57 protein-coding genes, 1 rRNA gene and 2 pseudogenes (1 of these 60 running past the window's edge) are annotated in these 56,036 nt (G+C 48.0%); 25 read left to right on the top strand and 35 right to left on the bottom strand.

Annotation, left to right across the window (positions count from 1 at the left end; all coding sequences use genetic code 11):
• A protein-coding gene (locus MVG27_RS09410) for an MFS transporter (RefSeq protein ID WP_297556561.1) crosses the window boundary here: on the top strand, window positions 1-724 show its 3' portion. 440 nt of this gene lie to the left of the window's left edge; 724 of the gene's 1,164 nt are visible here — the last part of the coding sequence; its start codon lies beyond the left edge, outside the window; it ends in the stop codon at window positions 722-724.
• Between the two features lie 32 nt (window positions 725-756).
• Window positions 757-995, top strand: a pseudogene (locus MVG27_RS09405) (GNAT family N-acetyltransferase); the annotation flags it as partial.
• Between the two features lie 196 nt (window positions 996-1,191).
• Here MVG27_RS09405 and MVG27_RS09400 read toward each other — a convergent pair.
• Complete coding sequence (locus MVG27_RS09400) at window positions 1,192-2,787, bottom strand: hypothetical protein (protein ID WP_297556560.1); 1,596 nt, start codon at window positions 2,785-2,787, stop codon at window positions 1,192-1,194.
• Window positions 2,788-3,020: 233 nt separating this feature from the next.
• On the opposite strand from MVG27_RS09400, the gene MVG27_RS09395 reads away from it, so the two are divergent.
• Both MVG27_RS09395 and MVG27_RS09390 read left to right on the top strand, forming a co-directional pair.
• The gene (locus MVG27_RS09395) at window positions 3,021-3,479 is read left to right on the top strand and encodes a GNAT family N-acetyltransferase (protein WP_297549513.1); all 459 of its coding nucleotides are present in this window, start codon (window positions 3,021-3,023) and stop codon (window positions 3,477-3,479) included.
• A gap of 24 nt (window positions 3,480-3,503) precedes the next feature.
• A pseudogene (locus tag MVG27_RS09390) lies at window positions 3,504-4,689 on the top strand (MFS transporter).
• Between the two features lie 317 nt (window positions 4,690-5,006).
• Here MVG27_RS09390 and MVG27_RS09385 read toward each other — a convergent pair.
• From MVG27_RS09385 to MVG27_RS09365, 5 genes are read right to left on the bottom strand one after another with little or no spacing between them, the layout of a single operon-like run.
• Window positions 5,007-5,966, bottom strand: coding sequence for an ABC transporter ATP-binding protein (locus tag MVG27_RS09385; RefSeq protein WP_297549515.1), 960 nt, complete (start codon window positions 5,964-5,966; stop codon window positions 5,007-5,009).
• Window positions 5,963-6,934: an ABC transporter ATP-binding protein gene (locus MVG27_RS09380; protein WP_297549517.1), complete on the bottom strand. Its 972-nt coding sequence runs from the start codon at window positions 6,932-6,934 to the stop codon at window positions 5,963-5,965. The genes MVG27_RS09385 and MVG27_RS09380 overlap by 4 nt, the downstream gene beginning before the upstream one ends.
• 1 nt (window position 6,935) lies before the next feature.
• Window positions 6,936-7,856, bottom strand: a complete 921-nt coding sequence (locus tag MVG27_RS09375) for an ABC transporter permease (protein ID WP_297549519.1) — start codon at window positions 7,854-7,856, stop codon at window positions 6,936-6,938.
• Window positions 7,857-8,861: an ABC transporter permease gene (locus MVG27_RS09370; RefSeq protein WP_297549521.1), complete on the bottom strand. Its 1,005-nt coding sequence runs from the start codon at window positions 8,859-8,861 to the stop codon at window positions 7,857-7,859.
• Between the two features lie 37 nt (window positions 8,862-8,898).
• Window positions 8,899-10,809 carry an ABC transporter substrate-binding protein gene (locus MVG27_RS09365; RefSeq protein WP_297549523.1) on the bottom strand — a complete coding sequence of 637 codons (1,911 nt, stop codon included), beginning with the start codon at window positions 10,807-10,809 and terminating at the stop codon, window positions 8,899-8,901.
• Window positions 10,810-10,949: 140 nt separating this feature from the next.
• Here MVG27_RS09365 and bgaS point away from each other — a divergent pair, with 140 nt between their 5' ends.
• Genes bgaS through MVG27_RS09350 form a run of 3 tightly spaced genes read left to right on the top strand, consistent with a single transcriptional unit; the run spans window position 10,950 to window position 13,184 of the window.
• Window positions 10,950-12,488 (top strand): beta-galactosidase BgaS, encoded by a 1,539-nt coding sequence (bgaS, locus tag MVG27_RS09360; RefSeq protein ID WP_297549525.1) that lies wholly within the window; start codon window positions 10,950-10,952, stop codon window positions 12,486-12,488.
• A gap of 2 nt (window positions 12,489-12,490) precedes the next feature.
• Entirely contained in the window at window positions 12,491-12,694 is a 204-nt protein-coding gene (locus MVG27_RS09355; protein WP_297549527.1) for a hypothetical protein, read from the top strand.
• A gap of 25 nt (window positions 12,695-12,719) precedes the next feature.
• Window positions 12,720-13,184 carry a type II toxin-antitoxin system VapC family toxin gene (locus MVG27_RS09350; protein ID WP_297549573.1) on the top strand — a complete coding sequence of 155 codons (465 nt, stop codon included), beginning with the start codon at window positions 12,720-12,722 and terminating at the stop codon, window positions 13,182-13,184.
• Window positions 13,185-13,191: 7 nt separating this feature from the next.
• On the opposite strand, the gene MVG27_RS09345 is transcribed toward MVG27_RS09350, so the two are convergent.
• From MVG27_RS09345 to MVG27_RS09325, 5 genes are all read right to left on the bottom strand, one after another.
• On the bottom strand, window positions 13,192-14,076 hold the full coding sequence (locus MVG27_RS09345) for an ABC transporter ATP-binding protein (protein ID WP_297549529.1): 885 nt from the start codon (window positions 14,074-14,076) through the stop codon (window positions 13,192-13,194).
• 9 nt (window positions 14,077-14,085) lie between these two features.
• Window positions 14,086-14,754, bottom strand: coding sequence for a hypothetical protein (locus MVG27_RS09340; RefSeq protein ID WP_297549531.1), 669 nt, complete (start codon window positions 14,752-14,754; stop codon window positions 14,086-14,088).
• A gap of 85 nt (window positions 14,755-14,839) precedes the next feature.
• Window positions 14,840-16,021 (bottom strand): MFS transporter, encoded by a 1,182-nt coding sequence (locus MVG27_RS09335; protein ID WP_297549533.1) that lies wholly within the window; start codon window positions 16,019-16,021, stop codon window positions 14,840-14,842.
• 176 nt (window positions 16,022-16,197) lie between these two features.
• Entirely contained in the window at window positions 16,198-16,761 is a 564-nt protein-coding gene (locus MVG27_RS09330; protein WP_297549536.1) for a nicotinamide-nucleotide adenylyltransferase, read from the bottom strand.
• Entirely contained in the window at window positions 16,754-17,554 is an 801-nt protein-coding gene (locus tag MVG27_RS09325) for an S-adenosyl-l-methionine hydroxide adenosyltransferase family protein (protein ID WP_297549575.1), read from the bottom strand. The genes MVG27_RS09330 and MVG27_RS09325 overlap by 8 nt, the downstream gene beginning before the upstream one ends.
• A gap of 50 nt (window positions 17,555-17,604) precedes the next feature.
• On the opposite strand from MVG27_RS09325, the gene MVG27_RS09320 reads away from it, so the two are divergent.
• From MVG27_RS09320 to pgsA, 3 genes are read left to right on the top strand one after another with little or no spacing between them, the layout of a single operon-like run.
• Window positions 17,605-19,206: a transglutaminase-like domain-containing protein gene (locus MVG27_RS09320; protein WP_297549577.1), complete on the top strand. Its 1,602-nt coding sequence runs from the start codon at window positions 17,605-17,607 to the stop codon at window positions 19,204-19,206.
• A complete protein-coding gene (locus MVG27_RS09315; RefSeq protein WP_297549538.1) occupies window positions 19,206-19,748 on the top strand; it encodes a tRNA (cytidine(56)-2'-O)-methyltransferase in 543 nt (180 codons plus the stop codon). The genes MVG27_RS09320 and MVG27_RS09315 overlap by 1 nt, the downstream gene beginning before the upstream one ends.
• The gene (gene pgsA / locus MVG27_RS09310) at window positions 19,749-20,318 is read left to right on the top strand and encodes an archaetidylinositol phosphate synthase (RefSeq protein ID WP_297549540.1); all 570 of its coding nucleotides are present in this window, start codon (window positions 19,749-19,751) and stop codon (window positions 20,316-20,318) included.
• A gap of 70 nt (window positions 20,319-20,388) precedes the next feature.
• On the opposite strand, the gene MVG27_RS09305 is transcribed toward pgsA, so the two are convergent.
• Entirely contained in the window at window positions 20,389-21,090 is a 702-nt protein-coding gene (locus tag MVG27_RS09305; RefSeq protein ID WP_297549579.1) for a TIGR02253 family HAD-type hydrolase, read from the bottom strand.
• 151 nt (window positions 21,091-21,241) lie between these two features.
• Here MVG27_RS09305 and MVG27_RS09300 point away from each other — a divergent pair, with 151 nt between their 5' ends.
• A complete protein-coding gene (locus tag MVG27_RS09300) occupies window positions 21,242-21,523 on the top strand; it encodes a hypothetical protein (protein ID WP_297549542.1) in 282 nt (93 codons plus the stop codon).
• Here MVG27_RS09300 and MVG27_RS09295 read toward each other — a convergent pair.
• The gene (locus MVG27_RS09295; RefSeq protein ID WP_297549544.1) at window positions 21,504-22,073 is read right to left on the bottom strand and encodes an ASCH domain-containing protein; all 570 of its coding nucleotides are present in this window, start codon (window positions 22,071-22,073) and stop codon (window positions 21,504-21,506) included. The genes MVG27_RS09300 and MVG27_RS09295 overlap by 20 nt on opposite strands.
• On the bottom strand, window positions 22,070-22,408 hold the full coding sequence (locus tag MVG27_RS09290) for an ASCH domain-containing protein (protein WP_297063576.1): 339 nt from the start codon (window positions 22,406-22,408) through the stop codon (window positions 22,070-22,072). The genes MVG27_RS09295 and MVG27_RS09290 overlap by 4 nt, the downstream gene beginning before the upstream one ends.
• Window positions 22,409-22,476: 68 nt before the next feature.
• Here MVG27_RS09290 and MVG27_RS09285 point away from each other — a divergent pair, with 68 nt between their 5' ends.
• Window positions 22,477-22,641: a class III signal peptide-containing protein gene (locus tag MVG27_RS09285; protein WP_297549581.1), complete on the top strand. Its 165-nt coding sequence runs from the start codon at window positions 22,477-22,479 to the stop codon at window positions 22,639-22,641.
• Between the two features lie 9 nt (window positions 22,642-22,650).
• Entirely contained in the window at window positions 22,651-23,868 is a 1,218-nt protein-coding gene (locus MVG27_RS09280; RefSeq protein WP_297549546.1) for an A24 family peptidase C-terminal domain-containing protein, read from the top strand.
• Between the two features lie 135 nt (window positions 23,869-24,003).
• Here MVG27_RS09280 and MVG27_RS09275 read toward each other — a convergent pair whose 3' ends face one another.
• The 16 genes from MVG27_RS09275 to MVG27_RS09200 all read right to left on the bottom strand — a co-directional run bounded on the left by MVG27_RS09275 (window position 24,004) and on the right by MVG27_RS09200 (window position 38,917).
• Window positions 24,004-24,624 carry an HAD-IB family phosphatase gene (locus tag MVG27_RS09275; protein ID WP_297549548.1) on the bottom strand — a complete coding sequence of 207 codons (621 nt, stop codon included), beginning with the start codon at window positions 24,622-24,624 and terminating at the stop codon, window positions 24,004-24,006.
• 39 nt (window positions 24,625-24,663) lie between these two features.
• Window positions 24,664-25,314 carry a protein-L-isoaspartate(D-aspartate) O-methyltransferase gene (locus MVG27_RS09270; RefSeq protein WP_297549551.1) on the bottom strand — a complete coding sequence of 217 codons (651 nt, stop codon included), beginning with the start codon at window positions 25,312-25,314 and terminating at the stop codon, window positions 24,664-24,666.
• A gap of 44 nt (window positions 25,315-25,358) precedes the next feature.
• On the bottom strand, window positions 25,359-27,281 hold the full coding sequence (locus MVG27_RS09265; RefSeq protein ID WP_297549553.1) for a hypothetical protein: 1,923 nt from the start codon (window positions 27,279-27,281) through the stop codon (window positions 25,359-25,361).
• On the bottom strand, window positions 27,281-29,008 hold the full coding sequence (gene flaJ, locus MVG27_RS09260) for an archaellar assembly protein FlaJ (RefSeq protein ID WP_297549583.1): 1,728 nt from the start codon (window positions 29,006-29,008) through the stop codon (window positions 27,281-27,283). Before flaJ ends, MVG27_RS09265 begins: the two co-directional genes overlap by 1 nt.
• Window positions 29,009-29,018: 10 nt before the next feature.
• Complete coding sequence (locus MVG27_RS09255) at window positions 29,019-30,659, bottom strand: type II/IV secretion system ATPase subunit (RefSeq protein WP_297549556.1); 1,641 nt, start codon at window positions 30,657-30,659, stop codon at window positions 29,019-29,021.
• 1 nt (window position 30,660) lies between these two features.
• Window positions 30,661-31,359, bottom strand: coding sequence for an ATPase domain-containing protein (locus MVG27_RS09250; protein ID WP_167915092.1), 699 nt, complete (start codon window positions 31,357-31,359; stop codon window positions 30,661-30,663).
• A 39-nt stretch (window positions 31,360-31,398) separates the two neighbouring features.
• On the bottom strand, window positions 31,399-31,887 hold the full coding sequence (locus tag MVG27_RS09245; RefSeq protein WP_297549559.1) for a flagellar protein G: 489 nt from the start codon (window positions 31,885-31,887) through the stop codon (window positions 31,399-31,401).
• A complete protein-coding gene (locus tag MVG27_RS09240; RefSeq protein WP_297549561.1) occupies window positions 31,887-32,405 on the bottom strand; it encodes a flagella in 519 nt (172 codons plus the stop codon). Before MVG27_RS09240 ends, MVG27_RS09245 begins: the two co-directional genes overlap by 1 nt.
• 20 nt (window positions 32,406-32,425) lie before the next feature.
• The gene (locus tag MVG27_RS09235) at window positions 32,426-33,829 is read right to left on the bottom strand and encodes a FlaD/FlaE family flagellar protein (RefSeq protein ID WP_297549562.1); all 1,404 of its coding nucleotides are present in this window, start codon (window positions 33,827-33,829) and stop codon (window positions 32,426-32,428) included.
• Window positions 33,830-33,832: 3 nt separating this feature from the next.
• Entirely contained in the window at window positions 33,833-34,309 is a 477-nt protein-coding gene (locus MVG27_RS09230) for a flagella accessory protein C (RefSeq protein ID WP_297549564.1), read from the bottom strand.
• Between the two features lie 12 nt (window positions 34,310-34,321).
• Window positions 34,322-35,113, bottom strand: coding sequence for a flagellin (locus tag MVG27_RS09225; protein WP_297549566.1), 792 nt, complete (start codon window positions 35,111-35,113; stop codon window positions 34,322-34,324).
• 12 nt (window positions 35,114-35,125) lie between these two features.
• Entirely contained in the window at window positions 35,126-35,791 is a 666-nt protein-coding gene (locus tag MVG27_RS09220) for a flagellin (RefSeq protein ID WP_297549568.1), read from the bottom strand.
• A gap of 47 nt (window positions 35,792-35,838) precedes the next feature.
• On the bottom strand, window positions 35,839-36,813 hold the full coding sequence (locus tag MVG27_RS10180; RefSeq protein WP_297549570.1) for an archaellin/type IV pilin N-terminal domain-containing protein: 975 nt from the start codon (window positions 36,811-36,813) through the stop codon (window positions 35,839-35,841).
• Between the two features lie 42 nt (window positions 36,814-36,855).
• Complete coding sequence (locus MVG27_RS09210) at window positions 36,856-37,497, bottom strand: flagellin (protein ID WP_297469130.1); 642 nt, start codon at window positions 37,495-37,497, stop codon at window positions 36,856-36,858.
• Between the two features lie 124 nt (window positions 37,498-37,621).
• The gene (locus tag MVG27_RS09205) at window positions 37,622-38,578 is read right to left on the bottom strand and encodes a methyltransferase domain-containing protein (protein ID WP_297548662.1); all 957 of its coding nucleotides are present in this window, start codon (window positions 38,576-38,578) and stop codon (window positions 37,622-37,624) included.
• Window positions 38,579-38,587: 9 nt separating this feature from the next.
• Window positions 38,588-38,917 (bottom strand): archaellum operon transcriptional activator EarA family protein, encoded by a 330-nt coding sequence (locus MVG27_RS09200; protein ID WP_042690868.1) that lies wholly within the window; start codon window positions 38,915-38,917, stop codon window positions 38,588-38,590.
• 295 nt (window positions 38,918-39,212) lie between these two features.
• Between MVG27_RS09200 and MVG27_RS09195 the strand changes: the two genes are divergently transcribed.
• A complete protein-coding gene (locus MVG27_RS09195; RefSeq protein WP_297548660.1) occupies window positions 39,213-40,259 on the top strand; it encodes a hypothetical protein in 1,047 nt (348 codons plus the stop codon).
• Here MVG27_RS09195 and MVG27_RS09190 read toward each other — a convergent pair.
• Entirely contained in the window at window positions 40,256-40,696 is a 441-nt protein-coding gene (locus MVG27_RS09190) for a chemotaxis protein CheW (RefSeq protein ID WP_297548658.1), read from the bottom strand. The two genes, MVG27_RS09195 and MVG27_RS09190, sit on opposite strands and share 4 nt — an antisense overlap.
• Before the next feature lie 4 nt (window positions 40,697-40,700).
• Entirely contained in the window at window positions 40,701-41,909 is a 1,209-nt protein-coding gene (locus MVG27_RS09185) for a methyl-accepting chemotaxis protein (RefSeq protein ID WP_297548656.1), read from the bottom strand.
• A gap of 244 nt (window positions 41,910-42,153) precedes the next feature.
• Here MVG27_RS09185 and MVG27_RS09180 point away from each other — a divergent pair, with 244 nt between their 5' ends.
• Genes MVG27_RS09180 through MVG27_RS09135 form a run of 10 tightly spaced genes read left to right on the top strand, consistent with a single transcriptional unit; the run spans window position 42,154 to window position 52,750 of the window.
• Window positions 42,154-43,017, top strand: a complete 864-nt coding sequence (locus MVG27_RS09180) for a protein-glutamate O-methyltransferase CheR (RefSeq protein WP_297548675.1) — start codon at window positions 42,154-42,156, stop codon at window positions 43,015-43,017.
• Complete coding sequence (locus MVG27_RS09175) at window positions 42,992-43,354, top strand: response regulator (RefSeq protein ID WP_297548654.1); 363 nt, start codon at window positions 42,992-42,994, stop codon at window positions 43,352-43,354. Before MVG27_RS09180 ends, MVG27_RS09175 begins: the two co-directional genes overlap by 26 nt.
• A gap of 11 nt (window positions 43,355-43,365) precedes the next feature.
• Window positions 43,366-44,475 (top strand): chemotaxis response regulator protein-glutamate methylesterase, encoded by a 1,110-nt coding sequence (locus tag MVG27_RS09170; RefSeq protein ID WP_297062049.1) that lies wholly within the window; start codon window positions 43,366-43,368, stop codon window positions 44,473-44,475.
• Entirely contained in the window at window positions 44,450-46,798 is a 2,349-nt protein-coding gene (locus MVG27_RS09165) for a chemotaxis protein CheA (protein WP_297548673.1), read from the top strand. Before MVG27_RS09170 ends, MVG27_RS09165 begins: the two co-directional genes overlap by 26 nt.
• Window positions 46,788-47,420, top strand: a complete 633-nt coding sequence (locus MVG27_RS09160; protein ID WP_297548652.1) for a chemotaxis protein CheC — start codon at window positions 46,788-46,790, stop codon at window positions 47,418-47,420. The genes MVG27_RS09165 and MVG27_RS09160 overlap by 11 nt, the downstream gene beginning before the upstream one ends.
• On the top strand, window positions 47,417-48,160 hold the full coding sequence (locus MVG27_RS09155) for a chemotaxis protein CheC (RefSeq protein WP_366079058.1): 744 nt from the start codon (window positions 47,417-47,419) through the stop codon (window positions 48,158-48,160). The genes MVG27_RS09160 and MVG27_RS09155 overlap by 4 nt, the downstream gene beginning before the upstream one ends.
• A gap of 9 nt (window positions 48,161-48,169) precedes the next feature.
• Window positions 48,170-48,655 (top strand): chemotaxis protein CheD, encoded by a 486-nt coding sequence (locus MVG27_RS09150; protein ID WP_297548671.1) that lies wholly within the window; start codon window positions 48,170-48,172, stop codon window positions 48,653-48,655.
• 25 nt (window positions 48,656-48,680) lie between these two features.
• Window positions 48,681-50,924, top strand: coding sequence for a methyl-accepting chemotaxis protein (locus MVG27_RS09145; protein WP_297548650.1), 2,244 nt, complete (start codon window positions 48,681-48,683; stop codon window positions 50,922-50,924).
• Window positions 50,925-50,965: 41 nt separating this feature from the next.
• A complete protein-coding gene (locus MVG27_RS09140) occupies window positions 50,966-51,706 on the top strand; it encodes a hypothetical protein (protein ID WP_297548648.1) in 741 nt (246 codons plus the stop codon).
• An 18-nt stretch (window positions 51,707-51,724) separates the two neighbouring features.
• The gene (locus tag MVG27_RS09135; RefSeq protein WP_297548646.1) at window positions 51,725-52,750 is read left to right on the top strand and encodes a CheF family chemotaxis protein; all 1,026 of its coding nucleotides are present in this window, start codon (window positions 51,725-51,727) and stop codon (window positions 52,748-52,750) included.
• Here the strand turns inward: MVG27_RS09135 and MVG27_RS09130 are convergent.
• Window positions 52,743-54,014 (bottom strand): hypothetical protein, encoded by a 1,272-nt coding sequence (locus MVG27_RS09130; protein ID WP_297556558.1) that lies wholly within the window; start codon window positions 54,012-54,014, stop codon window positions 52,743-52,745. The genes MVG27_RS09135 and MVG27_RS09130 overlap by 8 nt on opposite strands.
• A 69-nt stretch (window positions 54,015-54,083) precedes the next feature.
• Here MVG27_RS09130 and MVG27_RS09125 point away from each other — a divergent pair, with 69 nt between their 5' ends.
• The gene (locus MVG27_RS09125) at window positions 54,084-54,827 is read left to right on the top strand and encodes a PH0542 domain-containing protein (RefSeq protein ID WP_297548669.1); all 744 of its coding nucleotides are present in this window, start codon (window positions 54,084-54,086) and stop codon (window positions 54,825-54,827) included.
• Here MVG27_RS09125 and MVG27_RS09120 read toward each other — a convergent pair.
• Both MVG27_RS09120 and rrf read right to left on the bottom strand, forming a co-directional pair.
• Window positions 54,801-55,838 (bottom strand): hypothetical protein, encoded by a 1,038-nt coding sequence (locus MVG27_RS09120; RefSeq protein WP_297548642.1) that lies wholly within the window; start codon window positions 55,836-55,838, stop codon window positions 54,801-54,803. The genes MVG27_RS09125 and MVG27_RS09120 overlap by 27 nt on opposite strands.
• Window positions 55,839-55,912: 74 nt before the next feature.
• Window positions 55,913-56,034, bottom strand: a 5S ribosomal RNA gene (rrf, locus tag MVG27_RS09115).
• Window positions 56,035-56,036: the final 2 nt, after the last annotated feature.

The raw sequence follows: 56,036 nt of genomic DNA, 5'->3' as shown, positions 1-56,036 counted from the left end.
CTTTCCAGTTGCGGGTTTTCTGGCGTACCGCTTCGGGATTAAAGCGATGCTCCTCGATGCGGTTCTCCTCCTCATTGGAGCCGTGAGCCTGCTCCCTTACCTCGGCATTGAGCTTACATCGGAGCGTACAGGTGAGATTAAGGCAACTTACAGGCCTTCTGTCTTCAGCAGAAAACTAGTTCTCGGGGTTTTAGTTTCAGTATTGCTCTTCAACTTCGCCCTTGGCTCATTCAGGATTTTTGTCTTCGCCTCGCTGAGAACCCTCGAGGAAGGCGAAGTCATCTATGGCATTCTCCAGTCCCTCACGACGGCTGGAAGCCTTGTGGCGGTGGCCGGGCTAACGTATCTTGCAAGCAGGAGAGGAGTCGGGCTAAAACGGCCGCTTATCACCGGGATGATCCTCCAGAGCGTGGCTCTGCTCCTCGCTGGCTTACCCGCCGTGGTGGCCCTCTTCCCTGCGGTTCTCTTGGTGGGCTTCGGCGGTGAACTTCTCAACGTCTCCTTCGACAGCCTGATGCAGAAGGTCGTTCCTCTCGAAAGCCTTGGAACTGTGAGGGGCATCTTTGATGCCCTCGCGACGCTGGTGATTCCCATCTCGCAGTTAACCTTTGCGTGGACGATTGAGAAGAGCAGTAAAATCTATGTTTTAGCGATTGTGGCGTTTTCCCTTGCGCTGACTGCTTCCCTCCTCTTTGAAGAACTCCTAAGGGAGACGAAAGTATAGAATTCCACTATCGAAGACTTACCAGTGATACCATGGAACCTCTCATCCGCGAGGCCAAGCCCGAGGACAGGCCCTTCATCGAGGAGATAGCGAAACTGACGTGGGATGGCGAGGACTACCTGGCGGGGGTCTTTGATGAGTGGCTCGGCGACAACTTCTACGTGCTGGAACTCGATGGAAAGGTCATCGGCACGGCGAAGCTCACGCTTTTATCCGGAAATGTTGTTGGCCTAAAGGCCTGAGGGTTCACCCAGACTACAGGGGCCAGGGAATACGGAAGGAAGCCCCCACGAATTTATACCAGAGTCGGCGAGAAGCTCATCTCCTTGAGCCCCTTGAGTTCGCCACAATTTCCTCAACTGCGAGAGTATCTCAATAGCGGAAAGGACGAGCCTCTATATCAAGAGTTAAGTTCTTCGTTTTCAATGCAAGAAACAAAAATCTAAAATTTGAGAATCAAAGAGAAATTAGAGACTTCTTCTTTTTAATAGCAAAATCAAAGGTAAGATAATCAAAAGACCTGGTCCACACGTGCTTTTCTTAGATGTAGAACTCGAAGTTATTTCTCTGGTCGAGCTGTAATGTGTACTGGAGCTCTGAATAGGTGAAGAACTGGATTTGGTTGTATGAGTCTGGGAGGGCTGTATTATGGGTGGATATGAAGAAGACGTAGAGGAAGAGCTCGAGGATGTTGGACGTGGAGATGACGTTGAGGCTGGACTTGAACCCGGACAGAGACTTGAGGAGGAGATATCGAGCTTGTTAACATCTGCACTTACTTGAAGGACTTTAACGGTGAGGTCTTCAGTTTTTGGAAGAGAAGCCTGCTTAATTGTAACGGTTAAGGAAGTGGGTTTAATTTCTGGAGATAAATGAGAGCAGGGAACTGAACCATCCTTTCCAACACTCATGAACACAAGTCCTCTTGCCATGATGAAATTCCGATAGTAAACAACGTAGAGTGCATCGTTAATCGTCATTCCCCCATATTCATCCATAATCATCGCAGAGTCTCCAGTTAGAATGTTCCATACAGGTTTTCCTTTTCTGTCCAAGCTGAGAATCCAGACACGCCGATTGTAATTGGATTTCTGAAAAGCTGAGACAGCCTTTCCAAGAATATATATCTTATCTCCAAATTTGACCGAAACAAAGTCATAGCCAGCGTCGGGAAACTTCTCAGCCCAAAGAACATTTCCTGTCTTGTCAATAGCCATTATAAACGGTATGAAATAGCCATTTTCTTTGACGTGACCTGCGATGTATATTTCATCTCCATGAACAAAGGGTCCAACTACTCCTGCAGGTGTTCCAAAGTCTAACGCAACGGACTTGATAATCTCTCCATTCTTGGTAAACCAAAGGAGAATCGGATTCAGAGAGCCTACGAGGGCTAGTATGTTTCCATCGGGTCCTATTGCAAGCCCCTTGGGTCTGAGTCCTGCATATGAATCAACGTAAGAGCGGATCCAAATCACATCCCCAGTTTGAGATAACTTTAGAAGAACTAGCTGAGGCTTAGACCACTCAATAGTCTCAGCGAGGAGGTATATTTCCCCATCTGAGACAACGGCATCTATAGGAATAAGCTCTCTAGCAACAACTTTATTGTTAAAACTACCATACAGAAGATAATATTTTGCCCATGCAACACTTCCATTTTTTCTCAGTTCAGCAACAATTATTGCGGACATGGAATTAGGACGTTTAGCTGCAAACAGCAGGAGTATGTCACCATTGGGAAGTTTTCTTAGGATAGCAGGAGAACCTCCACTAAAACTTTTACCCCATATCCTAGTTCCGTTGTAACTAAACGCAAGCTCTTCTCCAAATTTGAGCTTGCCCGTTTCAGGGTCAAGTCCAAGGACGTAAAAGGAATTCTTGGTATAATTAATTTCATATAGGCCAGCTTGGTACAGGGTGTTTCCAAAAAACATAGGTGACCCTGCTTGAATGTAAGTTGAGCCCTTGATGTTGTAGACAACTCCCCACCTCACAGCACCGACAAAGGGAACCACCAGCAATATGAGGAGGAATGCCAGTGCCCTCTTCATCGGGATCACCAATATAAAATAAGATTTTGGAGTTTAAATAGCTATATTTAGAATTTTGTTTTATCGAGTAAAAATTAGTCATGTCAATTAGAAAGTTTTAATGTCAGAAAAATTTCATGAAAATAAGTTCAACTATATGTCAGCGTAATTAAGACAAGGAGCCAAAAACAATCTTAATTATGAGGTACGAAAAATCAGATATAAAAGCCAAGAACTAGTAAGCAAGAGTTGAGGGAAAGAAATTGAGAATTAAACCCCTTGAGACTGAATCCGAAAGGCGAGCCTGCCTTGAGATAGCTAGAACCTTACCAGATTGGTTCAACGATGCCGGCATTAAAGCTATGGAACGCGACCTTAAAAGTGAAACGACGTTCATAGCTGTTGAGAAAGACCAAGTTCTCGCCTTTATAACAGTCAAGCCTATCAAAGATAAGGCCCTCGAAATCCTCTGGATGGCCGTCAGGAGGGAGTTTAGAGGGAGAGGCATCGGGACTGGGCTGTTGCGCTTCGTCGAGATGTGGGCCAAAGCTAACTTTGAAGTTCTGATCGTCAAGACCTCGGGCGACCTCTCGTATAAACCCTACGACAAGACGAGGCGGTTCTACGAGCGGAGGGGCTTTGTTAGGGTGGCGTTGATTGACCCCTATCCGGAGTGGGGCGAGGAGGCACTGATTTATGTGAAGTGCCTTCGCAAATGTTAAATGCACATGTTTTCACATCTTTCCATGCGCTGGAGCGAGATTCCAAGGGAAGCAAAGGCCTACATGCTCTACCACACTCTGATAGCGCCGGGCCTGATAGTCTGGATACTCTTCCCCCTCTACCTCATGGAGACCGGCTATTCCATTCTCGAAGTTGGAGCGTTCTTCACAGCGGTCAACGTCATCTCAATCCCCCTGACTTATCTCTTCGGCAGGCTCTTTAATCAGTGGGACATAAAGAAGGGCCTCATCGCGATTGACGTCCTCGATGGGGTCACCTACATTCTGTATGGCCTAGCAAAGGGGACCGTAGCTCCGGTTCTGCTTTTCACAGGGAGAACAATAGAAAAGCTCTCGACGATGCTCTACTCGCTCTACCGGACCTACGAGCAGATAATCTATCTGGTACGAGGAAATTTTCGCCTGGCATCTCCGCCTGCCGGAAATTTCAAGGCTTCTCACTTTTCCCATCATGGGTTACATTCTCGGCTACGTTTACCCCGGCCCCGGGAGCTACCGCTGGGCCTTTATTCTCTTCGGGCTCTTTTCAGCGGTAACCGTGACATACATCTGGCGCTTCTTGCCCTCAGTTGGCAGAGAAGAGAGGATAACGCCCAAGGGCTTCACTTTCAGGGTCGGCGAGTTTAAGGTTCTCCTGGCGTTCGAGGCTTTGCTCACGCTCGCCTGGGAGTTAGCCCCCGAGATAGTTCTAATCAACTACGTCATATTCGTGCTTCACAAAACTGTGTTCGAGGTAACTCTCGTGGCAGTAGCGAGCAGTATTGCCTCAATCATCGGCACCTACGCCAGCGAGCGCGTTCCAAAGGAGAAAGGGTTTAATGCAATAGCCTTCGGCATGCTTCTAAACGCTATCTACGCTTTAATCATGGCTCTAGCACCTCCCCTCTGGATAGTTCTCGCAGTCTATGCGCTCGGCGACTTCGGTAACACTTTCTGGTTCCCCTTCTACCGTTCATGGATGTTCAAGCTGATTCCGAAGGAGAAGGCCAGCGAGTTCCACTCAGCGATATCAAGCTACAGGAAGGTCATAGGACTCTTCGCGCCTTTCATTGCTGGAGCACTGGCGAGCCTTCACGCGACGCTACCCTATGCAGTTAGCTTTGCCTTCTTTATAATAGCCGGGTTAATGTTCATATTCCTCTCAAAAGGAGCCATTGTTTATCAACACTCTCCTGTAAGCAAGAAGTAAATGGAAACCATTACGAAAGCCAGCAAAAAGGTCCAGATACCTACTGGATAATGAATTTTTATTTATGGGAATACCTGTTTTGTTTGGGGAAATTACTATTCCTCTGAGATTACGTGTTTGTAACGTGCACTCTCAGCTCTTTTCTGAGTATTGATTACATTTTCTAGCAACTAGATATGGCACTATGTTACACCTTGCTTCTCAGCTTTTCGGGTCTCTCGTTAGTGTACTAAGTAAACTCTCACATTCTTTATGATTATCGAATAATTGGAAGCTCAGACAAGAAATAGAATTGCGGAAAGCTAAGAAACAAAGTGTCACTCATAGAGATGACATGCAACCCAGTGATGCTTTTCAACTTCACGGAGCTCAGGCCGAACTCTAAAACATTTCTCAGTTGCCCTATGACAGCGAGGAGCATACCTGCATCCATGGATAGAATAAACAGACTCTTCTTCTTTTTCTGGTTCAATGCCTTTAAATTCCCACTTAACGTTCAAATCGGGAACACTTTCAAGGAGCATTTGGGTGTACGGATGAAGTGGATTATGAAAAACCTTCTCAGTATTACCCATTTCAACTATTGTTCCGCGATACATGATAATGGTGGTATCGCTGATGTAGTAGCCCAGAGCTAAATCATGAGTTACAAAAAGAACTGATGTCCCATACTTGTCTCTGAAGTCCCCTACAAGGTTCAACACGTCAATTCTCGTTGATGCATCCAGCATTGAGACAATTTCATCTGCGATGAGCAATTTGGGTTTTAAAAGAAGGGCCCTTGCGATTAGAATTCTCTGCAACTGACCACCGCTTAGCTGATGGGGAAACTTTCCTCTAATTTGATCAGGATTCAGACCAACCTGGAGCAGAGCCTTGTCTATCATTTCGTCTCTTTCATTTTTATCCAGCTCTGGAAAGTAAGAATCGAACACAAAATCAAACACTTTATCGATAGTATGAAGGGGATTAAAGCTCGCGAATGGATCCTGAAAAACAGCCTGAACTCGGCGATAGTAGTATTGTTTAAGCTCTTTTTTCTTCATCTTAATGACATCTCTACCTTCAAAAAGAAGCTTTCCAGATGTTGGCATGAGCAGACGGAGAATAAGTTTGCCTACAGTTGTTTTCCCACTACCACTCTCACCAACGAGAGAGACAATCTCTCCTTCCCGTATGCTGAAGCTAACGTCGTCAACGGCCCTTATTTCGAATCCTCCAATTAGTCCGGAAGTAAAGATTTTGGTTAAATGCTCAACCTTAAGGAGTTCTTTCATTGATTTCCACCTCCAAGAAGGTGACAGGAAGCATAATGATCTCTTCCAACTTCTATGAGTTCAGGTTCAACATGGGGACACTTTTCGAAGGCGTGGGGACAGCGTGTATAAAAGCGACATCCCTTAGGAGGATTGAGAAGACTTATTGGATAGCCAGGAATTCCTCTAAGCTTCTGCTTTTTATACTGAATTCCCAGCCTAGGAAGTGCACTGAGTAGGAGCTGAGTGTATGGATGTGCCGGCTCGTTGATAACTTCCTCCGTTGGACCAATCTCAACTACTTTTCCAGCGTACATTATCATTATCCTGTCAGCAATCTTATCTAGTAGGGCCAAATCATGTGTAACAAATATTATTGACTTGACTATCCCTTCTTCCATGAAATGATGGAGAAGTTCTATTACGACCCTCTGAGTGGTAACGTCTAAGGCAGAGGTTACTTCGTCAGCGATCAAAAGATCCGGGTTCAAGAGTGTCGAGACTACCATTGTTGCCCTCTGTCTCATCCCACCACTCAACTCAACCGGATACATGTTGGCGACTTTAGACGAAAGCTTTACCATCTCCAGTCTCTCACGAAGAATATTTTCTATTTCTTTCCTATTGTTATAACCATGCTCCCTTGCCAAATCCCAAACTATGTCTCGGATTTTCTTGGTTGGATTTAATGCATTCATAGCATATTGGGGAATTATTGAGAGTTCAGTATAGCGGATTTTCTTGGATTCTTTTAGGTCCATAGTCATTAAATCCCGCCCTTTGAATAGAGCCTTTCCTCCTATATGGATCATAGGAGGTTTTCTGAGAATTAGCGAATGAACGAGTGTTGATTTACCACAACCGCTTTCACCGGCTATCCCAAAGACCTCCCCTTTTTTAACTTCGAATGATACTCCATCAACGGCTTTTACATGACCAATGGGTGTTGAGTAGTAAATTTTTAGATCTTCAACGGTGAGCATTGCCATATCATTCCCTCCTAAGACGCGGATTAAAGACTTCATCGAGTCCAGTGTTTATGAAATAAAGGCCTGTTATTAAGATCGCAATTACAAGCCCTGGAGGAATAGCCCACCACCAGTAGCCAAGGGTTATTGCATTCCAGAGAACAGCCTGCTGAAGCATTATCCCAAGAGACATACCCTTGGTAGGTCCAAGCCCTATGAAGTCTAGACCAACGGCAGCAAGAATAGCGCCACCGAATTGAAGAATGAAAACCATAAAGACATAGGAAATAATATTGGGCATTATCTGAGTGAAAATTATTTTAAAATCACTAAGCCCTGAGAGTCGGGCAAGATGAACGAATTCTCGGTTTTTTAAAGAAAGTGTCTGAGCTCTCACAGCTCTTGCTGTCCAAGGCCATGCAGTTAGACCTATTATTATACTCTCGATAGCGACTCCACGGTAAGGAAGATAAGCCGCTATTATGATGAGGAGTGCCATTGTTGGTATTACAAGCATTATGTTCGTAATCATCATGAGAATTTCATCTGTCCAACCACCTTTGTAGCCGGCTATAAAACCTATCAGCAATCCCAAAATAGTAGCAAGACCACCCGCAGTAATACCGACTAGAAAAGAGGATCTCATTCCATATGTTAACTGGGCATATATATCTCTTCCAAAGCTATCAGTACCTAGGTAGTGCGTGACGTTAACTATACCCTCCGGACCATAAACGACGTCCTTTGACATTGGGGGTAGTGAGGGTGTTGTCGGCTTCGAAAACGTTGTGTTTCCAAACTTTATAGGATAGTATCCCATGTTGTCAAAAGGGGTTAAGAGAGGTCCAACGAGTGCTATCAGAGCCATTATGAAGACTATTGTAATCCCAATCTTGAATTTGGGGTTCTTCAGAGCTATTCTGAATGTCTCTCGCATGGACATTCAGGTTCCCTCCTCCGTATAGCTTGTTCTTACCCTTGGATCTATAAGGGCATAGAGAAGATCTATTACAAAGTTCGCAACAAGAACCGTGAGAATTATTACTAAAAACGCTCCTTGAATTAAGAAGTAGTCCTGATTCATAATGCCCTGCATAAGAACGTATCCAATTCCAGGGTACGAAAATACAATCTGAACAGTAACGTTTCCAGCAACAAGAAGACCAAGTTGAATTGCCAGGCCTGTAACCTGAGGAAGCATTGCGTTCTTAAAGGCATGTTTCATCAGGGTTTTTTCACTTGCGCCCAGTGCTTCAAGATACCTTACATAGTCAGCCTCAATTTCATATATTATCATGTTACGCATTCCTATGGCCCATCCCCCGAGTTGAACCATGAAAAGACTCAAAAAGGGTAGAATCCAGTGATAGAGATAGTCTTTTATAAATTCCCAGCTTAAGGAGGGAATTATTCCATAACTGTAAGCTCCCGAAATTGGGAACCATCCAAGCTTGAAAGTGAACACATACGAAAGTAATATAGCAAGCCAGAAGTAAGGTGAGGCCTGAAGAAAATAGAATACAGGCATTAAATAAGTATCGAGTTTCCTATTTTTACCGGCAAGAGCTCCTAACCAGTTACCAACGAACCAACTCGCTACAAGAGCCGGGAAGAGAAGGGCAATATCATATGGAAGGGCCTCCTTTAAGATTTCAGCAACAGGCTTGGGATAGTAGTATATGCTCACACCAAGATCCCCATGGAGGACAGCGTTCCAGAAAGAGAGATATTGTTCCCATAGGGGTTTGTTTAATCCAAATGCCTGCATGAAATAACTGTGAAGATACTTTGCTGCCTCGGGGAGTGTGGCAAACCTTGAGAGAAGAACAGCTATTGGATCTCCTGGCATGGCTCTGGGGATTATAAAGTCTATTGTAACCGCAAAGAAAAACGTAAGTATGTATATGATTGTCTTCCTAAGGAGATATCTCTTTATTCCGGACATCATGTCCCCTCCAGGATATCAAAAAGGAGGAAAAAGAAAGTCATTTTCTGCGTTTTCTCAGGAGCAATGGCACAATGGCAAGTCCAACAAGTAAGGCTGGTCCACAGATTTTGGTACCGCCAGTGCTCGTCGTTGAAGTTGGTTGTGTCGTGGTAGATGAAGATGACGCTGAAGTCGAAGGTACAGGAGACTGAGATGAAGTTGCGGGAGTAGATGATGTCGAAGTACTCGTGGCGGGCTTTATGTTGAGGAGTACCTTAAGACCACCCATCTGCCAGTAGTTCTGCCAAGTTATTGGCAACGCGTATGGGTTATGCTCGGTAGGCCAGTTGGTCCAGTACTGAGGACTAGCCTCAAACCATGCACCGTTATAAATAAGAGGTATGTACGGCAGGTCCTTGAGGAATATTACCTGTAGCTCGTGATAATATTGGATCTTCTTGTTCTCATCACGTTCGGTATTTATAAGTCTCAAAAGCTCAGTGACGCGTTCATTTTTGTAACGACCCCAGTTTCCAGAGTATGTTGCCTTTCCAATTGGAGCAACGTTTGGATCAAGAACCCAATTGAACCACTGCCAGGGTGTAGCGTACACTTGGCTTCCAAAGTTGTTTATGGCCATGTCAAATTCACCTTTCGTTATATCGTCCCAATACTTACCATAATCTGGGAACTTCGGATCAACTCTAATGCCTACCATTTGTAGGTTCTCGCTTATGATTCTGGCCATTTCCATCCAGTCCGTCCACCCGTAGGGAACTTCAATAGTGAACCTAAGAGGTTTTCCGTCAGGAGTTTCTCTGTAGCCGTCGCCGTTTATGTCCTTGTATCCCAGCTTGTCAAGTATCTTCTTGGCTTCTTCAGGATTGTAACTGAACCCATACTCCTTAACAGCTTCAGGATAGTATATCTTCTTAAAGACAGGGTAGTCTATCAGAAGACCTGTGGGGTTAGCAGGTTTGACTTGATTCTGTGAAGCCCTTGCCGCTATTTCCTCGGGGTTTATTGCATATGCAATGGCACGCCTAAACTCTGGGTTGTTAAGTGGGGTTTTCTGGTTGTTCAGGAACAGAAATGCAGTGTTTATTGGGAGGTGGTACGGAGGTTTATCAAACCATGTCACTATCCCATACTTAGACTTTACATCAGGGATTCCCGGAATAAAGAAGTTACTCCAGTCAAGGTCACCCTTGACGAGCATTGAGAGAGCAAGGTTGTTGCTATAGACTATAACATACACTATGTATTTTGGAGCGGGCTTTCCATAGTACTTTATTCCCCACCAGTTGTCATTTCTTACTAAGATAAATCTCATCTGATCAGTCTTATAGAGCTTGTACATACCTGATCCAATAGGATTTTCAGTATTTGCAAAGCTTTCTGGTTTGTCAATGTTCTTCCAGATGTGCTCAGGAATAATTGCAACATTATAAATCCAATACTTCCACTCCTCATAGTGGGGCTCGCTAAAAATGAAATCTACTGTTCTATTATCAACGACTTTTACCTCCTTCAGCCATCCCCATATGGAAGAATAACTAAGACCTTTGTGCTCTTTAGCATAGTCAAAGGTAAATTTTACATCTTCCGCTGTTAAAGGCTTCCCATCTTGCCAAGTTAGTCCTTTCTTAAGGACTACCCGATAGGTGTTATTGGATATCCACTTACCGCTTTCGGCAAGCCACGGTTCAAGCTGATCCTTGAGTGGATCGTATAGGAAAAGCGTTTCGTAGATCAAACCTATAGTTCCCGTTACAGCTGCCCAGCTTACAGTTGGATTAAAGTTATTTGGTTGACTCCATAAACCTCCCCCAACGTAAAGTGTTTCATCGCGTGGAAGCTGGGTTTGTGCAACAACTTCATGGGGTTGGCCAAAAATGCTTAAAGCAAACATCACAACAATTATGGCCACTAGTGGTTTTTTCATACGTTGCACCTCCAAGATGTGCATCAGCGTAATATAATCAGGTAACATTATTTATAAGTTTTGCTATATTTTATAATCAAGGACCCAATTTTTATAAAGTTAAGAAATATTTATAAAGATTGGATCATTTTTATAACATGTGAAAACGTCCGGAGGTAGACTTCATGTTTCCAGAAGACTTTTATTGGGGTGTTTCTCAATCTGGATTTCAGTTTGAGATGGGAGACAAATATAGAAGGCATATAGACGCTAATACTGACTGGTGGCACTGGGTTAGAGACAAGATAAACATTGAAAAGGGGCTCGTTAGTGGTGATCTACCAGAAGAGGGTATCAATAATTATGAACTCTATGAAACTGACCATGAGATTGCAAAAAACATGGGTCTCAACACTTATCGAATAGGGATCGAATGGAGCAGGATATTTCCCTGGCCAACTACACACATTGATACCGAATACTCCATGGACACCTCCTATGATTTGATAAAGGACATTAAAATAAGTAAAGAAACTCTAAGAGAACTTGATGAAATTGCAAACCAGAGGGAAGTTTTCTACTACAGAAAAGTCATTACAAGCCTCCGAGAAAAAGGGTTTAAAGTCATTGTAAACCTTAATCATTTTACATTGCCCTATTGGCTTCATGACCCAATAACTGCAAGAGAAAAGGCATTGACAAACAATAGAAATGGGTGGGTAAATAAAAGATCTGTAATCGAGTTTGCAAAATTTGCTGCATATATAGCGTATAAATTTGGAGATATAGTTGATATGTGGAGCACCTTCAACGAGCCGATGGTTGTCGTTGAGTTGGGTTATCTTGCACCATATTCCGGTTTTCCCCCAGGGGTTATGAACCCAGAAGCTGTTAAGCTAGCGATACTGAACATGATTAATGCTCATGTCCTAGGGTATAAAATGATAAAAAAATTCGACAGGAAAAAAGCCGACAAAGATTCAAAAGAAAAAGCCGATGTTGGTATAATATACAACAATATTGGAGTTGCATATCCAGAAAATCCCAAAGATAAAAAAGACGTTGAAGCAGCAGAGAACGATAACTTCTTTCACAGTAGACTCTTCCTAGAAGCAATAACCTGGGGAAAACTGAACATAGAATTCGATGGGGAAACCTTTGTTAAATTGCCGTACTTAAAGGGCAACGACTGGATTGGAATAAACTACTACACGAGGGAAGTCGTTAAATGGCAAGATCCAAAATTTCCAATGCTCCCTTTAATCTCCTTCAAAGGAGTTCCTGGGTACGGATATGCATGTAGACCGGGCATGTCCTCTAAATCCGGAAGGCCCGTAAGCGATATAGGATGGGAAATCTATCCCGAAGGAATATACGATTCCATTGTTGAGGCCGAGAGATATGGACTTCCACTCTACATCACTGAAAACGGGGTAGCTGACTCCAAGGACGTGTTGAGACCATATTATATTGCCTCTCACCTAGCCATGGTTGAAAAGGCCCTTGAGGAAGGACATGAAGTCAAAGGATATCTCCACTGGGCCTTAACGGACAACTACGAGTGGCCCCTTGGATTCAGAATGCGTTTTGGCCTTTATGAGGTAAACTTAATAACAAAAGAAAGAAAACCGAGAAAGAGAAGTGTGGAAATTTTCAAAAAGATAATATTCGGGGAAACAACAAAAGGACTTGCCGAAGAGTTTAAAGTTGGGCAGGGGGGATAACAATGAAAACCATAGCCGTTGACGAGGAAACTTGGAAAGCTATAAAACAGCTCAAAGCCAAGCTTGATGCGAAATCATACACAGAAGTTTTGAAAAAACTCATAGAGGTTTGGCATTCGGTTGAACTTGACTTAAAGGCTGAGAAGATCGTTGTCGACGATGACAAAGCCGACATGATAATATCACTACTTGAAGACTCAGAGTAATTGTGGGGGAGGGTTTAGTTTGAGAATGCTCCCAGAGAAAATAGCACTCGACCCCATATCTTTCCTAAAACTAACGCGAAAGCAAAACAAAGAGATACTAGAGTTTATTTTAGCAGAATTCCAAGTGTACTTACCAGTTCCTGCTGTAAGCTCGTATCTTATAACAAAAATTGCACTAGGGAAAGATATTGAAGAAGAACTAAAGATACTCAGGGAAGTTTTTAACATAGTAGAGACATCAGATGATCTCATGAAAAAAATGGCAGAACTAGGCGGTGCCCTTGTGCAAAAAGGCATTGCTCCAAACTTTTCAGATTTAATAGTCGTGGCATCAGCACTCCTGACGGAGTCCCTTCTTGTCGTAAACGATAAACATGTAAAAAAGTATGAAATATTTTCTAAGTATGGTTTGGATTTTATAAGCTATACTAAGTTTCTTGAGGAAATAGAAAGTTTTGTAGAGGAAGAGGCAAGGAAAGTCGTGAAATAGAAACACGTTAATTATCATAAATCATCGAATACACCTCCTCCAGCGACAGCTCGTTGCGCTTTATCTCCTCAACGGCTACTCCCTCTCCGACCAGAAGTTCGTTAACCTCGGAGGGTTCGGCGTTTTCGACGAGTATGTAACCCTTGGAGAGCTTTAATGTGTAACCACCCTTCTCAAGAACAGCCAGAGCCTTTTCCAGTTCCCCAACTTTAACTAGAACTCCCTTCGCCGGAACGCTCTTTCTAAACTCATCAAGGGTCCCTGAAAACAGCACTTGCCCCTTCCTTATTATGGTAACCTTCCTGCAGACCTCATCAACGTCGCCGAGTATGTGAGTCGAAAAGAGAACGGAAGCGTTGTTTTTCCTCGCGTAGTCTTTGAGAAAGCGCTTGAACCTCAGCCTCCACTCCGGGTCGAGGCCCTTCGTCGGCTCGTCCAGAATTAAAACCTCGGGACTTCCGAGAAAGGTTCTCGCCATCGCAACCCGCCTTTGAGTTCCACTTGAAAGGGTGGAAACCTTCTTTTTGGAGTATTCCTCAAGTTCAAAAAATTCCAGAAGGTCTCTAAGCTCCCTTTCATCGAAAACCCCCTTCAGCAGGGCGTAGCGCCTTAGATTGTCCCATACCGAAAGGTTCGGGTAGAGGAGGTCATACTCCGGGAGATAGCCAATCCTCGCCCTTATCTCGGGATTCCTGAGAGGGCTAAGGCCAAGAACTTCAACCCTCCCCGAGTCGGGCACGAGAAGGCCGAGGATAAGCCGGAACGTAGTTGTTTTGCCCGCCCCGTTGTGGCCGAGGTAGGCGTGAATCTCGCCCGGTTTTACGGTCAAGCTTATCCCCCTAAGGACTTCCCTTCCGTTAATGGTCTTTCTCACGTCCTCAAGGACTATCATACGACCACCTCAGACGAGCAGTATTCTCTCGGCGAGCCGGTCGCCGAGGAATCTTAAGATTAGAAGCGATGGAATCAAAACCCCAACAGAGAGGACTAAAGAAATTAGGAGAGCGAGCTTTAGAGACAGAACGTTTCCAAAGTACTTCTGGACGTAGAAGGGAACAATAAAGGCGACGAATCCTATCCTGACTTTGACTGCGTTGAACCACCCCGAATGAATGAGGAGCGTTGTCAGAATCACAAAAAAGGTGAACGTGAGGAGCAGGGGAATTGAAATCAGCAGGCCGAGGAACATAAGCGTTAAAGGAATACTAGCCCCGCTGTAATGGGCCAGAAAAAATCCGGCTAGAATTCCTATAAGTATTCCGGCGACCTCTATTATGAACCCGGCCATCGTTTTGAGGAGTAGAAGGCGCGCGGGAGGAAACGGGAGCGAGAGGAGGAGTTCATGAATGCCCAAGAGCTTCTCTCTAAAGACTGCCCCGCTGAAGAAGAGCGAGAACACGATGGCGAGTGAAACGCTCGCTATTCCAACAATCGTTTCTCCTGAAACTGGAACCCAGCTAGACAGCCAGTATACTGTGGCCGTTAACCAGAGGATTGAAATAAGGTTGAGCCCAATATGCTTCGCGGTGAATTTGACCTCCTCCCAGAGCTGGGCTCGGGCCAGTTTCATAGTCTCGCCTCCAGATTCAGACGCTTTTGGTTTGTCTCTCCCGTATTTATGCCTTTCAGGAACTCAAGGTTGAGAAACTGAAGTTTTATAGATGCGAGAACGCGCTGGATTCCACCATACCAAAAACCTTCACGTAAACGAGAGCAAGGAGAACGAACACAGGGATCATGAGGACAAAACTTCCGGCGAGTCCAGAAAAGTCCACCAGCCTGCCAATCAGGGCGTAGAATACGGCACCAACGGAGGCGGAAATGCTCATTCTCGTCGAAATTATCGTACTGCGGTACTCGTTGGGAACGGCTTCGTTGATTAAGAGAGTGTATCCGGTGAAATAAACAGCCTCCCCAAGGGAGTAGAAAGCCAGTGCCAGAACTCCGACAATTTCAGCGCTCACGCCAGCGAATAGAAGATAAGAGAGTAGCATTAGGGAAATTGAAATCTTAAAAAGCAAAGCGTGCGACTTCTCTTTTTTTCCAATTCCAATCCAGAGGATCAGGAACCCTGCCAAGATTCCCATCGCAGATTTTAGGGAGTAGAGCGGGCCAAGAGTTTCCACCTTGAGGCTGAGAACGCCGGTAAAATACAGTTGCCACACGTATAGAAAATGCAAGTGAGGAAGAGTGAAGAGCATGTCTGCAATGAAGAGATAGCGCAGAATTGGACTTCTGAGGACCAACGAAATTCCCTCCCTGACTATCGCCAAGACGCCCTTTTCTCTAGTTCCCCAGTTCTCGTTGAGGAGGAGAATTGCAAGAAATGCCCCAAAGAAATTTAAGATGGCCGCAACGTAGAAAACACTCCTCATTCCACCGAAAGCAACTATTATGGCAGTAATGAGACCAATCAGGAGCGAGTTCGCACTGTTTATTGATCTAAGCAATCCGTAGGCCTTTCTAGCCTCCTCTCTCCCTAAGTTCTGAGCTTTAATCTCCGTGAAGTACCAAGCCTGAAGCGTGCCCGACAGGAGGGAAGACCCAAGGGCGGCAAGACCGTAGGCCACGGCACATGCGAGGAATCCGTGGGAAGCACCAATTAGGGCCATGCTGAGGCCGTAAAGAAGCAGGCCGAGGGTGAGGATTTTCCTCCTTCCATACTTGTCCGCGATTCCACCTGTGAAGACGTCGGTAGTGAACATGATGAGAAGATAGAGCGAGTAAAGATAACCAACCTGCGAATAGTTCAGGCCGAGAAAGTCCTTGAAATAAACGGTAAGAACCGGCGTTATGACGTTCCTGCTGTAGAAGATGATAACACTAACTAAAATCATTCTCCATGAGACGGGACTCAATGATTTGAAAGAGCGAAGGGAAAAGGAAATAGAACCACCTCCTTCCGAACAAGTGGCGTGGAAAACCTGAACTCGTCAGGATTTAAAACTTTCCAAACATCTGAGTTGGCAACCAAGCGTTAAAAAGCTAAAAGACAATAAGAGCAGAAAAGAAATCAGAATCCCGGAATCCTTATTGGGGCCTGAAGCTCCTTCTCGTTCTTCTCAAGGTTCGTCGCGAGCATCTGAATTCTTTCCACGCCGTGGATTTCCCTTATGAACTCAGCGACGCTCTTTGGCACAAGCTCCTCCCAGGGTTCACCTTCAATCATGCGCCGCCTTATTTCTGTTGCCGAAAGAATGTCCTTCCTGAACATGGGCTGAACTATCACATCGTAGCCCTTCTCGCGGAAGAGCTGGGCAACCAGAGAGTTACCGGTGAAGACCACGTCAAACCGTGGAACCATGCTGACCACGTAGGTCGCCCAGATGGCGTTGAAGTTAATGTCCGGGAGGGGAATCAGGTAGTAGCGCTTCTTTACACCTGCCTCGTCCAGAGCCCTTATCAGCATCTCCATTCTTTCGCTTGTCGTGAAGGGATTTTTCAGGGTATGGCTCGCCTGAGCACTTCCGATGCCGATGATAACTTCCTCAGCCTGGGAAAAGACAAACTCAAGGGCCTTGATGTGGCCGTTGTGAACCGGCTGGAAACGACCGACGAATAGGGCGCGCTTAACCATCGGTTTCACCCCCTTCAGATTTTTGAACAAGCCTAACCCTGACCTCGTCCCCGACCTTCAGCCCGAGCCTCTCAGATGCAGAACCCTGGTTCACCGCTATCTCAAGGTAGTCGTGGCTTCCGGGCAAGGCCAAAAGCTCTCCGGGTTTAACCTGACCGTAGGTATCGAGATATGGAATTCTGAGGCCCAAATCCGGAAGCTCAACGGCTTTCGGCCTTTCGTAGTTTTCAAGGTTCAGGATAACGTTCCCGAAGTCGTCAACGTAGATTACCCCGAGTAGCCAGAGGTCACCTTCCCTTCTCGGCTCCAAATCGAGTTTAACGAGGGAAGTGAGAGGAATCTCCTCGGCGAACTCCTCCGGGGAAACTCCCTTCTCGATTAGCGCCCCAGCGGGTCCAAAGACGTCCCTGCCATGGAAGGTCGAGCTTATCCTCCACCCTGTGAAGCGTTTAATCCTTTTGAGGTCTATCTCCCAAGCCCTTCTGGGATTTATGTGCTTCATCGGAAGAGTGGCCAACCCGTTGTCCGGGACGACGAGCCACTGGTCGCCCTCTATGACTACCGCCCTCCTCTCGGTTCCAACGCCCGGGTCTATAACTCCAACGTGAACGGTTCCGGGAGGGGAGTACTTGACCACCTGTTCCATGACGAATGAGCCCTCAATTATTGAGTGCCTCGTTACGGCGTGGGTCACATCAACGAGCTTCGCCTCCGGGTTCACCCTGAGCATCGCGACCTTCATCTCCCCAACGTAAGGACCCTTAAGTCCGAAGTCCGTCGTGAGCGTTATCATCGCCACCACCCAAAGTTTAATTAACCAGGTATACTTTAAAGGGTTTGGAGATGAAGGTGAGAAAAACCGCCGTCCTTCTGGCACTGGCGTTTATGGTCTTCGCATCGGGTTGCCTCGTAAAGCCACCGGCAAAGGTTACATTTTCGATAGACAAAACGGTTGTACCACCCGGGGGAACGTTCCACATAATAGTAACCGTCAACAACACTGGAAAGGTCGGACTGGTGGGAGCGACCCTAATTATCAGCAATCCTAACTTTCAAATAGTCCAAGAACCGAGGTTTCCGTCTATTCTGAAGGTTGGTCAATCGACTCAGCTCGTCTGGATAATCAGGGCTCCCTCAAAGCCTGGGATATACACATTTCAGGTCTCACTGGAGCTCAGAGATGAACTCAAGAGAACGTGGACTGGCTTTTACGGTCACTTCAGGATAACTGTCTCAAACGAAGAAAACGTCCCCATAAAGCTGTTTCTAAATGTAACAGCACCCAAGAGGGTCTTTGGTGGAAAAGAGATACCCGTAACCGTGAGAATAACAAACGAATATAGTGAAGACATCGAAGTTCTGAACATAAGCTTTATTCCCCTGCCGGGAATGAACATTACCGGAGTCGCCACTCCCCCGAAGATTATCCCTGCCAATCAGAACGTTACCTTAAGGTACACCTTTAGAGCGCCCTATGCATATCGCGATGGGTTTGTATCAATTCTCCTCAAGTATCGCATCGGGACTGCAGAAAAGAGCATTGCCAAGAGCTTTAGAATTACCGTTATATGGCAACCGTGGAACGCAAATACTGAAGACCTGAAGAGGGCCTACGGCGAAAACTACGTCTGGCTAACCTACACTCATGTAGTTGACAGATACTGGGAGGAGAAATACAACTCGAGCTCTGCCTTCAACACCACCGCCTTCAAACCGGCCACACTGACGATAATAGGAAACGCAAGCTCCGAGTATCAGGCGGCACTTGAGATATACAAGTGGATTAGGGCAGTGTATAACTTCACAGGCAACACAACAACCCTAACCCCGAAGGAACTCCTGAGAATGGAGTCAATAAGTCCAAAAGAGGCACAGATACTCACGACAGCAATGCTCAGGTCAATAGATATTCCAGCAAGGATCGTAAGCCTTTACGATGGTAAGGACTGCACAATTCGCCCAATTACGGAATTTTATACTGAAGACGGCTGGTATGTCATTGATTTTAGGCATGGCTTCATAGGAACCTTAGACGAGTACCTGGCAAGTCCTTACTTCCCGAGGGTCTACCAGCTCGTAACAAACAGGGGTTACAGTCTCGTGGCCCTTAAATACGGACCCCAGCTTCACAGCCACGTTGACGTTACCAGCCAGTTCACGAGCGACCTTGAGGACAGGCTCCTCACCACTATTATGAGGAGGGTTCAGCCATCTCTTCGGTCAAAACTCGACCTTATCCTCAACGGTCTGAACGAGCAGGAAAAACTCTACGCGCTCTTCCTCTTTGCATCGGCACCCAACGATGCCGAGCTTAACAAAGTTCTTTCTGAGTGGAGCGTCGATAGAATCCAGAAAAACATAAAAGTCATGTACGAGTTCTACAGGGACGTGCAGTGGCGCGATGACTTCACATACTACTGGAGGGTTTTCACGGGTGAGGTGTGATGATAGCGGTGCTTAGACTCGGCCACAGGCCGGAGAGGGACAAACGAATTACCACCCATGTCGCTTTGACTGCGAGGGCCTTTGGGGCCGAGAAGATAATAATCGCCGCCGAGGAGGACGAGCACGTTAAGGAGAGCGTTGAAGACGTTGTAAAACGCTGGGGAGGGCCTTTTGAGATAGAGTTCAACCCCAGCTGGAAGAAGATCCTAAAGGAGTGGCGCGAGAAGGGGATAATCGTTCACCTGACGATGTACGGAATTCACGTTGACGACGCGATGCCCAAGCTGAAGGAAGAGCTCAAGGCCGGAAAGAACATTCTGGTTGTTGTCGGCGCCGAAAAAGTGCCTAGAGAGGTTTACGAGCTCGCCCACTACAACGTTGCGATAGGAAACCAGCCCCACAGCGAGGTTGCCGCGTTGGCGGTCTTCCTCGACAGGCTCCTTGACGGCGAAGGCCTGAGGAAGGAGTTCAAAGGGGCAAAGCTCAGGATAATCCCACAGGAAAGGGGAAAGAAGGTAATCCAGCTCGACGAGGGGAGGTAAATGGTTCTCAACAGGTACCGCGAGAGTGTCAGGGGTTATCTTGAGGCGATAGTTAAGCCCCTCGCTAGAGCAGGCCTCACACCGAACGCAGTTACGGTAATAGGGCTTGTGCTCAGCCTTTTCTCGGCATACCTCTACTACCTCCGCGAGCCGAGGTTAGCCGGTTTAGTCCTTCTAATCGGTTCCCTTGTTGATGCCCTCGACGGAACGCTGGCGAGATTAACTGGAAAGACCAGCCGTTTTGGTGCCTTCTTGGATTCTACCTTTGACAGGATAAGCGACGGAGCAATACTGTTTGGAATCGCCCTCGGTTCCCTTGTGGACTGGAGAGTTGCTTTTTTGACCTTCATGGGGAGCTATTTGGTGAGCTACGAGCGTTGCAGGGCAGAGTTGGCTGGCTCTGGAAAGCTGGCAGTTGGCATAGCAGAGAGGGCCGAGAGGCTGATAATCCTGATGGTCTTCTCATTCCTTGGGGCCAGATACGTTGAGTACGGCGTTTACATAGTCGGAATCCTCGCGTGGATAACGGTCGTTCAGAGGTTCTACGTTGCATACCAGAGGCTGAAGTGAAAAAGAGGGGGATGACGAGAATTTCGCTAGGCGAGGTCTACCGATGAAGAGCCCTGCCGTTTCCGACCCCCTACTCCATCAGACCCTTGACTATCTCAACAACGTCACTCAGCTTTGAAACGACGAAGTCGCAGTTGGCCCATAGCTCCCTCTTTTCACCCTTCGGGTCGAGAAGGACGCTGAGCATTCCAACGTTTTTGGCTCCAACGCAGTCCTTGGCAGGATTATCGCCCACATAAAGGGCCTCCTCCGGCTTTATCCCCGCCTTTTCGAGTGCCAGAAGGAAGGGCCTCGGATGGGGCTTGAAGTAGCCGGCCTCTTCGCTCGTCGTTATGCTGTCGAAGAGCTCGTAAATCCCAAGGGCCTCCAGATGGGCCCTGATGTAGTCGTTGTCCGAGTCCGTTATGATTCCGACGTGGAGGCCCATTTTCTTGAGCGCCTTAATTGTCTCCACGGCATCGGGAAAGAGTTTGCCATAGCGGGCGTGCATCTCAAGGCTTATCTCCCAGAAGTCATCAGGAACGGTGAAACCGTAGCGCTCGGCGACACGCCTTAAAGCCTCGGTGTCAACCTCCCGGATTTTTTTCGCCTCCTTTCCGGCCAGCTCACTGAAGAGTCTTGAGCTCTCCTCTTCATAGGCATTCCAGACCTCCTCGGCGTTGAGCTCTGCTCCGGCCCTTCTGAGAATCTCGCGGATTAGGTTGAGGTGCGTTACGTTTTCTCCTTCTTTTGTTATCAGGGTCCCCACAAAATCGAAGAACACGGCCTTCATAGCTACCACCGCTCTGGATTCGGAGGAGACATTAAAACACTTCCCGCCATAGAGACGAACCGAGGCCTAAAATCTTTCGGGGATTTGAAGGTTTGACGGAAAAAATTGAGAAAGACTTTTATCGAGGAAAAACGCTTTTTCCTGCCAGGAGGTGGGAGAAATCGAGGCAATACTCCTCGTATGGGGAGTTAGGGACGAAGTCCTTGAAAAAATTCCAGTTAAGGGGCACTGGCTCTACGGTGAGTACGACTTCATAGCCAAGGTCGACTTTGCAAGTGAGGATGAACTCGAGGAGTTTGAGAAAACCCTGAGGAGGCTAATCAACGGAAACACCTTCAAGCTCATGCCCGTTAAGCTCTCGGCAGTTAAGAGGGAAGTCGATGGCGAGGAGACGGTAGCGTTCCTCGAAAGCGTTAAAGCTTTGGTTTCATGATTCCCCTCTTTTTGAGCTCTTCATATGCTCTCCTGAGTGCTTCCCTTATAAGGTAGCGCTTGTTCAATCCACCGAGTCTATAAGCGGCTTTTCTCAGGCTTCCCGTCTTGAGGAACAGTTCTATGAGCCTTCTATCTTCCTCTGGGAGGTCGAGGTATTTGAGGGCCTTCTCGGCTATCTCCACCGGAAGGTTCCCCTCGTAGGCGTAGTCGGAGCTCATCACGGGTTTATCAAACTTCTCCACGAGGCGGAAAACGATAACGTGTGCCCTCGAGTCGTCGTTCACCCATTTGTAGTGTTCCTTTAAAGCGTTGATTAGCTCCTCCCTGCTCGAAAACCCGTCGAGAAAAGCGTCCTCATCGGTAAGCTCTTTGACAGTCTTGCTCTCAACCCTCTCAATTACGGCCTTACCTATGGCGTATCCACCGGCGTGGATTAGAACTTCATCCCCTTCCCTGAGGTTTGGTCGCCTTCCGAGCCTGACGGTTGCCCTCTTCCTACCCTTAAGTATGGCATCGGCGTAGCGACCGTCGAACTCAAGGTGCTTCATCTCCCCTCACCGATAAGCTTGAACTTGATGGCTATAACACCGTAGCGGTTCTCCTTCCACTTTGGGTAGAGGTTGTGGAACCTCTTTACTGCTCTCTCAAAGCTCGGTTCATCCGGAAAGATTTTCTTTATCGGTTCTTCCCTCAGAACCTGACGAAACGTCTCGTAGCGCTTGACCTGGGTCACAACTGCAGGAATCGAGTCGTTGAAGATAATCTTGTCCCCGGGCTGAATTTTTCTAAGCTGGGGATAGGCAACCCTCACCTCAATCCTCTTCTGGCCAGACTTTATGAAGTCCAGGTATTCATCTCTCACAAAGAGCCTGTAAACCTTCATCTTCACTCCCGGAAAAAGTTCGGGGAAACTTTTAAAGCCTTTGGGCCGTAACTCTATTGGGAGGAACCATGCGAAGGGCTCAAACAGCTATTGAATACCTTTTCATGCTCGCCGCAGTCTTAGTTCTAGTACTGATAGCAGCGAGGACAATCTTCCAGTCGATGCAGACCATTAATAACTCAATAAACAAGTACATCAACCAAACGAGAGCTCAGCTTCTTGAAAATCTGTGAGGTGGAAGCATGGAAGTCGTACCTCTTCTGGCGGGCCTAGTTATGGGTTTCGTTACTTCTTATACCGACCTGAAGACCGGCTTCATCTTCGACAACCACGTCTCGGTTCTTCTGGCCCTCATCGGGAAGTTGCTGGGGTGGGATGAAGGCGAAGAAGAGGTTAACCTTCCGGGCTGGCTCGTTAAACTACCAGTCCCGGCCGTTGAAATCGGAATCCTGTATTATCTCTACAAAGGCCTGAGTGAAGGAAATCTCTTAGTTGCCCTTTCGGGTATTATAGCCCTCTTCGTGGGTCTGGCCCTCGGCCTGTTTCTGTTTTACATAGGGGCATGGGCGAGCGGTGATGCCATAATTCTTGCGGGGTTTTCAGCCCTCCTGCCCTATCCTCCCGATACGGCCAAGATAACTGCGCCTTACTACGTCCATTATCCCCTTTATCCCGTGGCAATTCTCCTCAACAGCCTTATCGCGGTGTTTCCGTTCATATTCCTCTACGCCTTCGGCATTATACTCCTTAGGAAGCGCTTCTCTGAGCTCAAGGAGATATTCGTCTCCGGAGCGGGCCTTACCCTCGAGCTTTCCCTCTGGATTATGGGGGCCATTGGTGTTCGGGTTATCCTCAAAAGGGGTCTCGGCCTCCAGTTGAACCCCATAGCGGGCTGGCTCCTCGCGATAGTTCTCATAACGGTCTTCGGCAAGCTCGGGAAAATCGGAGACGCTATTGGTGCCCTCATCCTGGCCTATCTCGTATACCTCTCGCCGGAAAGCACTGTTATCGCCTTTATAAAGCTTCTCGCGTTCCTCTATGCCTTCAAGATCTTCCTGGCCCTCGTCAGGTTCATAAGGCGGAACGTCCTCATCGAGGAGGTTCCCGTTGAAGAGCTCAGGGAGTGGGACATACTGGGTGAAACAATCTTCGAGAAAGACGGGGAAGTAAAACGCGACAGAACGGACCCCTTCGAGAGGCTTAAGGTCGCGCTCATGAGAGCTGATTTCTCAATCCTCAAGCCGGACTATGGAAAGGTCATCGCATCACCAACGGCCGAAGGCCTGACGAAGGAGCAGATTGAGGAATTAAAGAGGCTTGTCGCTGAGGGAAGACTTGAGAACAGGTTTTTAAGAAAGAAGGCTATGCCCTTCGCTCCGGCAATATTCCTGGGTTTCTTGATAAGCTACTTCATCGGCGACATATTCTGGTGGCTCGAGCTCAAGCTGATGGGCCTCTAAAGTTTTAAGGCGTTTTTCCAATTTTTCCCCGGCCCGGCGCCCGCCCTCCCTGGGGAATCGTGAACCGGGGGTTCCGGCCGGGCCGACAGGGGGATGACGAGCTTTTGCTTTGCTGAGGCGTGATGACCACGCCCTTCACCGACCCCCTATTAGGCCTTCGATTATCTCCCGCACTTCTCTTAGGCTTTCGACGACGTGGTCACCCTCAACACCCTCGTGCGGGTTTATGGCTATCGCCACGTCCGCTTCGCGGAACATGCTGAGGTCGTTGAAGCCGTCGCCAACAGCCACTGTCAGTTCCGGCTTGAGCTGCTCCTTTAGTTGTCTCAGGATTACCCCTTTACCCTCAAAGTCCACCCTTGGTATTACCCCTGCAACCTTGCCGTCTTTAAAGACCAGCTCGTTAGCGAAAACGTAATCGGCCTTTAGCTCTCTCGCAACCCTTCCCGCGAGGCACATGAGACCGCTCGACAGGAGAGCTATTTTGAAACCATTCTCGCGCAAAAACTCCACCAGCTCAAAAGCGTAGTCGTTGTATTCAACCGAGTTCGCCCACTCAAGGATTTCTTCTCTGCTTCTGCCGAGCCAGAGGGATGCATCAAGCTCGGCCCATTTTTCATAGTCAATCTTCCCGGCAAAGAAGAGTTGGGCATACTCCTTCCCTTTCTCCCACGTGCCGAACCTCTTGTGGAGTTCAACCCAGCTTGAACGCGCCTTTACGAGCGTCCCCTCAACGTCAAACGCTATGAGCCTCATTCTATCACCGGGTTATGAAAGGGAGGGGTACTTAAAAGCCTACTCCTTCCAGCCGTATTCCCCTATGAGTGGAACGAAAGCCACTCCCCCGTGGTTTTTAACCTTAATTGAACCGTCCTCACGCTTGATAACTTCAAGCAGGTCCTGCCAGAGGTGGTAGCTCCCAACAGGGATTATGAGCTTCCCTCCGGGCTTGAGCTGTTCAACCAAGGGTTTCGGTATGTCTGGTGCCCCCGCGGTCACGATTATCCGGTCATAGGGAGCCTTGGGCGGAAAGCCGAGGGTTCCGTCGCCGAGAATCACATGAACGTTCTTAACCCCTGCCCTCTCAAGGTTTCTCCTCGCGAATTCAACCAGCTCGGGAATTCTCTCGATGGTATAGACGTCCCTCTTGACGAGCTCAGCTATTAAGGCAGCGTTCCACCCGCTTCCGGTTCCTATTTCGAGAACGTTCATCCCAGGCCTCAGCTCAGCTAGCTCAAGCATTATGGCGACCATGTGGGGAGCGCTTATCGTTTGTCCTGCAGGAATTGGCAGTGGCTCGTCTAGGTGGGCGTACTTCCTATACCCTTCTTCCACAAAGAGGTAGCGCGGGAACTTGAGAAACGCCTGCCTTACGGCCTCGCTCCTGATGATGCCCTCCCTGACGAGGTCTTCAACGGTTTTCCTCCAGAGTTCATCGAGGTTCATTTAAACCCCCATGACAAATTAGAAGTAAGGAGATAAAAGGCTCACTATGACCTGGCCTGGTACCATGCTATGGCTATTATTATTCCCGCTCCAGCAATAAGTCCAACCACCAGCCAGATTATCTTTGTCTTGAAGGGCGTATAGGGAACGCTCGAGGTAGTTGTCTTTGTCACGGTTCTGACCTGAGTCTGCGTTTTGGTGACGGTTACCGTAACGGTGGAGTTCGCTTTCTCCGTCATGGTCTCTGTGATGGTTACCGTTTGGGCAGGCTGTTTGTTGCCCTCGTTCTCCCCACCCCGGACGTTTATGGAAAAGCTCGTCTCGTTTACAATGCCCGGAACTGAAACGACTGCCACCTTGAAGGACTTCTCACCGCTTGTATAAGGAATTAAGACGAAGGTGACCAAACTCTCATTTCCAGGAGACAGCTGGAGTGGTATAACAACGTTGCTCCCGCTGGCGAAGATACTGCCAGATGATGCCATCGCAACACCGGGCGGAACGGTAAGGGTAAGGTTAGCCGGCAAGGCTTCTTCCCCGGTGTTTTTGACGAGGACCGTAAGGTTAATCGGTCTGTAAAGGGAGACGTTGGCAGGGGCAGAAACGTTGAGGGAGTAGGAAACCTTAGTGGGCCTGACGTGAAGGGTTAGCTCGTTGGAGGAGAACTTGAGGAGGGTGTAACCACCGCAGGCAAGCTCATAGGGAGCCATTGCGGTTACCGTAACCCTCCCCGCTGAAACGTTGCCCGATTTCATGGGAATGACAACCAGTTCCAGGGTTTTCTTTTCCCCGGGTTTCAAGGACTTCAGGAAGAACTCCCTTCCCGATAAAACCTTAACATCCCCCGGAACGAACTTGATTGTCAGGTTTGAGAGAGTAACATTGCCCGTGTTCTCCACTTGAATCCTGATGGTCGTTGGAATGTACTGCCGGGCGTTTCCGTCCGTCAATGAGACGAGAACGTTGGCAACCTTATCTAGAGATGGGAGCTCCTCAGGGTTTATGAAATCCGCAAACTGGGCCGTTCCGTTGGCGTCAATTGATAAGGGAATAACCGTCAGGCCCTTGTGATAGAGGAGAGTCGATACGTTGGAAACCACCAGAGAAGTTGATGTGAGGACAACCTGACAGGGGTTGAGGAGTGAAACCTTGAGCTTGTTGCCCAAGTAATAGTCGTAGCGGAAGACGTAGGGACCAACGTTCCTTGTCTGGCCCGGTGCGAGGGAAAATACCTCGTTTGGGACGATTGTAAGGTTCATCGAAACGCCGAGGAAGTGGACGTCAACTTTGGTGTAGTTGAGCCCAACGAGGTCCTCAACCTTAACTAGGAACGGCCCCACCCTGCTCTCGTTCCCAACTGAAATTGGATACGTCTCGTTGTTATAGGAGAAGAACACAGTCTCGATGAAGCCCCCCGTGGTGTTCTCGACCCTGGCACCTGTGAAGGTTACGGTTTTACCCGCAAAGGAGAAGCTCTCGTTGAGTTTCAAATAACCCGAGTAAACAGGGAAAAATCCAGAAACGTTGGCGACGAGGTTCTTAAAGCGGAAAGAGGACTTGAAGGTCTGGCTCTCGTTTCCATAGCTGACCTTTACCTCAACCCCGTTCTGGGTAACCGAGATTATTTCAATCCTATACGGTCCAAGGGTTACGTTCTGGCCGGGCAGTAGGTAGGGGAAATTCGCCGAGAGAAGGACAAGCGGGTTGGAACCTATGAACACCCGCTTGAAGGTCAGGTTCATCTCACCGAGGTAAAGGGTCCCACCAAGGGGGAGTTTTTTAATTCCGCTCCAGTTTGGCGAATCAACAGCCAGCAGAAGGGAGCCATCTTCAAACGAAACGTCCATGATGTTCACGGTGTAGTTTCCAATGCCCACTGTAGACGGAACCCCAATGTAGCCACTGAACGTTGATGCACCTGCAAGGGGAAGGAGCATGATGAAGAGCAGTGCAACGAGTTTTCTCATCATATCACCCCCAAAAGGTACGTCACGATCTCGGCGTTTCCACTTCCGAGGTTCATCATCTTCGCCATGAGGCTCTGTCCAAGGTACATTCCAACCGCGAATATCCACACTAGAACTACAAAATACTTGGCAGAACCAAGGATATGCCCTCCATCAGCGAGCTTGATAACCATCGCCGCAAGGAGGGAATGGAGAACCATCAGAGTCAGCATTATGTAGGTTAGAAATGTCATTCCAGAGGGGGGGATTATGTGAATGAGATTACCTATGTAGTTGTTCGCGATGTTGAGGTTCATGTTAGAAAACATCTTGCTTATTGAGACGGCAACCTGAAACGACGCTGCGAGGGAAAACGCAAAGGCACCGGTTAGGCCGTAGATGATACCAATGAAGCTTGCAATGCTCTGCTGTCTTTTTCTCCTGAGACGGACAAGCCTCTCAAAATTCCTGCTTATAATCAGCCCTACGTAGTCAGGCTCAGCACCCATCCTAAGGCTCTCCCGGAATATCTCGGAGAATATCCCTATGAGCCAGCTCCCGGTTCCTGCTATGAAGAAGTCCCATGCCCTATCCCTGTCGACGCGAATTGCCAGACGGCGGTAAAGGGCCTTAATGTCCTCTGTCAGAGAGCCGAAATCGTGGGCGCTGAGGTACTTGAGAACAAGAACTAGAGAAGCTCCGCTAGCAGCTAAGGAAGAGCTCAAACTCCTGATGAATGCTGGAAAGTTCTCATCTTTTCTAAATATAGACTGCTCTTCTTTATCAACTACGCGTCCAAGATAGTAGAAGGGCGTCAGAACTAAAGCTAGGGCAAAGGGCGTTGGAATCTCAAAGCGGGGCCTTATTATGAGGACGTAAACTAAGGCAGTTATGATCATGCCCATGACCGAGTAGATTGCAGCGCGTTTTATCCTCTCCCTGCGCGGATCCTTTATCCCCCTACTGTCTGCCCATATTGGATCCTCTGGCATTCTAAACTTAACAACCAATAGGATGCCTATCTCCGCACCGAGGGTCATCGCCACCGCGTAGAGGCCCATCCTGCCGATGTCCATGCCCGTGATTATCGGCCCAATAATGACGAAGGAAGCTATGAAGACGACGGAAATTATTATTGATTCGTAAATTTCCTTGAAAATATCAAGGTCGTAGAGAGCTCCCTCATAGAAGGTCTGATAGTCGTCCATAACGGTCTGTTGCTCCTGAAAGAGATACTCCTTGAGATCGACACCGCTGTCGAGGGAGTAGGCAAGCCTATCAAGAAAGTCGGCGAACATCTGACTCGGCGTCCTCCTCGCGAGGAAACGAAAGGCCTCGGGCATCGAGAGGTGGAGCTTGTTAACTATTGTGTGGACCTTCTTGAGCTCGCTTGCTATGGCACCAAGCTTGGGGTCCTGGGCGAGGATTTTGATTAGGTCGGAACGGCCCATCTCACTCGTTGATAGAACGGCAAAGTAAGTGATGAAATAGGGCATCTTTGAGTTTATGGAAATCTTCTTCGAATCTGCAACGATGTAGGGATAAACGGCCGCGTAGACGATAAGAATGAGAGGAATCAGAAACATCAATGCCTTTAATCCTGCAGGTACTGGAAAAATCCTTGTCATCAGACCGATAACTATAAAAAGCACCGCTGAGATTCCCATGTAAGGCAATAAAATTTTCTTAATATATGTCTCCATGTTTAGGTCGGCCTTCGTGAAGATACTGATTTTCTCGTCTGCCATTGCCATCACCTCAGACCCTGAAGCTCAGGCCCTCAAGACCCTTAAGGTAGAAGGCCTTTATCTCCTTGTAAACGTCCCAGTAATTGGTTATGCCGAGCTCGACCATCCTTTGCAGAATCCTTGCACGGAGAAAGAGCTCGTTGTAGATATCCTTTGGATCCTCGTAACCGGCTATCTCGGCTATCTTCCTCTCGAGGATGTAGGAGTTGTTGAAACCTCTAAATATGTGCTTGTCTGCAACGGCATCCCACTCAAAGACGTTTCTCGTGGCAACTCCCCCGAGCTCCTCATAGTAACCCTCAATCTCGACGACGCTGACGGTCCTTCTCAGGAACTTACCTTTGACATAAACCGCCTGCTGGAAAACGGCTATGTTGAGGTTGTCAATGAAGGTTATCGGGACGTTTATCGGGTGACCAGTGAAACGCTGTATCATTTTCTTTATGTCACCTGCGTGGAAGGTAGCCATGACAGGGTGACCAGTCTGCATTGCCTGGAAGGCTATCGCTCCTTCCGCACCACGAATCTCACCGACAATGATGTAGTTCGGTCTCGAACGCAAAGCTGCTTTAAGGAGGTCGAAGAGCGTAACCCTGCTCTCCTCTGGACCACGTTCACGGGTAATAAGCCTCTGCCAGACGGGGTGTGGCACCTGAACCTCGGGCGTATCCTCCGCTGTAAATATCTTCGAACCGGGCTTAATGAAGGGAATGATTGAGTTGAGGAGAGTGGTCTTACCGGAAGCGGTCTCGCCACAGACGAAAACACTCATACCGTACTCAAGGGCTATCCAGAGGTAAGCGGCAACTTCAGCGCTGAGTGTTCCCCATGCTATGAGCTGGGTTATGCTTATCGGCGTCGCCGAGAACTTACGGATTGTCGCGCTCGGGCCCTTGATAGATACATCGGGGGAGTAAATGATGTTTATACGTGAACCGTCAGGGAGCGCACCGTCAACTATCGGGTTCCTGTCGCTGACTGGCCTTCCAATACGCTCCGAAATGTTCTTGAAATAGTCGGCGAGCTTGACGTCGTCGCCGAAGGTGATGTTGGTCTGCATCATCTCGAATATCTTGTGGACGAGGGAAACGTTGTTGGCACCGATGATGTGGATATCCTCGATGTAGGGGTCCCTCGCGAGGGGCTCAAGGGGACCGATACCTATGATGTCGCGCTTTATAAGATAACGGAACTTCTCCATCTCATCTTTGGTTATAACAAATCGCTGACCTTTCCCAAAGGGACTTCCCTTACCGGATTTGACCAAGCTAAGAACGGCTTCATCGAATAGGGCATCGAGGAAGCGCTCAAATTCTTCCTGCTCCTCTGGAATATCCCTAGTGGGAGCTATCTCGAGGATTTTATCTCGGATTTTGTTGTACTTCTCTTCCTCTTCTCTGCTTTCAATCCTTGGTTCAATAACGATGTAGCGCTTCTCTGCTGTTGCCGGGTCGGCGAAGATGTGAATGAATATTGGGTCCCCTACAGGATACAAAATGTTGGGATACATTATCTCCTTCATGTCTCTGCTGAGCTGGGCATGGAACTCAGGCATTTTGCCATACTTTTTCCTGAACTGGTCGACATACTTGCGAAGGTGGGGGTTCCTTGCCATGGCTTCATCAAGAGTATCACTGATTACCTGCGCCATATCACACCACCGCCGCAATCTCTACTATCAGCCCCACCTTCGGCTCAACACGGAACGGGATAATCTTCTGAAAGACACCCTTAGCGTTGTTGTACTTAACTATCGTTGCAGAGTTCTTCAGGTCGCCACCGAAGACCTTGACGCTCAATCTAATCAGCATCGTCGAGGCTTCTTCAAGGACGAAAAGTGAATCCCTGTCAATCTCCTCGGTGTTAGCTGTGAGGATTATCACTTTATCAAGGGAAGCCATCTTCTTTACGTAGAGCAGGAAGTCCCTCACAGCACTTGGGTCCTGCTCCCTTGAAAGGAGGGATGAAAATGAATCTATTATCATTATGTCAGGCTCCCAGAGACGGGGCTCGCCGAAGAGTCTGCTCAGGAACTTCCTCTTCTCACTCACCCCACTCAGGAGGGGATAAAGGGATACAAATATGAGCTTCTTCCTGATTAAAAAGGGGATTATCCCATAGCCAAGGGACTCCATCTGCTTAATGTATTCAACGGTGGTGTACTGGCTTGAGATGTAGCTCGCGGTGTAACCATTCATAAGGAAACCGTAGAGGAGTCTCTGGACGAATATAGACTTACCGCTACCTCTGTCACCTTCAACTAGCATTATTGTTCCGGCGGGGATTCCGCCACCAAGACGCCTGTGAAGTTCATCGCCCTTGAGCTCTATCTTAAGCAATTCCTCGACCAACGTGACCACCACCGTCTCTCGTTATTTTAGCTTGCTTCCTCATGGTGCTTTGAACACAAAGCTACGTTTCTTACCGTTCTCAAGCACTACTGTTAGAGTATAATACTTTCCAGACGTGAGTGGGGTTCCTAGTGTAACGTTAATGGCACCAACCGAGTAGGGTGGGAGACTAGTTATCTGGGCACCTGTTAGAGGATCAAGGAAGGTAAGATTGCTGGGAGGAATCAAGAGACCGTTTATCATGACCTGAACGGAACTGCCCGTGAAGGGAAATGTGTCCTTTCCAATGTTCTTGATGTAAAACGTGTAGTTAACAGGGGAATTTGAAAGGTTGGAGTGGGGGATGTTGTTGGGATCATTTATTATGGCAAAGTCGGTTCTAAGCTGGTCTGCAAGCATCGTTCCCCTTGCGTTGATACCCTGGGCTATGTCGGTAGTGACGTACGCAAGGGCACCGGCGACACTACCCGCAACGAGGATTGCCACGATGAACATTATTAGTTCGCTCGCTGGTCCTCCTGCCCCCATTAGATCACCTCCGTTGGACAGCCCCTATCAAGGCCGGTAAGTACTACCCTATTGCCATTCCACTGCCAGCTAAGTCTAAGCCAGCAACCGTTCCCAAATACGAGGGTTAGATTGTGGGTATCATTTTGAAGGGGGATATATGTGACATTAAGGTAAAGGACGTCACCAGGAATGACATAGGTGTAATCCTTAAGGAACCCTACATTGTCATCTTTAACATTACTCAGGGTAACTAGTTTTCCATCATAAACACCACTCCAATCGGGGACATACATTGTAATACCAAAGTCACGAATATGAAAGGTAACATTGTAGTATGTTGATGTGTTTTTATACGTCCCGATACTGGAATTAAGGGAAATCAAAGTATTGAGCTGGGAAATTCTCAGACTGGACCAATACTCTTGGGCGGCCTGAACGTCTGTGTAAGCATTGTCCCAGGCTATGTATAATGTGCTGGCGGCCATCAAAAATGAAATGAAGATTATCGCTGCACTCGCTGACACACTGAATCCCATAGGCCGCCCCTCCAGTGCCTTCAGATACCGTAGAACTCATCGAGCGTCTTCTCCAGCATCTTGATTTCCCTTTCCAGCTTGTCAAGGACGTTCCTGTTTATCTTAAGTCCCCTGAGCCTCTCGATGAAGAGCAGGCTTATGAGGTGGTCCTGAACCGTGAGCTTTTCAGCGGGCTTCCATTCGGGGTCTCTGTGGTGCGGTCTTGTTCCCTTGGCATAGCGGAGCAACTGGTTGAGCACTTCCTCACTTATCCAGCCTATCTCGTAGTAGAACTCTAAAACCCTCTCGAGGTTCTGTATCCCGACCCTGTCTATGAGGAACCCGAGCCACTTGAGGGCTATCATGGTGGAAACGATGTCCTCTGGCAGTTTCTCCAGCCTTGCCTTCTTTGGTTCTTCCTCGAAAAGGAGGCTCGCAATGTCCTCGGGAATTTGAAGTTTTTCAGACATATCAACACCACCTTCCTCCTTCTTTTCCTCAACAACCTCATGAGCGGGAACCTCTTCAATCGAAACTTCACCAACTTCCGAAACTTCGGGGGACACCTCTGTGACTTCTTCAACGGCTTCAGAGGTTTCAATAACCTCAACCTCTTCGGGAGTCTCAAGCTCCTCAACACTCTCGGCCTCAGGAACTTCTTGGGTCTCTTCAACGACCTCCTCCTGCCCTTCGCTAGGAGCCTCAGTTTCCTCAACGGTCTCAGGAACTTCAACCTCAAGCTCCTCGACTTTCTCTGCAGGGACCTCGGTTATCTCCTCAACAGCCTCGGAAACTTCCTCGGACTCTTCGGCCTTCTCTTCCTCTCTGGCGAGCTCTGCCTGAGCCTCGGCAACCGCCTGCTCGGCCGCGGCGAGCTCCTCCTCGCTTACCTCTTCGCCAGCCTCGAGCTTGGCCTGGAGTTCCTCAAGCTTTTCTTGCGCCTCTTCAAGCTTCTCGCTTGTGGCTTTTTCCTCCACTTTCTCTGCCAGCTCCTCAACCTTTTTGTGAAGCTGATTGAGCTTCTCAACGAGCTCTGAAGGAGTCTCTTTTTCTTCTTCCTCCCCCTCAAGAAGCTCTTCAAGCTTGCCAATCTTCTCGTGGACTTCTTCAACCTTCTGTGAAACCTTCTCGGCCTTCTTTTCGTGGACTTCGAACTTGGCGGTCTCAAGGGTCTCGACGAGCCTGCTCAGTTGCATGCTCAGGTCAGTGAGCCTCTTACCGAGTTCATCAACCCTCCTGCTCAGCTGTTCGTACTTGGTCGCCTGGTTGCCGTAGGTTTCAAGGACCTTCTGGATTATTTTCTCCAGCTGTTCATAGGTCAGATTCTCCTTCCTCGCTATCAGCTTCTCCCGAAGGTCATTGATAATGACGCTGGGAACCTTGCCCTTCAGCTCGGCTAGCTTTGCGTTGATGTCGGCCTCAGTGACGAGCCTTGCCATCTCCATGCGTCACACCTCCGCGAGCACCTCATAGATTATCGAATCGAGGTCAACGCCGTAGCCGGCGAGCACCTTTATGTCGTTCTTTATCTGGGCAATCTCAAGTTTCAAGTCTTCTAACTCCTTTCTGAGCTCCTGTATCTCGCTGGTAAGTGGGTTTTCCTGCCCCATCTGCTCCTTGAAGGGGTTTATCTCCTGGCTGATGACCTCGTAGAGCATCATGACGTCCTTGATTGTCTTGTCGAGTCTGTCTATGTCATCACGAAGCTCTTGAATCTGCTTTTTCAGGGTATCAATGCTTATCTTTATCCTTGGGATGTCGTTCTCAATCTCATTTATCCTCTCTAGTATCTGGGTAATCTGCTCATCTTCTTGCCGGTTCTCAATTTCTTCCTCAAGTTCCTCAACTTCCATTGGCTCCGAGGCGGGGGTGGGTTCTTCTTTAGGCTTCTTCTTGAATAAAGATGAAAGGAAGTCAAGGGCCATCATCCCACCCCCTCACTGGAGCTCCATCAGGTTCTCGGTGTAGGTGCTTGGCGTCGTAAAGTCTATGACACCACCTGCCCCGTTCTCGGGAATAACCTTGCCGGTGACTTTTGTCGCTGGTGGAAGGCCGTAGCCATCGTTAGGATTGTTATCGTTGTCGAAGGGAATTGTCCAAATCGCAATACCTGCTATGTCTCCCCAGTTTAAGTTGGGATGCTGCCAGTTGGCGCTGTCACCGAGGCTACCGTCCGAATCACTGATGACTATAATACCAAACAGCATCTTCCCTTGGGCAGTCATGGCATAATACAGGTTCTTCCAGAGGTTTGCCACGGTATTATTTGCCCCAACAAGCGGGGTGTACCCGCTCACGTTAACTGTTCCAAGACTGCTGTTCTCTACCTTGGCAAACACATTGTTCACATCGCCACTGTAGAGGAAATAGTCTTCAGTGACATTGTCCTCAGTTGGGTTGACATATCTGTAAACTGCCATTACCTTGCCATTGCTCAAGACTACTCTCACGTGCGACAGGTCAATGCCACCGCTACCTGCGTTTGGACTCACGTAAATTACCATCCTCGTTATCTTGCCACTTCCGGGAGGATTTGCCGGAGTGTAGCCGTAAATATTAAGCACCTGTATGCCACTTGCAACTTCCTGAGTTGTTTGCCTTCCAGTAGCCATCGCTTTCTGTTGAAGGTATCCTGAAGTGCTGATTAGTACTCCAGCTGCTACTGCTGCCACTAGTACCATTGCAATGAAGACTATGAGCGTACCGATACCAATTGCACCTCTTCTCATGTATCCATCACCTCACTGTAGCACCATCACGTTGTAGTTAAACGTCGCGGGTGTTGTAAAGTCTATAACACCAGCCGCTCCGACTTCGGGTATAACTTTTCCGACTATTTTGGTTGCAGGACCGATGCCATTCTTTCCTGATTCAGTTTTGAATATTGTAGTCTTTATTAGCAACGCAACCATGTCACCCCACTCGAGATTCGGATGCCTGGTGTCCATTTTGCTTCCCCCGTCATGGATTACTGCGATTGCGAAGGTTGTATCAGTTAATGAGGAGTTGTCCCAAACTCTAGTGTTGATTTCCGAGCTGTTGAACAGGTCGTCAATGACTCCATTGTACAGGATGCCACTGTAGTTGTAAACGACGAGTTTGAGCCCATCGCTAAGGACTATCTTAACGTTGCTGAGATCAATCCCCTCACTACCCGAATTGGGAGCTATGAAGATTGCCATTTTAGTTATGGTCCCCTTACTTGGGGGAGTCGTGTTAACGTAGCCATAGATGTTGATAACCTTAAGACCGCTCGCAACTTCCTGGGTTGTCTGTCGCCCAGCGGCCTGGGCCTTCTGCTCGAGGTAGCCTGCTGTGCCGATGATAACACCCGCTGCTACTGCTGCCACTAGTACCATTGCGATGAAGACTATCAGCGTGCCAATGCCTATTGCTCCCCTCCTCATGGTATCACCCCCAAAAATTTTCAAAGAACGAAAGAGAAGGAACAGAATCACTGGAGGCTTATAACCTCGGTGGTGTAGGTGCTGGGTGTGGTGAAGTCAATGACTCCAGGAGCACCGAACTCAGGAATAACCTTACCAGTAATGTGAGTCCTGACGGTGATACCTCCAAAGAGCGCCTCGGTGTTGACTCCAAGGATTACAATGTCTCCCTTGTTCAGTGTTGGGGAGTCGTTCTTGACGCTCTGGTCGTAGTCCTGGACAACGATGATACCGAACTTGTCGTTTCCAAGAGCACTCCAGATGTAGCTGGGCCATGAGGCGGTCTTTATAGCAGCGGTGTCAATTTCAATTGTGTGGGCGGTTGTGTTGACGGTACCATTCACCAGCTGAGCAGTTGTCAAGTCACCGAGAGCGTCAAGGAATACGTTATCAACTGGACCCCTGACGTACTGGTAGTTGGTGACGTAGACTGAGGTTATCTTGTAGCTTGTTGAGTCGTAAGTAAACTTCACGACTCCTGCCTTCTCAAGGGCACTCATGTTGACGAAGTACTTGGTAATCACTGGGGCAAGGCTCGGGTAGACCTTAGCAACGTCGATTCCAAGGGCCGCAAAGAGCTGGCTCGCGTTGGCATAGATGTATGTGTTGTTTGTGACATAGTCGATGTCCGTTGTGTAGTTGTGGCCCTCCGCGTATGTAAGCATGGCTTGGACGTTGTCATTGCTGAGAATAAGCTTGGTGTTCTTTAGGTCAATGCCACCACTACCGGCGTTGGGGGTAACGTATATTGCGAGTCTTGTTACCTTCTCTTTATCAGGGGTGTATCCTGTAACCTGCATGACCTGTATGCCACTAGCAACCTGCTCCGTGCTCTCCCTTCCGGTGCTGGAAGCCTTCTGCTGGAGGTATCCGCTCGTGTTAATGAGCACTGCCGCGGCCACTGCTGCTACTAAAACCATGGCTATGAACACAATCAGGGTACCGATACCAACAGCACCCCTCTTCTTCAGCCTCCTAAACATTGTCGCTCACCTCCTCTAAAAGATAAATAAACGTAGGGAAAATCACTGCAGGTTCACTATCTCAGTGGTGTAGGTGCTGGGTGTGGTGAAGTCAATGACTCCAGGAGCACCGAACTCAGGAATAACCTTACCAGTAATGTGAGTCCTGACGGGTATTGCACTTCCGAAGAGAGCCTGGGCGTTGACGGTGAGAATAACGATGTCACCCTGGTTCATGGTCGGGGAGGTGTTCTTAACGCTGTGGTCGTAGTCCTGGACAACGATGATACCGAACTCAGTTCCAGTTGTAGGCCAAGCAGAACCGGCCGTGAAGATGTTTCCAGTAACGCTGTTGTTGTAGAGGTTCGGCCCTCCGTACTTGAGGATTCCCTGGACATTGCCGTTGCTAAGGATTATCTTGGTGTTGTTCAGGTCGATGCCATTGCTTCCAGCGTTCGGAGTAACGTAGATAGCGAGCTTGGTTATTCCTCCACTGTTGTTGTCGTAGTATCCTGTAACCTGCATGACCTGTATGCCACTAGCAACCTGCTCCGTGCTCTCCCTTCCGGTGCTGGAAGCCTTCTGCTGGAGGTATCCGCTCGTGTTAATGAGCACTGCCGCGGCCACTGCTGCTACTAAAACCATGGCTATGAACACAATCAGGGTACCGATACCAACGGCACCTCTTCTGGTCCTGGCCTTCATTCACCACGCACCCCCATAGGGTTTCTGCAGTAATGCTTACGCCCAGAAAATATAAAGCCCTTTTTTGTTGTTGGTAGTGTAGATAGTTATGTAGGTGCATGTGTAGATACTAGCCAAAAAATAATCAGAGCTTTTCAAGAAGCAGAATACTTTTTCCGAATTGTTTTGTTTTAAATTCTATATCCATGTTCTCAAAAATGCTTATTATTTCTGAAATTGACGGAAAACCTGTAAAATCTTTATTTAGACTCTCAAAAAATTCAAGAGCAGAAATGTTCTCAAAGGAATCTCGAAATGGCTCAACTATAATCAATTTTCCTCCTGGTTTGAGAGTTTCAAAGGCATTCTTAAGAACTTTCTCCCGATCAGGCATGTATTCTAAGACAAAGCTCATTAAAACAGCATCATACTCATTAACTGGCCGTATTAATCTTGCATCAATTTCCTTAAGGGACACAGGAAGATTTTTTTCTTCAACTCTTAAACGGGCTATCTCAAGAAGAGCAGGAGAATAATCCACACCCATATACAGCCCATCATAGCCAACAATTTTTCCAAAAAATTCTGGCGAAACAGACCCACACCCTATATCCAAAACAGAGAACCCTGGTTTAATTCCAGCTACATCAACCATGACCTTCCGATAAGCCTGAGAAAACGATGTGCTCATCCGCATATCCCAAAAATCGGCATCTTTATCAAAATCCATTAGAATCTGAGGGTGAGTCGGAGTTATAAAAGCATAATCAACCATTCGATATATTTCCTCTTGGATAGAGACCCAATCTGGAAGTAAAAGGTTATATTTAACAGGCGGAACTTCCAGAATATATGAAAAACCGTTAAGATGAAGTCGTCCATTTTTGACTTCAACAATATGGAGATCCTTAAGTGTTGAAACAAACTTAACTAGCAAAGCCCGGTTTGGAAGATTAACTCCCTCTATAAGCTCTTGAAGCGTTGGCCCCTTAGCTAAAAGAGAAAATATCCCATGTTTTGTCCCAAGAGAAATAATATGAAGGATTGCAATCTTTACCATGTGCTCTATGTTAGTATCAACTAGTTCAGGGGAGGACAACATCTCCCCACCTCACAGGAATCGTCTGTAATAGCGGTAATATTCCTTCAGATAATCTACAACCTTTTTGCCATATTCTGTGAGGCGATAGTACTTGAAGCCGTTGCTAGCTATCTCCTCAACGAGACCCAAATAGACAAGGGAACTCTCACCGTTGTAACGATTCCCAAGACCAACGAGAGCACCTCTAACATTGGAAGGATCAGAACCCACGACTCTGGCAATCTCAGAGAGGTACGTTGCTGACGGGTATATCTCGTTCAGGTACATTAGTATTTTCTTCCTGAGCTCACTGCGGTGCAAAGAGCGTAGCACCTGTGGATCTATAACCACCGAGTTCATTTTTCCACCACCCCGGGTTTTTGATGCTGATTGTACCCTTCTGGACTTTATGTAGCTGGCCATGCAGGTGCATTGTGGTAGTAATAATGATTGGAAGATATATAACATTTTCGTATGGACAATGTCTTTAATACAACATAAACAACATTGAATTGAGAATTTTATGTAACAATTCAATACTATTGGAGAATTAGTTGATTTGTTTATAATTTTGGATTTTATCCAAAAACTTCCAACAAAATATTTAAAGCATTAGAAAAAATCATATTACACCTGTTGACATTGGGTGGTAATCATGTGGGAAGCCATTGCAGTGACGGCAGTAGTGACAGTGGCACTCGTTCTTTATGTCAGGGACGTCACTAGTAAGGTTCTAGCGAAGTACTTCGAGCTCAAAGATAATCTCATCGAACTTGAGGAGAACTTCAAAGACTTTCGGTCTGTAATCGAAAAGAAAATCTCGGAACTTAGGGGCTCAGAGAGAAGTCTAACTCAAATAACAGAGTTAAAGGAAATAAGGGAAAGGCTGACTTCGCTTGAAAAGTCTCTGAGAGACTTCAGGAAGTTCGAGACAAAGTTCGAGTTCGAGATTGGGAGCGTTAAGAACGGCCTTGAGAGGCTTGAAGGCAGGGTTGAGAAGCTCGAAAGAGAACTCGAGGAGAGCAGGGAGCTGATAAAGGAGGAGCTCAAGGGGGAAATAATAAGGGAACTTGAGGAGGAGATAGAGCACCTCGAGGAGGTTATCGAAAGGCGGAAGAACGAGGAGGTAGAGGAATTCCTTGAGGTTATAAAGGCGGCGATAACGCTCCAGCCGGAGAAACTCCGTGAGGGCCTTCTCGAAGCAAAACGTGCCCTTCTCTCGCTCAGGGACATAGCCAAGGTTTACGTCCTGACTGGAAAGGGACAAAGGGAATTCAACGAGCTGAAGGGCAACCTCGTTGAACTCCTCAAAAACCTGAGGAAGCTGGCCATTGTCTCCGTTCCCGACGAGAACGTCTACTCCAAGTTCAACGAGGTTATAGTCAAGACAAAACGCCTGGAACTTCCAATGAAACGTGGCGACAGGGAGCTGTCCCCGGAGAAGAGCTTCATCGAGATACACAGGATAACCTACGAGCTGGCAGGCGAGATAGACAGGATTGCCGAGATGCTTGGCGAGCCCGTTCCGGTGACGCCTGTGGAAAAGGAGTTCTACGAGAAGCTACGCTACCAGTTTGAGGAACTCAGAAGACTGGAGGAGCAGGTTCAGAAGCTCATGCTTAAATTAGGAGCGATTGAGAAGGAGCCGGAAGAGAAAAAAGATGACATAGAGGAAATTCTGAAGGATCTTAACCTTCTTTAGAACTCGTCGCCAAGGAGCTTGTCAAGGTCAATCATTATGAGAAGCCTCTCGCCGTCGTTTATCTTGGCGATGCCCTTTATGTAGCGTATGTCCACCCTGCTGGCGAGGGTCTTTGGTGGCTGTTCTATCTGGTCCTCCGTGAGGGTTATGACGTCAGAAACGGCATCAACAATTATGCCAACAATCTCATCTTTGACTTCCGCTATGATAATCTTCTTCTTTGATAAGTCTTCATCTGGTTCATAATAGCCAAGGAGCTTCTTAAGGTTTACAACCGTCGTAATCTGACCGCGCAGATTTATGACGCCCTCAACGAAGTCAGGAGCGTTTGGAACTCTCGTTATGGGCATCATCTCCTTAATTTCCCTAACCTTGGAGATGTCAAGGCAAAACTCCTCATTGCCAACCATGAAAGCCACAACCTGAATCTCCGCCAAGGTATCACCCCCTAACCCTTTCAAGGAGTTCACGTGAACGTGAGATTGATTGAGCAAGCTCTTTTAGAGCATTTCCAATTTCTTCTAACCTTATTTGCACGTCGCTTACAAAGGAGGTGAAGCCATCAATTTCCGTCGAGAGATCCTCCTGAACCTTGTAAACACTGTCAAGGGTGTCCATGAGCATCTGAACGGACTGAGCCTGGCCTTCTATGCTGTCGGAGAGCTCCTTTATCATGTTGGCTGTCTCGTTTGCTCTCCTCGCTATGTCATCAAATGCCGCAATGAGTTCCTGAACGGCGTCCTTGATTTCCTCCGTAACCGTGAACTCCTTCTTTATCGAGCCGACAACCTTGTCAATACTCTCCTGCATGTTCCTTATGAGTTCTGCAATCTGGTCGGTTGACTTTTTGGACTGATCTGCCAGCTCACGGATGTTCTCAGCGACCACGGCAAAGCCCCTTCCGTGCTCCCCGCTCCTAGCGGCTTCAATGGCAGCGTTGAGTGCAAGCAAATTCGTCTGCTCGGCGATGTTGCCTATGACCTCGACTATCTCACCAATCCTGCGAGAGTGTTCCACTAGAAGGGAAAGGGCCTTTTCCATGTCCTGGTTTACTTCGTTGATACTCGCCACGTTGAGGGCAACGTTGTCGGAAATCTGTTTGCCCTTCTCGGCCATATTGGCAGTTTCGAGGGCGTAGTCCGTTAATGCCTGGGCCTGTGTGTTCATCTCTTCTATGCCTGCGGTCAGTGTCTGTATGTAATCGCCGAGCTCGGCAACTCGAGAGCGCTCCTCCTGAATGAGCGTAAGCAAACTGTTGGAGTCAAGGGAAACATCAAAATCAGCGCTCTGGAGGAGAGAGTTAACCTTTTCTCCAGCGTTTCTGAGTTCCTCGAGGGCTTCGTGAACTTCTCCCGGAACGCTTGTTCTTTCAATCCTTACCTCCTTCTTTGACTTAGCCCTCTCGGCTATCCTGAGAAGACGAGAAGCGGTCTCACTGTCTAAGTCCTTGAGAGAAACATGCTCGCCTTCTATAAGTCTCTCCAGAACGCCGAGCAGGTCCTCACTATCCCTCTTGGACGAGAGATAAAAGCCAACTGCCAGAGCAGTGCCAATGCCAGCTATAGCACCAACCGGTAGAGAAACCATAGAGCCTGCCAAAGTAACCACTGGGACCGATAGTACTGAAGCGAAAGTCACTGACCTGCCCATGGACACACCCCCTGGCTGATATCTATTGTTATTTGAGAGATAAAAGACTTTCGTATGTATGTAATAACCAAAGATACGAGTTACAATAATAACAAGTGGATTCGTAACAACCTGCGTATGCACCTACACAACCATCTACACTAAAGGCTTTTTATGAGAAACAGCCCATAAAATTGTAGGGAACTTCGCAGACTACCCAATAATCCTTCAAAATTTCCGAATGTCCACCAAGGTGTGTGAGAAAATGATGGAGTACAAGGATCCGGGCTACCTGAAAATTAAGGAAGAATTGTTCAGACATCTCAAGGTTAGTAGTGACGCTTACAAAGATTCGTATCTCATGAGAAGAATCCGTGCAAGAATGAGAAAGCTCGGCATTACAAATTTTATGGAATACTACCGACTAATAAAGATGAACAAGAAAGAACTTGATGAGTTACTTCTCACAGTCGCCATAAACGTCACGGAGTTTTTCAGAGATCCAATCGTTTGGAAAACCTTCGAAAAGAAAGTCATTCCTGAACTCGTGAAAATAAAAAAAGAACAACACAGTTCTTTGCTCAAGATATGGAGCGCTGCATGTTCTACTGGTCAGGAGCCGTATTCAATAGCGATGACACTCTATGAGGCCCTGGGAGAGAACCTCGGCGGCTTCAGGGTTCAGATACTCGCGACAGACATAGACAGGGAGGCACTTGCAGTAGCCATGCGCGGGGAGTATCCGGTTGACGTCGTCGAGAAGCAGGTGCCGAGGCATATGATTCCCAAGTACTTCACAAGAGTGAGCGAGGAGCGCTACCGCGTTTCGCCGAAGATAAAACGGCTCGTGAAATTCCAGCAGTTCAACCTCTTCAGCCCGAGGTACCCGACGGGTTTCGACGTTATATTCATCCGCAACGTGCTGATTTACATCAAGAGGGAAGCCCAGGAGGAAATATTTGCTAAACTGTACAATTCGCTCGAGGACCACGGGTTCCTGATTCTGGGTAAAACCGAGACGATACTCGGAAACGCAGCAAAGCTGTTCAAATTGTACGACCTCGTCGCTAGGATTTATCGCAAGAATCTGGAGGTGAAAAAGTATGGCCAGAATTTTGGTCGTAGATGATGCCGCCTTTATGCGCATGCTCCTGAAGAAGATACTAACACAGGGAGGCCACCAAGTTGTTGGGGAGGCCAGCAACGGAAAGGAAGCTGTCCAGAAGTATCAGGAACTCAAGCCCGACGTTGTGACTATGGACATAGTTATGCCGGAGATGGACGGAATAACAGCGGTCCGCGAAATCAAGAAGATAGACCCCAACGCCAAGATAATTATGATTACCGCCGTTGGACAGGAGAGCAAGGTCATGGAGGCCCTCAAGGCCGGAGCTTCCGGCTACATCGTCAAGCCCTTCCAGGCCCCGAAGGTCCTCGAAGAAATCAACCGCGTACTGTCCAGCTAGGGTGAGTGATGATGCCCCTGAGCTCACCCAGAAAAAAGATTAGAGTACTCGTCGTTGACGATTCAGCGTTCATGCGCAAGATACTCAGGGATATAATCAACTCCGACCCCGAGCTTGAAGTCTGTTGTGAGGCCCGCGATGGAATCGAGGCCATAAACATGGTTAAGCTCCACAAGCCCGACGTTATTACCCTCGACATCGAGATGCCCCGAATGAACGGCCTCGACGCTCTGAGGGTGATAATGAAGCAGAACCCAACGCCGGTAATAATGGTGAGCGCCCTAACGCAGGAAGGAGCTGAAGCAACGATAAAGGCCCTCGAGTACGGTGCCATAGACTTCATCCCCAAGCCGAGCTCTTCAATATCCCTCAGCATGAAGGAGATGAAGGACGAGATAATAGCGAAAATCAAGGAAGCGGCGAAGGTTCCGAGGAGGTTCCTTGAGCTAAAGAGAACGAGACTGCTGAGGGCCCAGAAAAGTAAGGTCAAGAGGAAAGGTGTTCCAGCGAGAATCGCCGTCGCGATGGCGGCTTCAACGGGCGGACCCCAGTCACTCCTCAAGGTGTTCCCGAAGTTCCCGGAGAGGCTCGGCGCGGCAATACTCCTCGTCCAGCACATGCCACCGGGCTTCACAAGGTCCTTCGCCAAAAGGCTCGACAGCGTGAGCAAAATCAACGTGAAAGAGGCAGAGGACGGCGAGCCGATTGAAGAGGACTGGGGCTACGTCGCTCCGGGAGACTACCACATGGAGGTCGAGCTAAGGCGCGGAAAGCCCGTCATAACGCTGAACAAGAAGCCGAAGATACACGGAGTTAGACCAGCGGCAGACCCCATGATGATTACCGCGGCAGAAGTTTTCGGAAGGCGAACCGTAGGGGTTGTAATGACGGGTATGGGACGCGACGGCGCTCAGGGAATAGTGGCCATCAAGAAGAAGGGCGGAATCACCATAGCGCAGGACAAGGAGACCTCGATAATCTACGGGATGCCAAAGGCCGCCGCCGAAACGGGCATGGTGGACTACATCGTCCCGCTTGATAAAATCGCAGATACCATCGTGATGGCAGTGAACAAGATTAAGCGGGGTGGTGGCGGTGGAAGACCTTTCACAGTACCTTGATGAGTTCCTTGCCGACGCGAGAGACAGGATAGACAGCCTGAGCAACGCCATACTCACGCTCGAAAAGATAGTCAAGGAAGGTGGCAGTGAGGAAGAGAAGAAGGCCATGATAGACCAGATTTTCAGAGATGCCCACACGCTCAAAGGGACTGCCGCGACGATGGGTTTCATGAAGCTGAGCGAAGTGGCGCACAAGATGGAGAACCTCTTTGACCTTGTGAGGAGCGGTAAGATAGAGCCAACGCCCGAGCTGATAGACGTCCTCCTTGAGTTCCTTGACATAATCGAGGCCATGGTTGACAACATCGAGGAAACGGGCGAGGAAGGCGACTTCGACGTTGATTCTCTCTTCGAAAAGGCCCAGAAGTTCTTTGACCAGGCCGGGGCCGGCGGAGGTAAGGACGAAAAATCCAGGAAAGAGGAAGAAAAGCCCGAGGAGGGGAAGGAAGAGGAAGGTCCGCAGGAAACGGAAGCCGGAACTGGCAACCACTATTTGGTCAAGGTTTACTTCCAGAAGGACGCACCGCTGAGGGGAGTGAGGGCCTTTCTCATCCTTTCTGACCTCGATGAGCTCGGGAACGTAATCGAGACAAACCCGGAGAGAAAAATTATCGAGGATGGGAAAGCTGACGTTGACGTGCTCGAGTTTGTTATAGAGACCGATGAAGACCCCGAGAGGATTAAGACTGTCGTTTCCAGGCATCCCGAGGTTGAGAAGGTAGAAATTCAGACCCTTGGTGGAGAGACTCTCGCAAGCGGTGAGGGTACTCAATCCGAGAGTGGTGAGAAGAGATACGAGGTAATAGTATATCTTCAAAAAGACGCTCCTCTAAAGGGTGTCCGCTCCTACCTCGTTCTCCAAGACCTCCAGAAGGTTGGATTCATCGAGAAGACAGAACCCAATGAAATCGATATTCAAAACGGTGAGCTTTTGGAAGGATATTACTTCAGAGTTATCCTTAGAACCAACCTCAAGAAGGAAGACATTGTGAAGATAATAACCAAGCACCCGGACGTTGAGAACGCCGACGTTAGAGAAATCGAGGGAGCAACTTCCCAGGCGGAGGCCCAGCCAAAGGTCGAGAAGAAAGAGAAGAGAGAAAAAGCCAAGAAACCGGAGAAAAAGGCCACCAAACCACTCGTGAAGACCCCAAAGGTCAAAATTTCCAAGATAATCAAGGTCGATGTCAGCCACCTCGACAGGCTGATGAACCTCGTTGGCGAGCTGGTTATTACCAAAGGAAGATTGGAGCAAATAGCCGAGAGGCTCGGCGACAGGGAACTCCTTGAAACCCTATCGACGCTCTCAAGGCTTCTCACGGAGTTGCAGGACGAGATAATGGAGATGCGCCTTACCCCCGTAGCAGAGGTCTTCAACAAGTTCCCGAGGATGGTCCGCGAGCTCGCTAGGAAGATGGGCAAGGAAGTCGAGTTCATCATTGAAGGCGCAGATATCGAGGTTGACAGGACGATACTCGACAAGCTCGGCGACGTTCTGGTTCACCTTCTCAGGAACGCTATAGACCACGGAATTGAACCTCCAGAGGAGCGCGAGAAGCTCGGCAAGCCGAGAACAGGAAGACTTGAACTCATAGCGAAGCGCGAGAGGAGCCACGTGGAGATAATAGTCAGGGACGATGGTAGGGGTATAGACCCGGAGAAAATCAAGAAGAAGGCAATAGAGAAAGGCCTCATCACACCGGAGCAGGCCGCGGAGATGAGCGACGAGGAGGCTATAAACCTAATCTTCCTGCCGGGGTTCAGCACGAAGGACCAGGTCACGGACGTTTCTGGAAGGGGCGTTGGAATGGACGTCGTCAAGGAGGTCGTCAAGAGCCTCAACGGGAGCATAGCGGTCTACAGCGAGGTTGGAAAGGGAACTACATTCGTCCTCAAGTTGCCGGTTAGCATGGCGATAATTCAGGCGCTCCTCATCAAGGTGCAGGACGAGGTCTACGCGGTTCCAATAAACAACATCCTTGAGAGCATCGAGATAAAGCGCGAGAACCTCAAGAGCATCGGCGGAAAGGAGGTAATAGTTCTCCGTGGCGAGATTATACCGGTCATAATGCTCCACGAGCTCTTTGGCCTGCCAATGCCCGAGCTTGAGGAGTTCCCGGCGCTGGTCGTTGATTTGGGCGCTCAGAAGGTGGCGATAGGCGTTGACGAGCTCCTCCACAAGAAGGACATAGTCATCAAGAGCCTCGGCAAGATGTTGTCCCACATCAGCGGGTTCGCAGGGGCAACGATTCTCGGCGACGGTAGCGTCGTTTTGATTATAGAGATTAACGGTCTCCTCGGAGGTGGACGCGGTGGAATCTGAGAACTACGAGGAGTACATCAAGAACCTCGACGAGATAGCGAAGAGCGCCCTGGTGGAGACCTTCAACATAGGTGCCTCCAGAGCAGCTGACACGCTCAGTGCAATGACTGGACTAACTGTAAACATAACCGTCCCGGAGATAGAGATTACCTCCATAAAAGCAGTCCCTGAGAAAGTTGGGGAGGACGTAAAGATAGCTGTCTATATCGGTTTGAGCGGAGGTTTTGAAGGGCATGCGTTCTTCTTCATGGATTTTGATGATGCACTTAAAATGTTTGACCTCATGATGGGTCAGGAGCCGGGAACGACAAAGGAGTTCGACGAGATGGTCCAGTCAGCTGTAATGGAGGCCGGCAACATTCTAATATCGGCCTTCGCCAATGCTCTCAGCGAGTTTTTAGGAACAGAAATCAACCAGACACCACCGGAGATGGCAATTGACTTTACTCCCGCAATTCTTGACTTTGCACTGGCGGATATAGGACGAAATTGTGACTATACAATGCTACTCCAGACGACAATAAAAATCGAAAACCTCCAGTTTAAGGAGCATTTTACAATTATTCCTCAACCCTCATCGATGAAGAAGATTGTTGAAACGCTGTTGGGGGGATTCGTATGAGCAAGCACAAGAGTTGGTTTTCGGAATGGTATCAGGACATATTCAGGGAAGCATCTAACATAGCGATGAGCCACGCCCTAACTGCATTATCGAACATGATAGGCGAGATAGAGATGGAACCACCATCTGTTAGTGTGATCCCAAGGGCAAAGTTTCTCCATGAAATAGCCAGTAAGGGTATTCAAAACAGCTTTGTAGTAATGTTTGATATAACTGAGGGATTAAGAGGGTTGACCATACTTCAGTTTCCAAAAGAAAGCGCCAAATCTCTAGTTTCAATGCTCTTAGGAATGGACACTGGAGATGAAGGCATAGACGAAATGGGGCGCTCAGCCATAATGGAGATAGGCAACATCCTGATTTCGGTTTACACAGACATACTGGCCAAGCTCATCGAGGAACCCGTCTCATTGAGTCCGCCCAAGCCCGCCGAAAGTCTCTACGATATCGAAAAGGAACTCTCAAGGCCCGACTTAAGGGACGTCACCGAGGTCATCATGTTCAAGACGAGGTTCTATCAAAAGGACACGGGAATAGAAAGTCTGTTTTACCTTGTGCCTACCAAAGATGCCTTTGACAAACTTGTTGGAAAGCTTGAGGCTCAAGTAAAAGATATAGAACCCGAAATTCCTCCTGAAGAAACTCTTGAGCCTGGAGAAGAAATTAGAGAGAGCAAAGTTGAAAATTCTCCGGAGAGATCAAACGAAACCAAACAAGAAATTGAGAAAACAGAGGGTTGAACCTTGCCCATGGAGATAAAGGTCGGTATCGGCGACTATGCCGTGGGAAAGAAGGAGGGGATAATCAGCACCTATGGATTGGGTAGCTGTGTCGGTATAACCCTCTACGACAGGCTCACCAAAGTTGGTGGTTTACTCCACGCCCTGTTGCCAGAGGCAAGCTACTACGGTAACAAGGGAAACCCAGCCAAGTACGTCGATACCGGCCTTCAGTTGCTCATCAGAGACATTCAGAAGCTCGGTGGAAACCCGAGAAGAGCTGAAGCAAAGCTCTTTGGGGGTGCTCACATGTTCACAAACATCTCGAATGAAAAACTAATGATAGGCAGGAGAAACGTTGAGGTGGCAAAGAGAGAGCTAAGAAAATATGGAATCAAGTTGGTTGCAGAAGACACCGGTGGAAAAGGTGGAAGAACAATCTATCTCGATCTTTCAACAGGTAAAGTGAGAATGAGAAGGGTATCAAACGGAAAAGTCATCGAAAAGATCTATTAAATCAACAAATCACGGGGGTGGTTTCATGAACTTTAAGACAAAAATTGTGGGCACCGTCGTTGTGGCCTTGTTGCTGGTAACAGTTGTAGCTAGTGCAATGATGCTCTACACAGGAAACCACACCAGCGACATAATACAGGAAAAATTAGCACCAGAAATAGATCAGGAAGCTCGAGCAATGGTTCTGGCAAAGGCCCAAGCATTGGCAAACCAGTTCAGTGGATTCTTGAGAGAAGTTGAAGTTCTCGGGAAAACTACTCAGACATTAGTTGTGCAGTCAGTTCAAGAGCTAAACAGCGAGGGAGTAAAGTTTGGAGAACCCGGATATTCCGACAAGTTGAGGCCTATTCTCTTGGAGGACTTTCAAGCAATAGCCAAAGCTGAACCTAATCTAAGCGCAGTCTACTTTGGAGATGTAAACGGCAACATGTACATATATCCCAATCAGCAACTTCCACAAGGATACGATCCTAGAAAAAGACCGTGGTATCAGGCTGCCGTTGAAAAAAAGGGACCTGTCTGGAGCAAGCCATATAAAGATGCATCTAGTGGAAAATGGGTAATAACGTACGCAGTCCCCGTGTATCTCAACGGTAAACTCATCGGTGTCGTTGGTTTGGACGTTTATATTGACACACTCTCCCAAGAGATTAAGAAAGTCAAGATTGGGGAAACAGGATACGCATATGTTGTTGCTCCAGATGGACTCGTCATAATGCACCCAGACCCAAACATAGAGATGAAACTCAACGTTTTCAATCTTTCCACAGTAAAACCTGTAGCTGACATAATTAAAAGTGGGGTTAAAGAAGCGACGACAATCTACACCTTTAGGGGAGTTAGAGCGGTAGCAGGAGGAGTCAAGATACCAGAGACTGGATGGTATGTGTTTGCCAAGGTTCCCGTCGATGAGATAAGTGCAGGGATAATAAAAGCAGTTGACGACACGCGCGAAGCTACAAAGAAATCGGCTATATACCTCACCATAATAATCCTTGCAATGTCAGCAGTCTTGGCTGGTCTGTCCTATAAAATGGTATCCAGTTCACTCAAGCCCCTCCAGAAGCTCAGTGAAGTTGCTCAAGCTCTGGCCGAGGGTAGACTTAGCGAAGTGAACAGAAAACTCAAAGAGGTTAGGTACCTTGAGAATGATGAAATTGGAGCACTTATCAAGGCCTTCGAAGCAGTTGGCAAGGACCTCGTTGGGACCTTGAACACAATCGCCACAAAACTCGAGCGTTTGGCAGAGGGTGACTTAAGCAACGGATTAAGTATGGAAGCTAAAGGGGAACTCAAGGAAATTCTAGAGGACCTTAGGGACACAACTCACAAACTCAAGAGCCTCATTGGGGAAATTGTTCAGGTCACCGACACCCTTGAGGAGAGGGCCAACGTTCTGGCAAAGATTGCCTCGGACGTTACTGAGGCCATCACTCAGGTAAACGAAGCTGTTCAGCAAGTTAGTATCGAAGCACAGAGGCAACAGGAGAGCATTAACGAGATAACCGAAGGAATGCGCTTTGTCGCTGAAACAAGCGCAGAAAGCGTTAGAGCAATGGAGGAGTTCGAGGGAGCTGTAAGCGAGGTAGTTAACATAGCAACTGAAGGCAGGGAGAAGAGTGAAATCTCAGCCCAGCAGATAGAGAGTATACAGGAAACCATGAGCAAGATTGAGCATGCAGTTACAAAGGTTGCAGAGATGAGCAGGAGCATTGAGGAGATTACTGATGTTATCACCAACATTGCCGAGCAGACGAATTTGCTCGCCTTGAATGCGGCTATCGAGGCCGCTCGTGCTGGAGAGGCAGGTAGAGGGTTTGCAGTCGTCGCTCAAGAGATCAGAAAGCTGGCCGAGGAGAGTAAACAGGCCGCGGACAACATTAAGAATATCATAGACCAGATTACAGCAGAAATCAAAGACGCGGTAGAGAGCACGGAGAAAGGTGTTCAAGTTGTTGGCGAGAGCGCAGAAACACTCAGGGAAACAATAACATACCTCACGAATATTGCCGATCTCTTACAAGAAGCCAGTGGCAGGATGGGAGAAGTTAAAGAACAGATTATTCGCACCCAAGAAGAAGTGGAAAAGGCTCTAAGGGCATTGGAAAACTTAGCTGCAAGTGCTGAAGAAACAACAGCTTCTGCTGAAGAGGTCAGCTCAGCAGTTGAAGAACAAACCGCAGCTACTGAAGAGCTTGAAAGAGCCGCCAATGACCTCAAGAACATTGTTCAACAGCTCAGAAGCATCATCAGTAAGTTCAGACTTTAGACTTTTTCATTTTTACCCATTAACCTTTCGGAGGTGAGAACATGGACTGGATAATGGTTGCAATTATCTCGATTGTAGTGTTGCTCGGCATGGTAATTACAGCATACCTAATCACAAACGCAGTAAGTAACCAGATAGGCGAGCTTTATGCAACTCTATTGGAACGAGAGCTTAAGAGTGAAAGTCCAGTAAAAAGGAAAGAGGAACCAAAAACACTCCCAAAGGAAGAAAAGAAACAAATGAGCGTCTCGGGGATTAACGAAGATGAACTTATAAAAAAGCTCCGGCAAGTTATTGACGAAAAGGTTCAGAAAGTTCTTGATGAAGCAAGGCACAAAAAGGAAAGACTACTAATGCTTCTTGATGTGGCTAGGGGCTATACCCTCGGCTACATAAGTGAAGATGAATACAATGCATTTTTGATGAAAGTTTTAGGTGAGCTAGACGAGTTTAAGCGACTATGGCTCGCACGTTTCCCAAGTCCGAAAGACAAAGAAAAACTCAATCAAGCAATTGCATATGTTGCGAGAACTAAACTGCCCATTACAATAAAGAGCAAAGATGGAAAAAGCACTATAAAGCTTCCACCAGAAGAGGCACTTATAAAAATGACAAGCAGTATCAATAGTGCGATAAGTATTTTAGATGAACTAATAGCCTCTCGTGGGGGAAACCCTGCGGTAACACCTCTCGAAGTAAAGCTATCTCAAGAATGCGAGAAGCTCCGGGCGAAGGTAGAAAAGCTAGAAAGACAGCTTGAAGAATGTCAGGCCCTCACATGAGGGCGGAAGTGATGGCCTATGTCGGTGACAGAAACAAGAGTTAAAGTAGCAATTATCTCCTCGTGGAAAGGCTCGGGTAGAATTAACTGGCGTGATGCACTTGGAATTATTCAACATGACAGGGTTATTTTGAAGTATCTCCGTATGGGTGAAGTAGTTGGTGAAGACAGCTTTCCATTTTCGAGTCTTTCTGATTTAGCAGTTAACGTTCCCGACAATTATAAGCTCAATCCTGAAAAAGAACATTTTGGTATGAAGTTTTACGTCCCTGGAAGGGGCGAGCTTACACTGATTTTGACAATTGGAGATAACCTTCTCATCTATGACGAGAAGAAGTTCAAGGAGTTTGTTCATACTATTTTCGAGACTCTCATAAACGGAAAGGCCGTGAGAATACAGCTGGCGAGGATTAAGGGCGGGGCAATAAACATGGAATCCAAATGGCAGGACGGTTCCCTTAGGATAGTCTCTGTTAAGTCTGCAAAGAAAGGAACAACTGAGAGAAACATAGTTGTCCTTGACCCTGACATGAGGCCGATTCCCATCTTCTCGGACGTCGAGGATATGGACGTTGAGGAAGTTGACATGGACGGCAAGAAGGTCCAGGCCTGGAAGATAAAACACTTCTACATAAACGAGACTGTAACGTCGTACCTTTACATTCCCGAGAAGAAGACAAGGCTCTTTATCCTGCGCTACCTGCTCAAGTACATTCCCGGTTACTTCGAGTTTATCATGAAGGTCTCAAAGGAGTTCCCGACGCTCCAAGCGGAGTTCAAGGAGGTAATGGAGAAGGAACTGAAGGAACTGGAGAGCCTCGACGAGACTGAGAAGCAAATCCTCATGGCGCTCTACTCCGGCCTCAACCCACTCGAGATACACCAGTTCCTTGGCCTCAGCGAGAGGGAAATCGAGGAAATCTACGACAGGATGATAGACAAGGGACTCCTCAAGATTGTCATGATAAGAAAAGTGGTCGACCTCACGAGGGAGGGAAGAAAAATAGTGAACAAACTAATCGAATACGGCCTCGTTTCTATGTGAGCCTCCTCCACAGCACAACGATGGCCAGGAGGACAATCAACCCGGGCCCGCAAATCGAGTTTGAGTTTTTGCTCCCCTTCATGGAATCAACGTCGACCACGTAGAAAGTTGAGCTGGCGGTTCCGACTACGGCTTTGTTGCCATTAACCGCTATGCTCCTCACGTAGCCCGTGTTTGGTAGCACGCCGAGCGTTTTTCCGTCCTCAGGGCTGATGGCGTAGAGACTGCCGACGCTGTAAACATAGGTCGTGCCGTTCTCGGTTTTGCTCTGGAACTTTCCGATACCCGCTAAAAGGACGCCGTCAGTGTATGCAAGGACCTTCACGCGGTATGGGAACTCCCTCTTCCAGAGGACTTTTCCGGAGGGCAACTCAACGGCAACGAGCGTCCCGTTCTTACCGTTAAAGCCACCAATATAGGCGGTATCGTTGAGAACGAGTATGTCCTCTGTGTAGAAAAGGCTCTCGTTGAGGAGCACCTTTCCAGCCGGGGAAACCACATAGAGACGGCCCTTCGAGTTGTCCCAGCCGGTCCCAAGGACGGCGTTGCCCTTCCATGTTTCCAAGTCCCTGACCCAGTGGCCAAAGGTAATGTTCCAGAGAAGCTTTCCTTGGGGAGAAATTCCATACAGGGAACCGAACTGGAAGCTTCCAACATAGCCAGACGGGAAGCCTGAGCTCGCATAGATGACCCCGTTTCCAACTCTAACGCGGGTAATCATGTCCTTCAATGTGACGTTCCAAATCCCGGTGAAGTTCTTCCCCAGTTTCACAGCGTAGAGATGGCCCTTTAGGTAGTGAGTACCGTTCTGCACATAGAAATCGCCGTCCCCAACATAAGCAACGTCCCCTGAGATTACAAAATCATAGAGCTTGTCGAGCGGGTTGTACATACTAACAATCCGACCATCCTTGTTGAACTCCACCAGTGCCCCAAAACTCCCTGCTATAACACCATTTTTATAGGGAACCAGCTTGACGGTATATCCTGAGGAGTTCTGCCACAGCTTAGTTCCGTTCTGGGAGAATGCCGAAAGGAAACCGAGATAATACACCTCTATAAGGCCAGATGAGTTGACAACCTGCCTGTACGAACAGGCAACGTATACTGAATCATTTGTCAGAGCAACGGCTTCAATGCTTTTCTGGTATTTAACGTTTTCACACACGGTTCCCTTCCACATCACCGTGCCGGACGCCGAGACACTTCCCAGGAAAAGAAACGCCACCAAAATTACCAAAATCACTGGAACTCTCTGCTTCATGGTCAATCCCCAAAAAGGAGTGGTGAAAAGCTTATATAAATCTTTGCGGTATTTTTCATGGTGGATAGAATGGAAGAGGAGTTCGACCTTAGGGAGGCACTGGCGACGGGCGATAGGCTCCAGGAGGTTATAGCGCGGGCAACAGTCAACAAGGAGTTTCTAAAGGAGGTCATAGAGCTCCTTGATGATGATCTCTGGACGGTCCAGAAGAACGCCCTTAAGGTTGTCGTTGAAGTACTCAGGGACATGCCGGAGCTACACGACTCCCTGATAACAAAGCTCATGGTCATGCTCAGGAAGAGTGAGGCGGTTCCATTAACCCAAGAGATAGCGAGGGCCTTTGGCGTCCTAGCAGATGTGGCCCCGGAGAAAGTTTCGAAGGTAGTACCGGTGATATTCGCCAACTACCGCGTCGGTGACCCGAAAATAAAGGTGAACGCGACCTACGTTCTGGAGGAGATAATGCGCGTCAGGCCCAGCCTGCTCGGCAACGTTTTCAGGGACATAAGCTTCATGCTCACCTCAAAGGAAACCTCCGATAAGCTCGCGGCCCTTAACTTCATCCTCGCCTTGAGCGAGAACGGGATGAAGTACATAACCCCCTTCCTGCCAAAGCTCTTCGCTCTCCTTCACGACAAGAACGAGCTCGTGCGCGCGAGTGCCGTCGAGACCCTAGTTGCTCTCGGGGAGAAGAACGAGAAGATGAGAAAAATAGTTATGTCAAAGCTCGGGGAGATAACGGACGACAAAAGTGAACTAGTTCAGAAAAAGCTTAAAGAGGGATTTTCAAGACTCGTCATGCTCGAGAGATGACTCCTCCCCAAGTTTCTCCTGGAGCAGTGTTTTGAGGGCCTCCTTGAGCTTCTCGTTTTCACGTCTCAGACGTTCGTTTTCGTCCTTTAATGATTCAGCCTCAGCCAGAAGGGACTTTATCTCAGTTAGTGTCTTCTCGAACTTTGATTTTGGTATGAACTCGCTCTTTATAACTTCAATTGCAGAGAGGGCATCCTTTGCGCCGGTTAGAGAGACGAGCTCCTTCTCAATAGTCCTGATTTCCTTAAGCTTCTCCTCGTATTTGCTTATCTTCTCGCTGAGTGCATCAACGCGCTTGGCCATCTCCTGGAAAACCACGAGCCTCTTCTTGAGCTCCTCAAGTTCACGCTCCCTCTCCACGAGCCTCTTTCTGAGCTTCTCGTTTTCTTTGGCGAGGGACCTGAGCCGGACGTTCTCCTCCACGAGCTCCTCGTAGTGTCCCTGGAGCTCCCGAAGGGCTTTGGCCAAGTCAATGCTTATTCCAAAAACCTCACGCTTGAGTTCCTCCCTGAGCTCTTCAACTTTCTCCTCAACAAGTTTGCGAAGGTGTTCATCAGCTTTTTTGCCGTAGGTTTCCTCGATTCGTTTAAAGAGCTCTGCAGGAAGGCGGTCAAGCTTTTCTTCCAGCTCGTTCATTCTCGGGACTATGGCCTCAACTCCCTCAAGGAAGAGAGTTCTCTGCTCGAGCTCGGAAATTCTTCCCTCAAGCTCCTTCAACCTTTTATCAACGGAGTAACTTAGCTCCCTGTGTGAAGTGCCAAGCTCCTCGATTTTTCTGCTTAAGTTCTCGATTTTCTCGCTGAGAAAGGAGCGTTCAATCCTGAGCTCCCTTATAACGGCGGAAATTGCCTCAAGAGCAAGAAGGGAGTAGTCACCAATGGTTTCAGACTCGGGAATAGCCGACTTAACCTCATCCCAGTTGCGGAGGGTCTTCAACTCCTCAATAACCTCGGAATGTCTGTCCCGAATGTAGTCCCATGTAAGCCTGCCCTTTGATGACTTCTTGAGCATAACTACCGACCGTAAAAAATAGCTCTCAGAATCTTAAATAGCTTTTGTGTAGGTGATTACGAGAGAAAGTTAGTGGCCGGCGGCGTTCCCGGTTTCCCGCCCCCTCCCGGAGGGCAGTACACCCGGGAACGCTGGCGGGCTTAACTTCCGGGGTCGAAACGAGACCGGGTGTAACCCCGCCGCTATGGCCGCCGTGCC

The sequence above is a fragment of the Thermococcus sp. genome, assembly GCF_027011145.1.
Classification (GTDB): Archaea; Methanobacteriota_B; Thermococci; order Thermococcales; family Thermococcaceae; genus Thermococcus.
Note: the sequence above shows the minus strand (reverse complement) of the source record. Positions and strands in the feature narration are given on the sequence as shown.

Coding starts and splice junctions, on each gene's coding strand:
- MVG27_RS09385 (WP_297549515.1), bottom strand. CDS start 5,966: ATGAAAGAACTCCTTAAGGTTGAGCATTTAACCAAAATCTTTACTTCC.
- MVG27_RS09380 (WP_297549517.1), bottom strand. CDS start 6,934: ATGGCAATGCTCACCGTTGAAGATCTAAAAATTTACTACTCAACACCC.
- MVG27_RS09375 (WP_297549519.1), bottom strand. CDS start 7,856: ATGTCCATGCGAGAGACATTCAGAATAGCTCTGAAGAACCCCAAATTC.
- MVG27_RS09370 (WP_297549521.1), bottom strand. CDS start 8,861: ATGATGTCCGGAATAAAGAGATATCTCCTTAGGAAGACAATCATATAC.
- MVG27_RS09365 (WP_297549523.1), bottom strand. CDS start 10,809: ATGCACATCTTGGAGGTGCAACGTATGAAAAAACCACTAGTGGCCATA.
- bgaS (WP_297549525.1), top strand. CDS start 10,950: ATGTTTCCAGAAGACTTTTATTGGGGTGTTTCTCAATCTGGATTTCAG.
- MVG27_RS09355 (WP_297549527.1), top strand. CDS start 12,491: ATGAAAACCATAGCCGTTGACGAGGAAACTTGGAAAGCTATAAAACAG.
- MVG27_RS09350 (WP_297549573.1), top strand. CDS start 12,720: ATGCTCCCAGAGAAAATAGCACTCGACCCCATATCTTTCCTAAAACTA.
- MVG27_RS09345 (WP_297549529.1), bottom strand. CDS start 14,076: ATGATAGTCCTTGAGGACGTGAGAAAGACCATTAACGGAAGGGAAGTC.
- MVG27_RS09340 (WP_297549531.1), bottom strand. CDS start 14,754: ATGAAACTGGCCCGAGCCCAGCTCTGGGAGGAGGTCAAATTCACCGCG.
- MVG27_RS09335 (WP_297549533.1), bottom strand. CDS start 16,021: ATGATTTTAGTTAGTGTTATCATCTTCTACAGCAGGAACGTCATAACG.
- MVG27_RS09330 (WP_297549536.1), bottom strand. CDS start 16,761: ATGGTTAAGCGCGCCCTATTCGTCGGTCGTTTCCAGCCGGTTCACAAC.
- MVG27_RS09325 (WP_297549575.1), bottom strand. CDS start 17,554: ATGATAACGCTCACGACGGACTTCGGACTTAAGGGTCCTTACGTTGGG.
- MVG27_RS09320 (WP_297549577.1), top strand. CDS start 17,605: ATGAAGGTGAGAAAAACCGCCGTCCTTCTGGCACTGGCGTTTATGGTC.
- MVG27_RS09315 (WP_297549538.1), top strand. CDS start 19,206: ATGATAGCGGTGCTTAGACTCGGCCACAGGCCGGAGAGGGACAAACGA.
- pgsA (WP_297549540.1), top strand. CDS start 19,749: ATGGTTCTCAACAGGTACCGCGAGAGTGTCAGGGGTTATCTTGAGGCG.
- MVG27_RS09305 (WP_297549579.1), bottom strand. CDS start 21,090: ATGAAGGCCGTGTTCTTCGATTTTGTGGGGACCCTGATAACAAAAGAA.
- MVG27_RS09295 (WP_297549544.1), bottom strand. CDS start 22,073: ATGAAGCACCTTGAGTTCGACGGTCGCTACGCCGATGCCATACTTAAG.
- MVG27_RS09290 (WP_297063576.1), bottom strand. CDS start 22,408: ATGAAGGTTTACAGGCTCTTTGTGAGAGATGAATACCTGGACTTCATA.
- MVG27_RS09285 (WP_297549581.1), top strand. CDS start 22,477: ATGCGAAGGGCTCAAACAGCTATTGAATACCTTTTCATGCTCGCCGCA.
- MVG27_RS09280 (WP_297549546.1), top strand. CDS start 22,651: ATGGAAGTCGTACCTCTTCTGGCGGGCCTAGTTATGGGTTTCGTTACT.
- MVG27_RS09275 (WP_297549548.1), bottom strand. CDS start 24,624: ATGAGGCTCATAGCGTTTGACGTTGAGGGGACGCTCGTAAAGGCGCGT.
- MVG27_RS09270 (WP_297549551.1), bottom strand. CDS start 25,314: ATGAACCTCGATGAACTCTGGAGGAAAACCGTTGAAGACCTCGTCAGG.
- MVG27_RS09265 (WP_297549553.1), bottom strand. CDS start 27,281: ATGAGAAAACTCGTTGCACTGCTCTTCATCATGCTCCTTCCCCTTGCA.
- flaJ (WP_297549583.1), bottom strand. CDS start 29,008: ATGGCAGACGAGAAAATCAGTATCTTCACGAAGGCCGACCTAAACATG.
- MVG27_RS09255 (WP_297549556.1), bottom strand. CDS start 30,659: ATGGCGCAGGTAATCAGTGATACTCTTGATGAAGCCATGGCAAGGAAC.
- MVG27_RS09245 (WP_297549559.1), bottom strand. CDS start 31,887: ATGGGGGCAGGAGGACCAGCGAGCGAACTAATAATGTTCATCGTGGCA.
- MVG27_RS09240 (WP_297549561.1), bottom strand. CDS start 32,405: ATGGGATTCAGTGTGTCAGCGAGTGCAGCGATAATCTTCATTTCATTT.
- MVG27_RS09235 (WP_297549562.1), bottom strand. CDS start 33,829: ATGGAGATGGCAAGGCTCGTCACTGAGGCCGACATCAACGCAAAGCTA.
- MVG27_RS09230 (WP_297549564.1), bottom strand. CDS start 34,309: ATGGCCCTTGACTTCCTTTCATCTTTATTCAAGAAGAAGCCTAAAGAA.
- MVG27_RS09225 (WP_297549566.1), bottom strand. CDS start 35,113: ATGAGAAGAGGTGCAATTGGTATCGGTACGCTCATAGTCTTCATTGCA.
- MVG27_RS09220 (WP_297549568.1), bottom strand. CDS start 35,791: ATGAGGAGGGGAGCAATAGGCATTGGCACGCTGATAGTCTTCATCGCA.
- MVG27_RS10180 (WP_297549570.1), bottom strand. CDS start 36,813: ATGTTTAGGAGGCTGAAGAAGAGGGGTGCTGTTGGTATCGGTACCCTG.
- MVG27_RS09210 (WP_297469130.1), bottom strand. CDS start 37,497: ATGAAGGCCAGGACCAGAAGAGGTGCCGTTGGTATCGGTACCCTGATT.
- MVG27_RS09205 (WP_297548662.1), bottom strand. CDS start 38,578: ATGTTGTCCTCCCCTGAACTAGTTGATACTAACATAGAGCACATGGTA.
- MVG27_RS09200 (WP_042690868.1), bottom strand. CDS start 38,917: ATGAACTCGGTGGTTATAGATCCACAGGTGCTACGCTCTTTGCACCGC.
- MVG27_RS09195 (WP_297548660.1), top strand. CDS start 39,213: ATGTGGGAAGCCATTGCAGTGACGGCAGTAGTGACAGTGGCACTCGTT.
- MVG27_RS09185 (WP_297548656.1), bottom strand. CDS start 41,909: ATGGGCAGGTCAGTGACTTTCGCTTCAGTACTATCGGTCCCAGTGGTT.
- MVG27_RS09180 (WP_297548675.1), top strand. CDS start 42,154: ATGATGGAGTACAAGGATCCGGGCTACCTGAAAATTAAGGAAGAATTG.
- MVG27_RS09175 (WP_297548654.1), top strand. CDS start 42,992: ATGGCCAGAATTTTGGTCGTAGATGATGCCGCCTTTATGCGCATGCTC.
- MVG27_RS09170 (WP_297062049.1), top strand. CDS start 43,366: ATGCCCCTGAGCTCACCCAGAAAAAAGATTAGAGTACTCGTCGTTGAC.
- MVG27_RS09155 (WP_366079058.1), top strand. CDS start 47,417: ATGAGCAAGCACAAGAGTTGGTTTTCGGAATGGTATCAGGACATATTC.
- MVG27_RS09150 (WP_297548671.1), top strand. CDS start 48,170: ATGGAGATAAAGGTCGGTATCGGCGACTATGCCGTGGGAAAGAAGGAG.
- MVG27_RS09145 (WP_297548650.1), top strand. CDS start 48,681: ATGAACTTTAAGACAAAAATTGTGGGCACCGTCGTTGTGGCCTTGTTG.
- MVG27_RS09140 (WP_297548648.1), top strand. CDS start 50,966: ATGGACTGGATAATGGTTGCAATTATCTCGATTGTAGTGTTGCTCGGC.
- MVG27_RS09135 (WP_297548646.1), top strand. CDS start 51,725: ATGTCGGTGACAGAAACAAGAGTTAAAGTAGCAATTATCTCCTCGTGG.
- MVG27_RS09130 (WP_297556558.1), bottom strand. CDS start 54,014: ATGAAGCAGAGAGTTCCAGTGATTTTGGTAATTTTGGTGGCGTTTCTT.
- MVG27_RS09125 (WP_297548669.1), top strand. CDS start 54,084: ATGGAAGAGGAGTTCGACCTTAGGGAGGCACTGGCGACGGGCGATAGG.
- MVG27_RS09120 (WP_297548642.1), bottom strand. CDS start 55,838: ATGCTCAAGAAGTCATCAAAGGGCAGGCTTACATGGGACTACATTCGG.